A 55,568-nucleotide genomic window follows, 5' to 3' on the forward strand; every position below is an offset into this window, starting at 1 on the left:
CACCGCTCAACACCGCCAAAGCGCCCAATTCGACGCCCAGGCTCAGGATCAGCATGCGTGCGCTGACTCCACAAGCGCGCAAGGTTCGCAGCAGGCCACGGCGCTGTTCCAGGGCCAGGCCGATGGCCGCATGCACGATAAACAACCCCACCACAAAGGATAAAAAACCCACCGCATCCAGGTTCAGGTGAAAGCTTTCGGTGAGGCGTGACAGGTTGCTGTCCTCGCCCTGCTTGAGTTGCAACACGGCGGGTGGCGTGGGGTGGCGGGCGGCGAAGGTGTTGTCCAACAGTAGGCGCGACAGGCGCCCAGGCATGTTGAGCAGGGGTTGGGCAAAGCCGATATCGGTCAGCAACAGGCCGGGCGCCATATCCGCTTGCACCTGCAACGGTGGCAGGCGTTGCCCGGTGGACGTCAGCGGCTGCTCGCCCGCCTGCAACCCCAGCGCCTCTAACGTTTGCGCAGCGACCCAGGTACGCCCCGGCGGCTCGAAAAACGCCAGCATCTGCGCCTGGCTCAAGCGTTGCCCCGCCACGCTGCCGCTGCCGGGCAACGACACAGGGTCGATGCCCATCAATTGCAGACGCTGTTGCTCATGTCCCTTGAGCACCACCCGCCCCTGCACCACCGGGGATACCGGCCAGCCGGCGCGGCGCAGCTCGGCAAACAGTGCCTGGGGGAAACTGGCGGCGTCCGGCGCAACCAGGCTGGCTTGGGGTTCGCCACCGATCAATTGGCTGGCGCGTGCGTAGCTGTCCCGCGCCTGGCTGTTGAGGGCCTGCACGCCGGTCAGTAGCGCGGTGGCCAGCCACAAGCCGGTGAGCACGCTGAAAAATTGCACCGGATGGCGCCGCCAGTGGCTCAGCAATGCGCGTAGCGTCCAGTAAAACAGCGCCATTTCAGCGCGCGTCCATTGGCACGACACGGCCACGGTGCAGCACCACTTGCCGGTCAAGCCGTGCGGCCAGGCGCGGGCTGTGGGTGACCATCAGCAGGCTGGTGGGGCTGTCCCGCAGCAGGTCCAACAGCAGTTGCAGCACTTCATCGCTGGTGGCTTCGTCGAGGTTGCCGGTGGGCTCATCGGCCAGCAACAAACCCGGTCGCGAGGCCAGCGCCCGCCCGACGGCAACCCGTTGCTGCTGGCCACCGGAGAGTTGCTCGGGGTAACGCCGGAGCAAGTCGCCCAGTCCCAGGCGCTCCACTAATTGCGCTTGCCAGTACGGGTCGAAACGCCCCGCCAGCCGCGCCTGGAACGCCAGGTTGTCTTCCACGCGCAAGCTGCCGATGAGGTTGAACTGCTGGAAGACCAGACCGATTTGCGTGCGGCGCCAATGGGCCAGTTGCCCTTCGTTGAGTTGGTCGAGGCGCTGCTCGCCGATGCGGATGCTGCCGGCGTCCACTCGGTCCAGCCCGGCCACCAGGTGCAGCAAGGTGCTTTTGCCACTGCCCGATTCGCCCATCAGCGCCAGGCTGCTGCGCTCACCCAGGTGCAGGTCGACGCCGGCCAGGACGGTCAGCGGGCCTTGCGGGGTCGCGTAGTTTTTAACAACACCTTGCACCTGCAACATAAGAACGCTCATCTGAAGGACCAGCAACGAGAATAACGGCTGACGCTCCTGCCCACGCAAATTTTTCACATGGATTTCACCGTCTGCCCATCCACCGAACTTTAAAGTGCCCGCCAACTCGTGGTGACTCACAACTTATTAGTTAATCCAAGTGACACTCCTAACATGCAAGTGTTCAGCAAAAAGACAGCGGCGCTGTGACAGTCTCCTGCCTCACCAAGGGCAACTGCCCAATCGTGCAGCCTTTTTATAAACACAATAAACAGTGCCGAGGATGAACCGCGTGGCAGACATGATCCTGGCCAACCCCCAACCCAAAAGGTCAAGGTTAAAACGCCTGAGAAAATACCGCCTGCACCTGCTTGGCATCAGCGTCACCGCCTTGTTGTTGACGGGCTTTTTATTCTGGCCCAGCTCGCCCCTGGACCTGGGCGTGGGCAATCGCCTGCTGACCTCCGGGGTGCTCGCCAGTTGGCGCGAGGGTGAGCTGGTGGTGCTGGTGCGCCATGAGGAGCGCTGCGACCGCTCTGCCAACCCCTGCTTCGGCCCTGCCGATGGCCTGACCATCAACGGTACTGAACGCGCCGTCGAACTGGGCAAAGCCTTTGATTCATTGGGCATGGCCCTGACCGACGTACTCAGCAGCCCCACCACGCGAACCGCCCAGACGTCACTGTTCATGTTCGGCAAGACCGAACTGTCCCCCGGCCCGCTGGCCATCTGCGGCGACGCCATGGGCGATGAAATCCTCGGCCACAAACAGCCGGGACGCAACCTGATGCTGATCACCCACAGCGCCTGCATGAGCGACTTCCAGACCAGCCTGGGCTTCCCTCACGCAGCCGCTGCAGAGTACGGCAGCGCACTGTTCGTCAAGGTGCTGCCCAACGGCACCTTCAAGGCCATGGGCACCATGAACAGCGAAGAGTGGACCGCCGCACTCAAACAACTTTAATTACACTTGTTTACATATTAAGCCACAACGTGTTCAGCAAAACGACAGCCCTGTTCTGGCATGTTTAGTCGCGTCTGTTAGTTATGTTTTCCTACAACTACTTAGTGACCCTTACGATGCTTCACCCTATTAAGTTAATACCGCCATTGCCCGTACTTGAACGTTATGGAGCGATGTGCGCATGCCCCGCGTAAACCCTCTGGCCTGGCTATTGCTGGGCGTTGCCGTGTTCATCTTGTTGCCCCTGGGCTTTCACGGTTTATGGACGCCAGACGAAACCCGCTACGCCCAGGTCAGCCAGGAAATGCTGATGAGCGGCAACTGGGTGGCGCCGCACTTCATGGGCGTGCGTTATTTCGAGAAGCCCGCCGCCGGCTATTGGCTCATCGCCCTCGGCCAGACGGTGTTCGGTGAAAACCTGTTCGGTGTGCGCATCGCCTCGGTCCTGAGCACAGTCCTGAGCGTGGTGCTGGCCTACCTGCTCGCCCGGCGCGTGTGGAATGACCCGCGCAAGAGCTTTGCCTGCGCGCTGCTCTACCTGAGTTTTGGCCTGGTAGCCGGGCAAGCCGGGTATGCCAACCTCGACCCGCAATTCACCCTGTGGGTGAACCTGAGCCTGGTGGCGTTGTGGTTTGCCCTGGACTGCCGCACGCCACGCGAACGCCTCTGTGCCTGGGCGGTGTTGGGGGTGGCCTGCGCCATGGGGTTCATGACCAAGGGCTTCCTGGCCTGGCTGTTGCCGGTCTTGATCGCCGTACCCTACCTCGTCTGGCAGCGGCGCGTCGGCGAGTTGATGCGCTACGGGCCGTTGGCGGTGCTGGTCGCCGTGCTCGTATGCCTGCCCTGGGCCCTGGCCATCCACTTGCGCGAACCGGATTACTGGCATTTCTTTTTCTGGCATGAGCACATCCGCCGCTTTGCCGCCGACGATGCACAGCATGCACGGCCGCTGTGGTTCTTCCTGCCGATCATGGTGGTGGCGTGCCTGCCGTGGGCTGCCTTGTTACCCGGCACCCTGCTAAAAACCTGGCAGGAAAAGCGCCAGCCGGTGATTGCCTTTCTCGCCCTGTGGCTGTTGCTGCCCCTGGGCTTTTTCAGCCTGAGCAAAGGCAAATTGCCGACCTACATCATGCCGTGCCTGTTGCCCCTGGCCTTGTTGATGGGCCACGGTTTGATCGACCTGATCAAGCAAGGCAAGGCGCGCACGCTAGTCATCAACGGCGCGCTCAATTTCGTGCTTGGCATGACGGCCATGGTGGCGCTGATCTACCTGCAAATCACCCGCCCGCTGTACAGCAATAGCCATGCGGAGATGTTCAACCTGTCCCTGACGTTTATCGTGCTGCTGGGCTGGATCCTCGCCAACCTGTTGCAAGCGGTGCGCCCGCTGACGTTGTGGGCGATGCCTGCCCTGGGCATTGGTTTGCTGGTGGCATTGCTACCGGCGGGCATGCCGGCCCTGATCGAAGATAACGAAATGCCCGACCAGTTCTTGCTGGAACATCTGGACGAACTGCAACCTACCCGTGCTTTGCTGAGCAATGACCTGGGCCTGGCATCGGCCTTGACCTGGCGCCTGCGCCGGCCCGATGTGGCGTTTTATAACACCCAGGGCGAGCTGCGCTATGGCTTGAACTACCAAGACGCGGCACAGCGCAAGGTCACGCCGGACAGTGTCCAGGCCTGGTTGGCCGAGGCCCGCCAACACGGGTCGGTCGGCGTGCTGATGCAGGTCAAGAGCACCAGCGAACACCGTGAAGAAGGGCAGTTGCCGCCCGGCGGCAAACGCTATCGCAAGGGCAACCTGGTACTGACGATTTACTCCCAACAACCTTGAATGCAGCGCCTGCCACGGGGAACATCCCATGAGTTTCTGGAAAACCGAACGCGGCGCTCTGGTGTTACTGCTGGGTACCTCGGCCTTGCTGCTCTTGCTGGGCCTGGGCAGCCGCGACCTGTGGGGGCCGGAAACGCGCTGGGCGAATATCGCCTTGCAGATGCTGCAAAGCGGTGACTACTTCGACCCGTATCTCAAAGGCACGCCGTATTACGACAAACCCCTGCCCTCCTATTGGCTGATTACCGGGTTTGCCCACCTGCTGGGCGGCCTCGGCCCCTGGTCGCTGCGCCTGTCATCGGTGGTTGCCGCATGGTTGAGCATCTGGCTGGTGTACCTGATCGGTGAACGCCTGTTTCGCAGAGGCACCGGGCTGATCGCCGGGTGGATGCTCGCCACCACCTTCTATTTCCTGTTCTGGGCTCGCGTGGCCACCGCCGATGTACTCACCGTGTGTGGCGTACTGGCAGCGGTGTGGTGGTATTGGCGTGGGCCGGATGACACGCGGCTGGGGCGCTACACGGTGTTTTTCCTGTTGCTGGCCGCCACCTCGCTGTTCAAGGGTTTGATCGGTGTGGTGCTGCCGGCGCTGATGCTGTTGCCACACTTGCTCAGCGAACACCGCTACAAACGCCACCTCAACCTGCGCCTGGTGCTGGCCCTGCTCATCGCCGGCGTGGTGTATGCGATTCCCTTTGTACTGTCCCACCGCTACGGCGCCCCCACTTACGGCGAGAGCGGCCTGGAGCTGGTGTTCCGCGAAAACGTGGTGCGTTTCTTCGACCCCTTCGACCATATGGGGCCGATCTACACCTACCTGATTTACCTGCCGGTCTACACCCTGCCCTGGGCACCCTGCTGGATACTTGGCCTGTGGCTGGCCGTGCGCAACTGGCGCAGAGCGCCGCCCAACGTACGCTGGCTGGTGTGGGGCCTGGGCCTGTTGTTTGTATTCTTCACCGCCAGCGGCAGCCGCCGCAGCTACTACGTGTTGCCGCTGGTACCCTTTGCCCAACTGCTCGCCGCCTGGTGGCTGAGTGAACGCCTGCGCAAAAAACCGATGAGCTGGCCGCGCTGGCAAACAGGCTTTGGCCTCAGCGCAGGCCTGCTCTTGCTGGTGCTGGGCGTGATCTACCCTTGGACAAATGGCAACGGCGGCGTTACCCGCTTCGCCGCCGACCTGCAAGCCCAGGCGGAGAAAAGCGCGCCCTGGAACCAATGGCAACTGGTGCTGGTAGAGGTCGACAACAAGCTGCCCATGTACCTGCAAAACCACGGTAAACCTTTCTACTACGTCAGCGAAAGCCAGGACTTCCCGCGCCAGGGCAACAGCGTCGCGTTCATGGCCTGGTTGGAAAAAACCAGCGGCCAGGGGTTTGATCCGCAACGCACGATTATCGTCACGCAGTATTCCAAGGACGAGCCGACGCCGTTGGCGTTCCTGGGGGTGAATCATCAGGTGGTGACGACCCAGCCGGATAATGGGGAGCGGTTGTTCAGGGCGCGTGAGGGAGGGAGTGTGGCGTTTGTTCCGGGGATACGCTGAGGCACTGTGCTTGCTGGCCTTTTGTCATGATTTGTAAAGGGCCAGCAAGCCGTGTCCCTTTAAATTGCAGGACGTTTCCGAGACAATCTCCGCCGCCTTGTGCCGGTTGGAATCGGTGGCTAGTCTGCGGTCCATCACTGCTCATCAGTGATCGGGTTTAGTCGCTCGTATCTTCCAACACGGCATGGTCTCCATGAGTTTTATGGTGGCTGTGCGTAGGGCGCCTTCGGGTGCGCCGGATGTTTCGTGTTGGGCCGGTCGACTAACCTGCGTACAGCCGCCACCCTCGTTTAGTCGCGACGGGTGTCGTCTCCTAATCCAACGCGGAGCTACACCATGAATAAAGTCCTACCCGATCCACCCCTCGATCCTGCAAAAGACCGTGCCGCCTTTAACCGCGCCATCGACCATTACCTGCCCAGCCAGGGTTTCCACAACGTCAACGACGATCTGAGTGTTGAAGATGCCTTGCTCTACACCGCCAGCTTGCTCGACAGCGCTTCGGCAACGGCGCTTGATTGCGGCGAGCTGCTAGATAGCCCAGGGCGGGCGAAGATTCTGGCGGTGTGGCATTTGTTGGAGATTGCCAAGACGACGGTAGATCGCTCTATTGAATGCGTGAAGCCTTTGAAGCCAACCACTTAAAATGTAAAAGCGGGTTTGGCCCCATTTTGTAGGAGCGAGCTTGCTCGCGAAAAACTCACAGGCGCCGCGTTTATTCAGGAGGTGCGCGTTATCGTTGAGGTTCTTCGCGGGCAAGCCAGCTCCCACATGGGTTCGCAGGGCATCAGTCGAATCAATATCGGCTGTCAGGCCGTCACGGGATCAAGCTCCCTCGCCATAGTTACCGGTCAGTCTCAACTGATAAGCGTCAGGCTTGCCCGCTATGGTGATATCTCCATCGAGGACCACTATCGCGGAGAAACCCGTTCCCCTCTCGCAAGCATTCAGACACCGCTACCAGCATCTCAAGTTCTGGGCAGGCTCGCCGCGTGAATAAATGCCTCATCCAAAGTATTGCCGCCATACCTGCTCAAAAAGCCCTCGGCATTGGAAAAATGATTAAAGCGTTGTTGGCTCAGCATGTAAAAGTCATCGCAGTGAGTGACGATCTCATCGATGTTATGCGAAGACACGAGTATTGCCACACCTTCCGCCGCTGCTCCCTCCAAACAACGCCAAATGTGGTAACGGAACTCCGGGTCAACGCCTGCGGTGGGCTCATCCAAAATCACAAGGTCTGCGTTAACGGACAATAACGACAAGGTGAAAAACCAGCGCTTTTCACCATAGCTGCAAAGGGATGATTTCTTCTTCCAGATTTCGCAATAGCGTTCAGCAATACCAGGGCTCCACTTTTCAATTTTTTCCAAAGCGTGCCGCTGGGTAACGCGCGTATCGGAGCAAAAAAGCATCATCATGTTAAAAACATCGAACATTCGAAATACTGGAGGCGTTGCGATGATCTGTGACAGGTAAAGTAGCTTGGAAAATGAATGTTGCACTTCACCGCCATTCAATTTCTTCAGGCCACAGATTACGTCAAAAAACGTAGTTTTTCCGGAACCATTAGGCCCCAACAAGCCTGTCATTGTGCCGGCCTCGACTTCCAATGAGGCACTCTTGAATAAAATATGCTGACCGTACCTAACGTCCAGTGCATCCACGATTAGCCGTTTCATCAGTACCGACTCCAAACGGGGTTGATGAGTAAAAATCGGAACACAAACCACCCTGTGACAATGATCATTCCTAAAATCGACGCTACCAACGTAGCGGACCCGGTTACCCCCACCAACATCAGGCGATTGGCCCACCCCATCGGATTAAAAAGACCGATTAAGTTAAATAGTGAATACGAGGTGCTAAGGCTACCGATACCCAGCGCCAACATAGAGACTGATAATATGGAGAAAAGAGTATTAGTATTTTGAAAGCCTATGGGCACCAGCGTCAACAATAAGGATGGCGTAGAGAAAAGCAAAAAACACATGTAGAAACGACCAACAATAACCAACCACTCTTCCAGGGCCATCAAACCAAAATAGCCCCGCGTCAGCACATAAAACACCGAGCAATAAATAACCGACATAAATGAGTACGCTAAAAACTGCCCAGCGAGAAAGGTGATCTTGGTACGTTTTGCATACACAAAAGAACGCAAAAAACCACTTTCTCTTCGCCCCACTATATAAAACGCCAAACCAAAAAGTGCCACGCTTGAAGAGATGAAAGCGTAAAACCATGAAGTGGCAGATGCGTAGTCACGTAAAGTTTCTCTGCCAGAGTACCCGGCGTAACTAATCAAGTAGAAGGTTACCACAGGGGATATTACGACCCATAACAGGGCGACCGGCTCTTTCAACTGTTCCTTGATAAAAAGCTTCGCCAGCAAGAAAGGTTTAAATAATGGGTAAATACGCATAGCTCACCTCATGGAAACGGTACCATTCTATTCAGACGAGACGAAAACATTAAGGATTCAAAACTTTTGGAATAACTATTTCTCAGATTTATGTTTCTTGAATTATTCATATGAAGAAACAGATCAGGTGAAACATACTTTGCAAAGACGCAATTAACCCCATTAATCCTGGCGCGCCGAGAATAAAAATAACCCGACACACCCAACCCATTAAGCACCGACAGAAAAACCTCCAATGAAAACTCCAAAGAAGTCTCCCTATCGTCACCATCAGCAACCACATAATCGGTTATTTCACAATAGGTACCATACTCATTACAGGTCATAAAATAGCGAAGATAGTCATCCTCCACTTTTCGCTCATCAGACCCGATCGATTTAAACAAATCCATAAAACGATAAGTTTGCCACAGCTCAAGCAGCGCTTTTTCCAACGCTTCGCCGACGTCACCTGAATAGGACATACCCGCACAATACTTCACATGTCGATCACTATCGTTTTGGCCATAAACCGCCAACAAACAAACCCCAGGAAAACGTTTGTCAGAAATATCGAAAATGGAAACCTCGCCGGAAAATATTAGCGCATCATATAAATATTTAACATTCCTCCCTCGTAACAGACACTCAACTTTACCGAGCGAGAACAGTGCTTGGCATTGCTTAGTCAGCCAAAACCTCAGTAGAAATTGTCGTTCAAGATACTCTTTTACAGCTCCTAAAAACGCAACATCTACGTTCCAGTAAAAGCTGCACCCACAGGTGTCTCTCAGCGGATATAAAAAATTATCCTTTTCGAGGCCGTGCGCAGAAAGAGAAATACATACAGTGGGAATTAAGCACTCAGAAAAATCAGAAGCTCTCATGACTTGCGTCAGTGAGAAGTGATGTTTTTTAACCTCTTCAATTGATATCAGCCTTGAAGCCGTCTGTGTAAGAGCGCTGGCAAAACTATCAACTTCAGCTCTCGTCAACGAGTCACTAAGAAAGCCGCGCTTTATCGACAAAATCTCTCTATAAAAATGACGCCTTTCAAAATACTCTCCCAAGGCAGTTTTGATAGAGCGTGCGCCCCCGCCCACCCCTGACCCGTTAACTGAAAGAGCGTCTGACACCTCTACAGAATTTGGTAAATAGAGCAGTCCGGCAGGTTGAAACAATAATGCTCCAGGAAGATCCGGCTTCTGCATTGCATTAACAAGTTTCATGCTGCTTACCTATTAAATGAATACATACAGGAAGAAACAGAGCGGGGTTAACCCCCAGCAACTTACATACCATGGAGTCCGTATAAGCAGACCACGGGCGGCAGGCAATTCCTAATTTTTTTGCTTGAATCTCCACAAGCATATAAATAGAGCCAACTTCCATAAGCGCCATGCGATAACCACGATACCTATATTTGAAAATATTTTTAGGCATATAGACTGAATAAACAATAGCCAAACTCGGAAAACCCAGCTGTTCTCCAGACGAACCCATTATAGCCGCCTTCACATATTCAAAATCCACATCCACCTGCATCACTTCAAACCTCCTAGAACTAGGAAGCAAGTGCAAAACGCGCTCTTTAATGGGCCAGTCTGCATTACTCTCAGCGAGTGAACAAATGAAGATCTCAACAGGGTAGAGTGCTCCTGCACTCGGATACCCACGTTTGTGTGCTCCGACATTCCTAGAGACAAGAGGTGACACCAGCTTTTCAAGCACTTCAAAGTTCAGAGACGCTGACAAAAACTTCTCGCATGATTCATTTCTGTATAAGCATTCAGCCCTATCTTCCTCGGACAATCCAAGGCTGACCGTTAGCCCCATATCAGGATAGAGTACGAGCTCATTCCCGGTTAACTGGGTCAGATGTTCTTCGTCCAGTGTATGGAGGCCAGTGCAATGTTGAAACGCTGTATGAAATGTGAAGTTGCCTTTACTATGAAACTCAAGCACTGCCTCATAGACGGCAGGGTCTATAAATCTAAAATAATAGTCATGCGGAATATTTTTCACTTCCTTACCTCCAGGCAATCGCAGATATACCAGTGGGAACTGGACTCTTGAAATATTCTGCCGTCACTTAATTGCACATACGAGGAGCACAACACATCATCATGATACTTGCGCAAAACGCCGCTCTCAGTAAAAAACTTCACATTTCTAATAATTGCACCAATAACCACCAACTCTTGATACAAACTTAACTTCTTAAAGGGCACATTGACATGTTCATTTTTACAAAACGCCAATGCCGATGCCCAGTTGTTTTTCACCCGTTTGACTGACTCATTATGAATAAGTCTATCAACGGTACAAAAATGACAAGGGTTTCCGACCTCCGAGATATAAGGTTGCCCGATGCAAAAAAAACCGCCCATCGGCCAACAAACGCTAATAGCGCTAGCTGGTGATATTTTTGCCAAGTCAAAATGTATTTTTTTCAGGCCCTCATAATCATAAGAATGGCATAACAACACAATAAAACATCTAAACCCCGCAACAGAACTTACTATATCACTTGAAAAATCTTTAAACTCTACGACACCCGATAACTCTTGTCTAAATAAATCTTCAACCGCGGCAATCCCTTCCCACGAATGCACAACTATAGTCTTTTCAAAATAAAGCTCCTTAGCCGCCGTGAACGGAATTATTTTCTCCAGAAACTCAAATGCACTGGCTGCATTCAAGCCATTATCGGCGAGTATTTCATCCAACTCATCCTTCGTCAGCGCAGGAGACATTTGTATCTGTCGCAACGCCTTCAAGATCGGTCGTGAATGCACCTTAGAGATACCCGCATCGGATATTACTAAACTTTCCGTTTCAAAATTGAGAATCTGATAGTTAGGAATGGCTATATTCATTATGTGATCCCCTGTAGGGGTTTCAGGCGCTGCCTAAGAAACCCCGTCAAGTGGGTAAATAAACCTATTCTTTGGCAAGTGATTGTTCTTCTATCGAGTTGTGACCACATCCACCAGAGCCACCACTTCCTCCATTACATCCACCGCCACCTCCACACCCTCCACTTCCGCCACATCCCCCCTGACTTCCTGAAGCGCCAGCATTGCCAGCATACGGGTTAAATCCATAGTCATTGTCGAAATCATAGATAACTTCGCCATACTCTGATTTTTTCATTTTCAAGTTCCTCATATAGTCGTGTATTGTCACCAAACCGAAGTGACACTCACAATTTAGTAGACAAGAAGAAACTTGCAACGAAAATAATTTTTCCTTGTGGGAATTCAGTTACATCTAATTAGGAAATTTCACTCATTAAATTCAGAAAACCAATAATTGTCAGAAAGAAGAGGCAATGAATCAACTTTCACACACCAGATTATTCCTTCAAAAAATAACATCTTAGAAGTTACCAACCTCGGAATTCAACAACCGTTCTCTGGCGAGTTCTACGTAGGAAGCGGCGTGAAACTTCAAAAAAACGGTAATAAATCCGACAAGCGGTCCGCCGAGTTAGCGCCTTGAAACAACTTTAAAAGGCCAGCAAGCCGTGTCCCTGGTTTAGTCGCGACAGGTGTCTTCCCCTAATCCAACGCGGAGTTACACCATGAATAAAGTCCTACCCGATCCACCCCTCGATCCTGCAAAAGACCGTGCCGCGTTCAACCGCGCCATCACCGCCCATTCCTGGCGTTGGCTGGTGCGGGTGAAATACACATACATCGCCGCCAGCAACACATGAAAGGCCGACGCCTGGTAGTGGTTGGCAACCTGCTCCATGCGGTTGAGCAACTGCACCGGGAAGCCTTGCACCCAGGTGTTGCTCGACGTCTTGGCGTTGTGCCTGGGGGTGAGCAGTGGTTCGGGCAGCGCTTGGTATCTGCCCAGCCAATAGTCGCGGTCGCAGGCGTAGCGGGCCGATTGCAGGTAGCGTTGGTCGGTGTCGATAAAGTCGATGTAGGACGGCGCCAGCGGCTCGGCGTCGCGCCCCTGTTCCAGGGCGCTGTAGAGCTGCGCGAGGGATTGCAGCATCTGGCCAAAACCCCAGCCGTCGAGGATTAGGTGATGAGCCTGGATGCCAAGGCGGTAGTGATCATCGTCAAGTTTGACCAGGAAAAACCGGCACAAGGGCTCGCCGCTCAGGGCGTAGGGCCGAGCCATTTGCGCCTGCATCAAGGCTCGGGTTGCCGCCGATGGGTCGGGCAGCGCAGAGAAATCATGCAGCGCCATTTCCACCCTCAGCTCAGGGGCGAATGTTTGCCCTGGCAGGCCATTGGCGTCGGTGTGCAACTGAGTGCGTAGCGCATCGTGCCGGGCCACCAGCAGTGTGACGGCACGCTGCATGCGTTCGGGCGCGACTTTGCCGGCAAAATCCAGGCAGCCGCCAATGTTGTACAGCGGCGAATCGCCCACGCGCAGTTGGTCGAGCCAAATGTCATGTTGGGCACCCGTGAGGGGAAAGCGGGCCGGCAGGCTGGAGGAATACTGCATAAGATCCTTCTCATGGGGGTCAGGCACTGGCCGCGCAGAGGTGGCCCATTACGCCGAAGTGGCCGGATTGGAGCATGGGCGCCGGGGGGTGTCTGTCACCCGAAACCCGGACATTCAAATGGATGGATAGGCCTTGGCCGAAGGTTCATGGCTGAAACGATTAAAGCGTTGTAGGAGATTGGCTACAGCTGATCCATGCCGAGCCTCTGGATATCCCATTGATTTTATAAATTTCTCATTTACATCAATAAGTTAACAAAGTCTAAAAATAACTTACGCCTGTACGTAGCCGGCTCAACTCATGAGAAACGTCGGTTTAATGGCGCAGTTTTTATGGCAGCTTGTGTCCCTCGTTCCCGCTACATACGTAGGACAAAGTCCCATGGCTAAATGAAATTTCGAACGCCGAGTTACGTTCAAGCAGTACGGAGCGCCCTGCACAGGCCCTGGGCAACCGTTGACGGTTTTCGACATCAAGGATGAGATGGCTATGAGTCTGACCCCCAGTATTGGCGGCACCTGCGGCCCGCATTTTTTCTATGCCGAAATGGGCGAGTTGATTTCAAACAGCGGCGACGAACATTTCGCCGCCACGATGTTGCAGTTGGTGGGCAAGTGGGTACCGATTCACCTGGTAGACCTCAGCGAATGGACCCTGGATGAACTGCGCGACCGCGTGCTGGGCATCAAGTTACTAGGCAGCGCCGGGGTGAAAAAGGATTTGTCGGTGCCCCAGACCTTGCATGCGCTGAACGACCACCCGCTGTTGCGGCAGATGCTGCACATGCAAGACCCGCTGCTGATCCAGATGAACGCCAAGGCCAACAGCGCGCATCCGCGCGGCACTTCCCACCAATGCAACCTGGTATCGCGCCAGGGCAATCGACGTTGTGTGATTTCGTTCTACCGTCCGCCGACCCAGCAGGGGTTTTCCCTGGCTGAGTTGTCGTTTCTCAAGCGCCTGTCGGACACACTGTTGCCGTTGATGGAGCGGCACGCCCAGAGCCTGCGCCAGGCTCCACGCGCCGAAACTGAGCCGGCCCATACCCTGCTGGAACAATCGCAGTTGCAGCGTGAATTCTACAAACGCTTGTCTTTGAGCGACATCACCCTTTCGGCGCGGGAACAGGAGGTGTGCCTCGGTCTGCTGACCGGCGGTACCGTGCCGCAAATCGCGGAGAAACTCAGTGTCAAAAACAGCTCGATCGAGACCTACCTCAAGCGCGCAGCCGCCAAGCTGGGCGTGAGCGGCCGGCATGGCCTGGCCAAATGGATGGTGGGCGCCTGATAAACACACGACGTTAGAGTAACTTGAGCCCAACCGCGGCACGCCGGTTTGCATCGCCGCTTTCCAGTGGTTGTTTGTGCCCGTATTTGTCCAGGAAGCCGCCCACCACGGCCATCGAATGAAAGCCGCTGGTGACCGTGCCGATAGCGCCGTTCAGGAAGTCCTGGAGGGTTGCGGGCGCCACGAAGTCTTTCAAGCCCAGGCGACGCAAGGCCTGTCCCGGATACTCGCCATCATTGAGGCTGCGTATGGCTGCGGCAAAACTCTTATTAGCCTCCCCGTCATTATTTTCGAGGTAGGCGCGTTTGGCACTGACGGCATATAGAAAGTGCGCATTGACCAGAACATCGTTGGGCCGGTCGGTGCCGAAGTTGGCGCCGGCCGTGGCCTGCTTCAGTTCGTCATGGGTGATGTGCAGCTTGAACCCATCGCGCGTGACAATACGATAGCCGGTGTCGGTGACCACGATGGATTTGTAAATACCGTAAGGGTTATGGCCGAATCTCATCATCGCGGCCTTAATGGCGGATATCGTCACGCAATTACCTTCGGTCAATTGGTAAAAGCTTTTGAAAATATCAGTGGGCTTGATGCCCGTATTCGCAGGCGTACCTTTCAAGAATTCGTCACGATTGACGGTACGGTTATCGGTGACACTCGCAGGCAAAGATACTGAATCAACGTCGGGTTTCAACCGAGCGGATAACGTGGCCAACAGACGTTCCAACTCGCCTACCAGGCTACTCAGTTGTTTGGCTTCACTGGCTGGCGCAGGCGGATTGGAAGAAGACACAACAACTGGAGAAGTTACAGCATCGCTCGCCCTGGCATGACCAAGAGCAGCAGCATTAACGCAAGACACTAACATGTTGGATAACCTCCTGACACTTACCGAACACTTCAAATTACCCGCGAAGGGTGACTACCTTCAATGACGGTGAAACCGGCGTGTTGTATAACTGGCCCTCCATCACGCCCTCAATAATCACGCCGTTCTTGTTTCTCCCGCCCTTGTCCAACGGCACCCCGACCTGCGCGCCCAAAGCACTGGCCTCGATGACCTGCATATGTTCTTTCAGCCCCAGATAGGACAGCGCCGTGTCACCGTCGATGCCGCCTCCGGCCCCCACCAGTACACCCGGATAACTAGCCTCGGCATGGTACGCGCTGTCTTTTTCATAGTGGCTGAAGAAACGGTCCGCGGCCCTCTCGCGCGCCAGTTCAATGTGCTGGCGCTTGCTCATCACGCCAAACAGAAATTGCGCATCCTTGACCATGCCTTCATCGCCGCCACTGAACTTTGCCGCCCTGGCCGCCAGTTCAAGTTCTTCAACGGTGATTATCAGCTTGAAGCCGTCTCGCATCGTCACGTCATAGTGGTCGCCATGTTTGACGACGTGCTTGAAAATCCCGATAGGGCTTTGCCCGAATGTAGCCATGACAACCTTGATCGCGGCCACGTGCTCCTCTCGGCCCAAGATGCCCAGGTAAGGAAAGTTCTCATACGTGGCACGCAACCCATTGCGCAGGTCGTCAGGCTTTTGCCCTTTGGGTTTTTCAGACATAAACGTAGTGATTGGCTCATAGTTTTTATCTGAAAACATCTCAGCGAGTTCGGTATCAAACGCGCTACGGGTCTTCGCCAGGTTCGGCCGGTTCATGAAGGGCGCCAATTGTTCTTTCCATACACTTTTAACGGTTGGCACGGTGTCAGGTGCAGTCTGCGTATTCATCAGTGGTCTGTGCGGCGAACTCACAACAGGCGTTGGGTAAGCCACAACGGGTGGCTGGGGTTTCGGCGCCTCATTCTCCCTGCTCATCCATGTTTTAAGTGCCACGACTAATGTACCCAACAACCTCAACAGCTCCCCCAGCTCTGCGTCACGGTATGAGTTAACGCTTGGGCCAATCGGATAATGTGCCGGTGATTGACCCACGGGATTGGGTCGATCTGTAACGGGTTGATCAAGGGTTTTATCAGGCTGTGTAAACGTTGAGTGCGCAGGTGAGTAAGCAGGCTGAGTGTGCGTGAGCATTGTAGGAAGTCTCATTTAATTGAAGGAGGACAAGCGAAAACTATCAGGCGCTACTTGCTCACCGCCGCTGCCGAAAGCCTGCACTGAACAAGTACTCATGCGTGGCCAGGCGGTCGGAAAAGTTCCTGCCAGACAGGTAACAACATCCTTCTCGTTCAACGAACCGCTATCAGAAAATTCCTCAGCGTTGCGCTTTTTCTCCGAACAATCCTCAGCGTATCGCCGACTGACGCACCCGATATTCCCCCGGCGTCATCTGCGCGTACCGCAAGAAAAACCGACTGAAATACGCTGGGTCCTTGAACCCCAGTTGGTAGCAGATCTCATTCGCGGAACTGCCGGTAAACAACAGCAGGCGCTTGGCCTCCTGCATCAGCCGTTCAAGGATCAGGCGCTTGGAGGGCAGGTCGGCGATGCGCCGGCACACTTCATTGAGCCGCGCCTGGGTCACGCCAATACCTTGGGCATAACGCGCCAACGGCCAATGTTCCAGATAGTGGGCTTCGATCAGTTCGTTGAAGCGATGGAAGATACGCAGGTCTTCATGGGCTGTCGGACGTGCGGGCTGGGCGTGGGCGCACAGGCGCAGCAGGCGGATCATGATCAGCCTTGTGAGGCTGTCGAGGGCGGCGGCGCGCCCTGCCCGTTCGGCGTTGATCTCACTGCACAGCGCCTCGAAGAGTTGCTCCAGACCCTCGGCGTCGCCAGTCAAGGCCACACATGCGGCACCGCAAGCAAGGCTGGGGTCGGCGTCGATCAAGCTCCACACCAGTTGCTGGCGCACCGTCAACACATGCCCGTCGGCATCGGCCTCGGTGACAAAAGCGTGGGCCACCGTGGGCGGCGTGAGAAAAAACATCGGCCCCGATTCAACGTATTGGTGGTCATCCAGATATACCCGCACCGCGCCACTCTTGACGTAATGCACCTGGAAAAACCGGTCATGGCGATGCACGGCCATATTGCGCCCGAAAAAACCTGCCAGGTTGCCGAGCTTGTCGTAATGCACCTCGGCGTCGCTGTAGCGCTGGTCGTAGACCTGCCCGATGTTGATGTTGGGAATCGGCTTCACGGGGCTCTCTTCTTGTTGTTGTGAGGCCAGCGCAGTGTGCCACGCTTGACGGTAGTTAACATATTAATTATAACGTTAACAAATTAACGAACGGCCTATGCAGCCGTCGTCACCGCCAGGAGAAACGCATGAGTCGTACCCTGCATGATGTTGCCAGCGGCACCCTGTTCGGCGTTGCGCTGAACTACCAAGGCCTGCTGGACCAGCATCTCGCCGCCTTCCAGCAGGCGCCCTACCAGCAGCCACCGACCAAGCCGGTGCTGTTTATCAAAACCCCCAACACGCGCAATGGGCACGACGGCGTGGTGTTACACCCGCACGGCGAGCGCCTGCAACCGGGCCCGGCGCTGGGCGTGGTGATCGGCCAGCGCGCCAGCCGTGTCAGCCCGGAGAACGCCATGGCCCATGTGGCCGGGTATGTGGTGGTGAATGAATTCAGCCTGCCGGAAGACAGCTACTACCGCCCTGCCGTCAAAGCTAAATGCCGCGATGGGTTTTGCGCCCTGGGCCCACGGCTGGTTGCGCGGGATCAAGTGGCCAACCCCAATCAACTGAGCCTCAAGCTGTTCGTCAATGGCGAGCTGCGCCAGGAAAGCTCTACCGTCCATTGGGTACGCGACATCCCGCAATTGATCGCCGAGATCAGCGAGTTCATGACCCTGTACCCCGGCGATGTGCTGATCACCGGCACTCCGCAAGGCCGCGTGGATGTGCAGCCAGGCGACCAGGTTGAGGTCGACATCACCGGCATAGGCCGACTGAGCAACACCATTGCAGCAGAGGCATCGGCATGAAACGCGCACGTATCCGCTTTGAAGGTGCAACCCACAACGTATTGGTGCAAGCCGACTGCAGCGTGCGCCTGGAGGATGGGCGGTTGCTGGCCGAAGACCAGGTGCAATGGCTGCCACCCGCCACCGGCAACATGTTCGCCCTGGGTTTGAACTACGCCGACCACGCCGCCGAACTGGCCTTTACGCCGCCGACCGAACCGCTGGCATTCATCAAATCGGTGGGCACCTACACCGGCCACCGCCAAGTCACCTGGCGCCCGGACAACATCGCCTACATGCACTACGAGTGCGAGCTGGTGGCGGTGATTGGCAAGACCGCGCGCAACGTCAAACGCGCCGACGCCCTGGACTACCTGGCCGGTTACACGGTGTGCAACGACTATGCGATCCGCGACTACCTCGAGAATTACTACCGCCCCAACCTTCGCGTGAAAAACCGCGACGCCACCACCCCGGTCGGCCCATGGATCGTCGACGTGGCCGATGTGCCCGACCCAGGCAACCTGAAATTGCGCACCTGGATCAACGGCGAACTGCGCCAGGAAGGCAGCACGAAAGACATGATTTTCGATATCCCCTACCTCATCGAATACCTGTCCAGCTTCATGACCCTGCAACCGGGCGACATGATCGCCACCGGCACGCCCGAGGGCCTGGCCGATGTGGTACCGGGGGATGAAGTGGTGGTGGAAGTCGAAGGCGTGGGCCGCCTGGTCAACCGTATTGTCAGTGAAACGGAGTTTTTCTCCGCGCGCAAAGAGGCTTGAGCACCATGATCAAACACTGGATTAACGGCCGTGAGGTCGAAAGCAAAGACACCTTTATCAACTACAACCCGGCCACCGGCGAGGCCATCGGTGAAGTGGCCAGCGGCGGTGCCGAAGAAGTCGCGCAGGCCGTGGCGGCGGCCAAGGCCGCGTTCCCCAAGTGGGCCAATACGCCGGCCAAAGAGCGCGCGCGCTTGATGCGCAAGCTGGGCGAGCTGATCGAACAGAACGTGCCACACCTGGCCGAGCTGGAAACCCTGGACACCGGCCTGCCGATCCACCAGACCAAGAACGTGTTGATCCCGCGTGCCTCGCACAACTTCGATTTCTTCGCTGAAGTCTGCACCCGCATGGACGGCCACACCTACCCGGTGGACGACCAGATGCTCAATTACACCCTGTACCAGCCAGTGGGCGTGTGCGGGCTAGTGTCGCCCTGGAACGTGCCGTTCATGACCGCCACCTGGAAGACCGCGCCGTGCCTGGCGCTGGGCAATACGGCGGTGTTGAAGATGTCGGAACTGTCGCCGCTGACCGCCAATGAGCTGGGGCGCCTGGCGGTGGAGGCCGGGATTCCCAATGGCGTGCTCAATGTGATCCAGGGCTACGGCGCCACCGCCGGTGATGCACTGGTGCGCCACCCGGACGTGCGGGCGATTTCCTTTACCGGCGGCACCGCCACCGGTAAGAAAATCATGCAGAGCGCTGGCCTGAAAAAGTACTCCATGGAACTGGGAGGCAAGTCGCCGGTGCTGATTTTCGAAGACGCCGACCTGGAACGCGCCCTCGACGCCGCGTTGTTCACGATCTTTTCCCTCAACGGCGAGCGCTGCACCGCCGGCAGCCGCATCTTCATCCAGGAAAGCGTCTACCCGCAATTTGTCGCCGAGTTCGCGGCGCGGGCCAAGCGCCTGATCGTGGGCGACCCTCAGGACCCCAAGACCCAGGTCGGCTCGATGATCACCCAGGCCCATTACGACAAGGTCACCGGCTACATCAAGATCGGCCTGGAGGAAGGCGCCACGCTGCTGGCTGGCGGCCTGGAACGCCCGGCCAACCTGCCGGCGCACCTGAGCCGCGGCCAGTTTATCCAGCCGACGGTGTTTGCCGACGTGAATAACCGGATGCGCATCGCCCAGGAGGAAATCTTCGGGCCGGTGGTGTGCCTGATTCCGTTCAAGGATGAAGCCGAGGCACTGCAACTGGCCAACGACACCGAATACGGGCTGGCCTCCTACATCTGGACCCAGGACATCGGCAAGGCCCACCGCCTGGCGCGCGGTATCGAAGCGGGCATGGTATTTATCAACAGCCAGAACGTACGGGATTTGCGCCAGCCGTTTGGCGGGGTCAAAGGCTCGGGCACCGGGCGTGAAGGCGGCCAGTACAGCTTCGAAGTGTTTGCCGAGATCAAGAACGTGTGTATTTCCATGGGCAGTCATCACATTCCGCGCTGGGGCGTGTAGCCCAGGCTCAAACAAGCCTCCTGTGGGAGCCGGGCTTGCCCGCGATGCAGACACTGCGGTCCTTCAGCCGTACCGAGCCGATGCCATCGCAGGCAAGCCAGCTCCCACAGGGACCTCACAGGCCATACAAGAATAATTATTCAGGAGAGTCATCATGGGCGAAGTGGTTCTGGCAGCGAAGATCTGCCACGTACCGTCGATGTACCTGTCGGAACTGCCCGGCAAGCATCACGGCTGTCGCGAAGCGGCGATTGCCGGGCACAAGGAGATCGGCCGGCGTGCCCGCGAACTGGGGGCAGACACTGCGGTAGTGTTCGACGTGCACTGGCTGGTCAACAGCGGCTACCACGTCAATTGCGGCGAGCAGTTCCAGGGCACCTACACCAGCAACGAACTGCCGCACTTCATCAAGAACATGGACTACGCCTACCCCGGTTGCCCCGAGCTGGGCGAGCTGATCGCCGCCGAAGCCAACCTGGCTGGCGTGCGCAGCATGGCCCACAACATCCCGAGCCTGGAGCTGGAATACGGCACCCTGGTGCCCATGCGCTACATGCATATGGGCGTGCCCGACGCAGAAAAATTCAAAGTCATTTCCATCGCTGCCTGGTGCGCCTGGCATCGCCTGGAAGACAGTTTTGCCTTCGGCGCCGCCGTGCGCCGGGCGATTGAAAAGAGCGATCGCAAGGTACTGGTGCTGGCGTCCGGCTCGCTGTCCCATCGGTTCTCGGACGACCGCGAGGCTGAGGCGAATATCCACAACTGGACCCGCGAATTCGACAAGCAGGTGGACCTGCATGTCGTGCAAATGTGGAAGCAAGGCCGCTTCAAGGAGTTCTGCGCCATGTTGCCCGACTACGCCGAACACTGTTTTGGCGAAGGCAAGATGCACGACACCGCCATGCTCCTGGGCCTGCTGGGTGGGCCGGACTATGCCAAGCCGGCCGAGATCATCACGCCGCCGTTCGGCAGTTCGGGCACCGGCCAGATCAACGCGATTTTCCCGCTTTAACCCTGGGAGAGCCCCATGCCGCACTTTATCGCTGAGTACACCGACAACCTCGAACAGCAGGCCGACTTGCCCGGCCTGTTTGAAAAAGTCCACCGCGTGCTGGGCGACAGCGGTGTGTTTCCGCTGGGCGGCATTCGCAGTCGCGGCGTACGCCTGGACACCTGGCGCATGGCCGACGGCAAGCACGACTATGCCTTTGTGCACATGACCCTCAAGGTCGGCCATGGCCGCGACCTGACCACGCGCGAGGCCGTCGCCCAAGCGGTGTTCGCGGTGATCATCGCGCACTTCGCCGAGCTGCAGGCACAGCGCTTGCTCGCGTTGTCGTTCGAGATGATCGAGCTGCACCCGCAGCTCAACTTCAAGCAGAACAATGTGCACGCGTTCCTGAACAACGCGGCGAGCTGAAACGACCCCGGCTCCTACAACTACAAGAAGAACACCATCATGAGCACAGCCCATTCCACTGCAAGCCTGCGGCTTGCCGAGCACGACCGCACCCATCGTTTGGTGACCTGGCGCCTGATGCCCTTGTTGCTGGTGTGTTACCTGTTCGCCCATCTGGACCGCATCAACATCGGCTTTGCCAAGATGCAGATGAGCAGCGACCTGCACTTCAGCGACACCGTGTATGGCTTTGGCGCCGGTCTGTTCTTCATCGCCTATGCACTGTTCGGCGTGCCCAGCAACATTGCCCTGGACCGCGTCGGGCCACGGCGCTGGATCGCCTGCCTGATGGTGGTGTGGGGCCTGCTCTCCACCGGCATGTTGTGGGTGGAGAGCGCGCGCGGGTTCTACGTGCTGCGCTTTCTACTGGGGGTGGCCGAGGCCGGGTTTTTTCCGGGGATCCTGGTATTCCTGAACCGCTGGTACCCGGCGCGCCGTCGCGCCCAGGTCACCGCCTTGTTTGCCATTGCCGTGCCTATGGCCGGGGTGTTGGGCGGGCCGATTTCCGGGGCGATCCTGGAGAACTTCCACGACGTCGGCAGCCTGCGCGGCTGGCAATGGATGTTCCTGATCGAAGGCGCGCCCGTGGTGCTGCTGGGGCTGGTGGTGCTCAAGTGGTTGCCGGACAGTTTCGAGTCGGTGCACTGGCTGACTGCCGAGCAAAAACAGCAACTGCGTACCCAACTGAGCAACGAGGAACAGCGCAAGACCATCACCTCGTTCGGCGGCATCCTGCGTGACCCGCAGGTGTGGCTGCTGGTAGCCGTGTACTTTGCGGTGATGCTAGCGGTCAACACCCTGGCGTTCTGGATGCCCACCCTGATCCACGGCGCCGGCATCGGCCGCGACAGCCAGGTCGGCTTGCTCAGCGCCGTGCCGTACCTGGCCGGTTGCTTCTTTATGCTCGGCTGTGGGCGCTCGTCCGACCGCCACCGCGAGCGCCGCTGGCACCTGTGCGTGCCATTGCTGATGGCGGCGTTCGGTATCGCCGTGGCGGGCCTGGCGCCCGCCAATGCGCTGCTGGTGATGAGCGGGCTGGTGGTCGCCGGCATGGGCGCGAGTGCCGCCCTGCCGATGTTCTGGCAACTGCCGCCGGCGTTTCTCTCCCACACCACCCAGGCCGCGGGCATCGCCATGATCAGTTCGTTCGGCAGCATCGCGGCGTTCCTCGCGCCCTACCTGATCGGCTGGATGCGCGACGCCACCCAGAGCGCCAGCCTGGCCCTGTACGTACTCGCGCTGTTTATCGCCCTCGGTGGCTTGCTGGTGCTGCGCACCCAGGCCGCCATCGTCAACCCACACTAGAGACCGTTGCCATGCTCGACTCCCAGCAAATCCTCGCGGCCGCCGCCCACCTGGACCGCGCCGAACGCAGCCGCGAACAGGTGCGCCAGTTTTCCCTCGACTACCCCGATATGACGATCGAGGACGCCTACGCCATCCAGCGTGAATGGGTCGCGCAGAAGATCAAGGACGGGCGCACGCTCAAGGGCCACAAGATCGGCCTCACGTCACGGGCCATGCAGGTGTCGTCGAATATCACCGAACCCGATTACGGTGCCCTGCTCGACGACATGTTTTTCGACGAAGGCAGCGACATTCCCTTCGAGCGTTTTATCGTGCCGCGGGTGGAGGTGGAACTGGCTTTCATCCTCGGCAAGCCGCTCAAAGGCCCCAACTGCACGGTGTTCGATGTGCTCGACGCCACCGAATGGGTGATCCCGGCGCTGGAAATCATCGACGCCCGCATCCAGCAGGTCGACCCGCACACCAACGCCACGCGCAAGGTATTCGACACCATCTCCGACAACGCCGCCAACGCCGGTGTGGTGCTCGGTGGCCGTGCGGTGCGCCCCACCGAGATCGACCTGCGCAAAGTGCCGGCGGTGCTGTATCGCAATGGCGTGATCGAAGAGTCCGGGGTGTCGGCGGCGGTGCTCAACCACCCGGCCAAGGGCGTGGCGTGGCTGGCCAACAAGCTGGCGCCCTATGACGTCACCCTGCTGCCCGGCCAAGTGATTCTCGGCGGTTCGTTTACCCGCCCGGTGGCGGCCCGCCCTGGCGATACCTTCCACGTCGACTACGACCTGCTCGGCTCGATTGCCTGCCGCTTCGTCTGAACCCAGGAGTGCTGTCATGGACATGCCTGTCAACCGCTTCAAGCAACGCCTGCACAACCACGAAGTACAGATCGGCCTGTGGCTCGGCCTTGCCAACGCCTACTGTGCGGAACTGGCGGCCAACGCCGGTTTCGACTGGCTGCTGATCGACGGCGAACATGCGCCCAACCACCTGCCGGGGATGCTCGCGCAATTACAGGCCATCGCGCCCTACCCCAGCCAGGCGTTGATTCGCCCGGTGATCGGCGACACGGCGCTGATCAAACAACTGCTGGATATCGGCGCCCAGACGCTGCTGGTGCCCATGGTCGAAAACGCTGCCCAGGCCCAAGAACGGGTGCGCGCCCTGCGCTACCCGCCCCAGGGTATTCGCGGGGTCGGCAGCGCCCTGGCCCGCGCCTCGCGCTGGAACAGCATCGCCGATTACCTCGACCAGGCCGACGCGCAGATGTGCCTGCTGGTGCAGATTGAGAATGCCGAGGGCCTGGCCAATCTGGACGCCATTGCCGCCGTCGAAGGCGTGGACGGTGTGTTTATCGGCCCGGCAGATTTGAGCGCGTCCATGGGCCATCGGGGTAACCCGGGGCATCCGCAGGTACAGGCGGCGATTGAGGACGCCATCGTGCGTATCGTCAAGGCGGGTAAGGCCGCAGGGATTCTCAGTGCAGATGAAAATCTCGCACGACGCTATATCGAGATGGGGGCGACGTTCGTGGCGGTGGGGGTGGATACCACGGTGTTGATGCGGGGCCTGCAAAGCCTGGCCGGGAAGTTCAAAGACGTACCGGTGGCTGCCAATACCGGTGGTGTCTACTGAAATCCATGTGGGACCTGGCTTGCCTGCTCCCACAGTTGACCGGTGGTGGTTCAGTCACTAGGTCAGCGCTTGATGTTCTTCAAGTCATCCAGCAACCCCAACAAGGTCTGGAATTTCTCTTCGCCAAACTGATCCTGCAAGCGCTGGTAGTTGGCCTCCATGCACTGGCTCATGGACTCAAAACTCGCTTTGCCCTTGTCCGCCAGGGTAATCAGCACCCGGCGCTGGTCCTGTTCGGCCTTTCGCCGGTGCACCATGCCGGCCGCTTCCATGCGCACCAGCACGCCGGTCATGCTCGGCTTGAGGATGCAGGCCAGTTCCGCCAGTTGGTAGATCTCCAACTCTCCATGCTGTTCAAGGATGCGGATGATGCGCCATTGCTGTTCGGTCAGGCCGTGTTCATTCAGGGAAGGACGGAAAAAACTCATCGCGGCCTCACGCGCTTGCAGCAAGGCCAGGGTCAGGGATTGTCGAGGTGTGGACATAGGGCTCAGGGTCACGAAGTATTTAGTTAATAGTTTAACGAAACTCTAACATTCCCGGCCGGCGAGCGCGCTATAACTTGTAGGTGCCCTCGCCCGTGGCGCGCTGAATCAAAAAACCGGGCACGCAGGATCAAGACTTCCAGCCCGCCAGGGGCCCTAATGGAGGCATCCGCTTTAGCGCCTTCCTTCACTTTCTCAGGCTGCGCCATGATCAACATCGAAACCCCCACGTACTACACCGCCACCAAGAAATACAACCTCAGCTTCCCCACCCTGAAACAGGATATCGACGCAGACGTCGTGGTCATCGGTGGCGGCTTTTCCGGGATCAACACGGCCCTTGAGCTGGCGGAAAAAGGCATCACTAACATTGTGGTGCTCGAAGCGCGCTACCTGGGCTTTGGCGGCACGGGCCGCAACGGTGGGCAGATCATGGCGGGCATCGGCCATGACCTGGAGAAGATCAAGAAGGACGTGGGCGAAGACGGGCTGCGCCAAGTGTTCGAGATCAGCGACCTGGGCGCCGACATCATCAAGAACCGCATCGCCAAGTACAACATCGACGCGGACTTTTGCCACGGCTACGGCTATATGGGCTTCAACGCCCGCCAGGAAAAAACCCTGCGCGCCTGGGAGAAAGACTTCAAGTCGATCAACAGCCAGCACGAAATCCGCTTTCTCGCCGGCTCCGATGTGCAGCAGATCATCGGCTCCACCGCCTACACCAGCGCCCTGTTGCACATGGGTGGCGGGCATGTGCATTCGCTGAACCTGTTGCTGGGCGAAGCTACCGCACTGGCCAGCCATGGCGTGAAGATCTTCGAAAACAGCCCGGCGCTGGAAGTCAGCTACGGCGAGCGCATCACCGTGCGCACCGGTCGCGGTTCGGTACGCGCCAGCAAGTTGCTGTGGGCCTGTGACAGCTTTCTCAACAAGCTGGAGCCAGAACTGCACCGCTCGACCATCAACACCTACGCGTTCCAGATGATGACCGAGCCGTTGTCCGAGGAGTTGATCCAGCGCATCAGCCCAATCCGTGGGGCCTACAGCGACATCCGCCCAGTGATCGACTACTACCGCGTCACCAACGAGAACCGCCTGCTGTTCGGCGCCGCCACGCCTTTGGTGGAGCACATTCCCGGCGATCTGAAAGCCTGGAACCGTCACCTGATGCTGAAGATTTTCCCCTACCTCAAGGACGTGAAAATCGACTTGGCCTGGGGCGGCCCGATGGCGTGCAGCCCGAACCTGTTTCCGCAAGTAGGCACCTTGCCGGGGCGCAGCAATGCGTTTTTCGTGCAGGGCTATTCCGGCTTTGGCGTCACGCCCAGCCACATCATCTGCAAGGTACTGGCCGAAGGCATGAGCGAAGGCTCGGCGCGTTATGACCTGGTCAGCTCGATTCACCGCCCCACCATCATCGGCAAGGACGCGATTCGCCCCCTGCTGCTGACGGCGGGCAAATCCTGGCACCAACTTTCCGGCTACTGGAATGGGCGCCGCTAACCCTCTTTTCTCACTCACAGGAACCACTGCCATGCCTCTTACCGCCCTGAAACACAACGTCCAGCTGTCGGAACTCGACGCCTGGGGCACCGTGGCCGACCTCGGCTCGCAAATCCTCGAAGGCGACGTACGCGCCTTCGGCAAGATGACCTTTGGCGCGCCCACCGATGCGGTCAGCAGTGCGTACTTCGGCACGACCCAGGGCAAGTTCCGCATGGTCTACCCCTTCGCCGAGCAAGCCACAGTAGTGACCGGCGAAGTGGTGCTGACCGACGAGTCCACCGGCCAATCCACCCGCTACAAGGCCGGTGACAGCTGGTTCGTGACCAAGGGCACGCCGGTGCTGTGGGAAGTGGTCAGCGAGAGTTTCGTCAAACACTACTTCGCCGTCGTGTAAGGGAGGCGTTGCCATGTCGAATTCATCTGACTGGATCACCGTGGGCGCCCTGGCTGAGGGGTTTGCACCCGAGGCGTTCATCCTGCCGAACCTGGCCGACCTGGCCGGCCAGACCTTCACCCTGCACTTTGCCAATGGCTGGCGGATCGAACACCGCTTCGAACAGGAACGCCTGGCCTGGCACGCCGCCGATGGCCACTCTAGCGGCAGCGCCGCCTACCGCGCCAGCTCGATTCGCCCGGGCCTGTACCTGGTGGACTTTATCAAGCACGAGGCCGGGCAAAGCTGGTCGATCAGCCTGGTGCTGGACACACCAAATGCCTCCTTTACCGCGGTGATTGGCCGTATGCCGGAACCAGCAGAGACCCACGAAGGCCTCTACCACCGCGCCCTGGCCGGCAAACCGCTGACCTCGGTACAGGTCGACTTCCTCCACGGCAGCCTCGACCGGCCGTGGCAGGATGGCCACTGCCTGCACGCCCCCACCGACGAGTTGGTCGGCTTGCGCAACCACTATCGCTACAGCCCCAGCGAGGTCTACGAGCACATCTACCTCAACCCGCAATTTTACGCCTGGCAATGCCTTGAGGGCGTGGAGAAAGGCTTGTGCGACACCGACCGCTGCCATTACTACAAGATCGCCGAACAGCTGTACCTGTTCGTCTGGCAGGAGAAGATCGTACCGACCCTCGGCCTGGTGCTGATCGACCTGCAACAGCACCGCAGCGACGGCAAGATCTTCGGCTATGCCGGGGCGTCCTTCGACGCGTTGTCGAACTTCCCGATCAGTTCCTATTGCCAGGTGCTCAACCGCACGGAGTATCCCCGTGACTGAGCTGCGCACGGTGGTGATCACCGGGGCCGGCACCGGCATCGGCGCTGCCTGCGCACGCTTGTACGCACAGGAAGGCGCACGGCTGGTGCTGATCGGTCGACGTCGTGAGCCCCTGGAACAGGTGGCGCAGGACACCGGCGGGCTGATCCTGGTGGGCGATGCCGCCTGCCCGGACACCTGGGACGGCTTTATCCAGCAGATCCGCACCCACTGCGGGCGCCTCGATGTGCTGCTGGCCTGTGCCGGTGGCCATGGGCTAGGCAGCGGGACCCAGACCAGCCCGGCCACCTGGGAAGGCGCGCTGCGCAGCAACCTCGACAGTGCGTTCTACAGCGCCCGCGCCTGCCTGCCGCTGTTGCAGGAAAGCGCCGGGAACATGGTGCTGATTGGTTCCATCGCCTCATTGGCGGCAGGCCCCGAGGTGTGTGGCTACACCACCGCCAAGCATGCGCTGCTCGGGCTCAACCGCTCGCTGGCCCGTGATTATGGGCCCCATGGCGTGCGGGTGAACGCGGTGTGCCCAGGCTGGGTGCACACGCCGATGGCCGACGCGGAGATGCGGCCTTTGATGGAGGCGTACGGCGAGAGCTTGCAGCAGGCCTATGCACGGGTGTGTGCCGATGTCCCGCTGCGGCGCGCCGCCCGTGCCGACGAGATCGCCAAGGTGTGCCGCTTCCTGGCCAGCGACGACGCCTCGATCATTACCGGCGCCACGTTGGTGGCGGACGGTGGGGCCAGCATCGTCGACGTGCCGACGCTGGCGTTTACGCGCCTGGAGCCTGCCCATGACGAATGACCTGGATTTCAGCGGCCAGGTCGTGCTGGTCACCGGCGGCGCCCAGGGCATTGGCCTGGGCATCGTCCAGGCCTTTGCCCAACGCGGTGCGCGGGTGGTGATTGCTGACCGTCTGCTTGAACAGGCTGAAGCCGTGGCTGCCCGGTTGTGCGCACGGGGGCATCAAGTTGAAGCCGTTGGCGTTGACCTGGCGGATGCCAAAGCGGTGTTTGCTTGCGTCCAAGGCTTGGCGCAACTGGATGTACTGGTGCACAACGCCGGGTACTTTCCGCTGACCGCCTTTGCCGACATCACCCCAACGATCCTGGAGCGCACCCTGGCGGTGAACCTGTCGGCGCTGTTCTGGCTGACCCAGGCGGCGTTGCCGAGGTTTCGCGAGCAAGGCCGGGGCTGCGTGCTGGTGACGTCTTCAGTCACCGGCAACCGGGTGGGTTACCCGGGGCTGAGCCACTATGCGGCGTCCAAGGCCGGGGTGAATGGGTTTATCCGCAATGCCGCGCTGGAGCTGGCGCCGTTGAATGTGCGGGTCAACGGCGTGGAGCCCGGCATGATCGCCACTCCGGCGATGGATAACCTGGGCGATGCGGCCGTGAATGACAGCATCGCCCGCCGTGTGCCGCTGGGGCGCCTGGGCGCGGCGGCGGATATTGCCGGGGCGATGGTGTTTCTGGCCTCTGACCTGGCGGGCTATATCACCGGGCAGACGCTGGTGGTGGACGGTGGCGCGACGCTGCCCGAAATCTGAAACCCGATCGTTCCCACGCTCTGCGTGGGAATGCATCCTGTGACGCTTCGCGTCACGACTTCTGGAGCGGGACGCGGAGCGTCCGGGGCGGCGTTCCCACGCAGAGCGTGGGAACGATCACGAGGAGCTGTTTATGCCCCCACCGCCTGCAACCGGCTGGAACGAAACTCCTTGGGCGACACCTCGAACTGCTTCTTGAACGACCGACTGAAATGCGCCGAGTCGGTAAAGCCCCATTTGTACGCAATCGAGGTGATCGACTCACTGCGCAGGAACGGGTTGGTCAAGTCATCCGCACTGCGCTTGAGCCGTGCGCGCTGGATATAGCGGCAGACGCTGTCGTCCTGTTCTTCAAACAGACGGTACAGATGCCGATCGTTCCCACGCTCTGCGTGGGAATGCATCCTGTGACGCTCCGCGTCACGACTTGGAGCGGGACGCGGAGCGTCCGGGGCGGCGTTCCCACGCGGAGCGTGGGAACGATCACGCTTGCACCGCCTGCAACCGGCTGGAACGAAAATCCTTCGGCGATACCTCGAACTGCTTCTTGAACGAGCGGCTGAAGTGCGCCGAGTCGGTAAAGCCCCATTTGTACGCAATCGAGGTGATCGACTCGCTGCGCAGGAACGGGTTGGTCAAGTCATCCGCACTGCGCTTGAGCCGTGCGCGCTAGATATAGCGGCAGACGCTGTCGTCCTGTTCTTCAAACAGACGGTACAGGTGCCGATCGTTCCCACGCTCTGCGTGGGAATGCATCCTGTGACGCTCCGCGTCACGACTTGGAGCGGGACGCGGAGCGTCCGGGGCGGCGTTCCCACGCGGAGCGTGGGAACGATCACGCTTGCACCGCCTGCAACCGGCTGGAACGAAAATCCTTCGGCGATACCTCGAACTGCTTCTTGAACGAGCGGCTGAAGTGCGCCGAGTCGGTAAAGCCCCATTTGTAGGCAATCGAGGTGATCGACTCGCTGCGCAGGAACGGGTTGGTCAAGTCATCCGCACTGCGCTTGAGCCGTGCGCGCTGGATGTAGCGGCAGACGCTGTCGTCCTGTTCTTCAAACAGACGGTACAGGTGCCGATCGTTCCCACGCTCTGCGTGGGAATGCATCCTGTGACGCTCCGCGTCACGACTTGGAGCGGGACGCGGAGCGTCCGAGGCGGCGTTCCCACGCGGAGCGTGGGAACGATCACGCTTGCACCGCCTGCAACCGGCTGGAACGAAACTCCTTGGGCGACACCTCGAACTGCTTCTTGAACGACCGACTGAAATGCGCCGAGTCGGTAAAGCCCCATTTGTACGCAATCGAGGTGATCGACTCACTGCGCAGGAACGGGTTGGTCAAGTCATCCGCACTGCGCTTGAGCCGTGCGCGCTGGATATAGCGGCAGACGCTGTCGTCCTGTTCTTCAAACAGACGGTACAGATGCCGCACCGAAATATTCAGGCGGTTGGCCAGGCCGATCGGGCTCAGGCCTGGCTGGCTCAGGGACTCATCGATGACCTTTTGTACATAGCTGCGCAGGTTATTGCCGTGCAACGCAGCAACGCCCTCGCGACACTCATCGCCCTGCTCCAACGCCGACCCCAACAGCGAGACGAAGGCCGCTTGCAGCGCTTCCACTTGCGTGGCGTCTTCGTCGGTATCGTCCTTGCACAGTTGGTCCATCAGCACATGCAGCATGCGCCCGCAGGCTTTGGTCGAGGAGATCTTGCCGAAGGCCCGTGCCTGGCCACCCAGGTGCTTGCACACCGCACTGCGCGACAGGGACAACGAGGCGTGTTCGATCAGGCCGAAGGGGGTGATTTCGATGGAGCCCACCGAGTCCATCAACAGCATTTCTCCGGGGGCCAGTTGTACGGTCTGGTCGTTTTGGGTGATCTGGGAGTAGCCGCTGCGCTGGCTGACCAGGAAACATTCCTGGTCGTTGTCATGGTCGGCTTGGTGCGTCGGGCGTTTGATCAGCCCGGCGTTGGTGCGCAGGATGGCCAGGCCACGCGACAGGTTGTGGATCTCGCCGATAAACAGCGAACGGTTGAAAGCCAGCTGAGTATCGAAGTGGCCGCACGCGGCGCGCAGTTCGCGGTTCCAGCTGTCGAGCCCGTCGGGTGCATGCTGTGGGATGCTCATGGGGTGTCTCCGCAGTGGCGTTATTCTTGTTGTTCTGCGCAATAGTTAACATGTTATCTATATGCACGCAACAACAACCTGTTTGCCCTTTGCAGAAGCACTAATGGTGCCAATCAGAGATTCGACAGTACCCTGTGCAGGCCGACCAATGTGGCGAGCAGATGCTCGCGTTGTGCACGGCTTAGCGCAATGTAGCGCCGAAACGCCGGCATGCGGTTGACCACCTCGCTGCCGCCCATATGCTCCAGGCGAACGCACCATTGCTGGTCGTGCAGCTCGATGCGCAGGCGCTTGAAATCCAGCGGCATTAACGCTTGGAACAACGTGCTGTCAGCCAGCAGACGCGCCTGCAACTCACGGCCCAGTGCCTGATTGCCAGAGCGGCGCCGCACATGAATGCCGCTGCGACGGATCGCGCCGCCATGGTGCACTTCGAAGCTGCCAGCGCCACCCGCTGCCGCAGGAGCGCGCAGGACATATTCGGTCAGCACCAGGTGCATCAACAACTGCGACTCGGTGCGCTCGACAATTTCGAAGGCCACACCGTCCACTTCAAGGGTTGCCAGGCCCAGATCACGCCGCAGGTGGGCCAGGGTCACCCCCGGCCGATACCCACTGGGTGCGCGGTCAGCACGAAACAGCTCAAACAGTTTTTGCCGCAAGGTCGCTATAACTTGCATGGGCGTGCCCCGGTTCGTGATTGAATTCCTTGGCCAACACCTCCTCTACGCAGGCGGGCTTGAAGGGGTTGACCTTCTGCACCACCAGGGTCCAGAACAGCGCGTAGGTGGCCGTCACGCCGAGCATCACGCCAAACGGCACGTAGATGTCCGCCGGGTTCATGCCGGGCGGGGTGATAAACCACATGCCCAACAGGATGCCGATGCTGGAGACGATCTGCGGCAGCGGGAACCACGGCGAGCGATAGGCGCGGGGCAAGTCCGGACGCCGAATGCGCAGGATCACCACCGACAGCGTCACCAACAGGTAGGCAAAACTCCAGGCACACACCGCCGCCAGCACCAGGTGCATGATGTTGTCGGTGTTGCCGCCCAGGTACAGCGCGTGCAGGCACGGGATCAACATGGCCACCAGGATGCACAACAGCGGCGTCTTGAAGCGCGGATGCAGGTAGGTGAACACCTTGGGCAAGGCGCCATCCACTGCCATGCCGTAGAGAATGCGCGGCACGCCAGCCATCAGGGTATTGATGGTCGCAGCGCCAGCGAACAGAAAGCCGATGCCCAGCCACAACGGGCCGATCTGCCCCATTACCTGTTCGGCAAACCGGGGGATGGCCATGGGTGTGTCCAACAGGTGCACCCCCGAAGCTGCGTCGAGCACCACGTTCTCCACCTGGCGTTTCATCGCCGCGCCATAGATGAACATGCAGGTGGCCACGCCCATCAGCCCGAGCATCATCGCCCGTGGCATCACCTTGGCCGATTGGCGCAGGTCCGGCGCCAGCGGGGTGACGAACTCGCAGCCCACGAACATGAACATCGCCATGCCCACCAGCGACAGCACGGTAACCAGGTCGGTGCCCACCAACGACTCGCCGAACCAGCCCTCCAACTGCACCGCCGGCGCGGCGATCAGGCCCAGTACGCCGAACACCATCAGGGTGGTCCACATGCCGAAGGTCAGGATGATCTCGGCGCGGCCAAATGCGCTGACGCCAAAAGCATTCAGCACGCCGAACACCAGTACGAAACCGACGCCCAGCAACCACGAGCCGCCGGCCGACTCTGCCAGGGTATTGAGGTGTTCGAAGTTCACCAGGGCCATGACCCCGGCGAGGATAGTTTCGGCGGTGCCGGCGAACACATGCACGATCAGGTAGGCCGACAAGGTCCCGGTGATCGCAAAGAACCTACCCATGCCACAGTTGATGTAGTCGTACACCGAACCGGTGGTAGGCAGTATCGACGCGGCCTCGGCGAAGGTGGTGGCCTGGGCCAGCATCATCACCACGGCGAGCAGCATCGCCAGGGCAAAGGCGCTGCCGCCGATGCCGAAACCCATGGTGGCGGTGAGGATCACCGGGCTGGCCATGATCAGGCCGATGGTGCTGGCCAACGCAGTGGGAAAACCTACCGTGCCCCGGTTGAGGTGTGCGGTGAGTCGGTCGTTGATCGACATGGAGGGGTCCTCGAAGCGGTTTTTTTTAATGTGTCGGCACTCTGCGCCCCACTCCCGTTGATCGTCTTGCCCCTGTCTGCCGCCGGTTTTGTTGCTGCCTGCCACGGCGTGTGGCCTGGCGGCCAGAGTCAATTGCCTGGCACGCAGGGAAAAGACTTGGCCTCATACCGCTCGCCCTAATGCGCCCTCACTCTTAACCAAGATGGGGTCAATAACAATGGAGCACACACTGAAAAACCGCCGCCTGCGCCAGACGGTCGGCCTGGGCGTGGCACTGCTGGTGGGCCAGGCGCAGGCCATCGAGTTGTATGCCGACGCCGACACTCAGGTCACCGGCAACTTCCTCGCCGTGTACGGTATGTTCAATAGCCCGAAGAACTACGATGGGCGCCGCGACGGCTCCACTTGGCGTGAGGCGTTCATCAAGTACGGCCTGAGCGTCGAACAGCGCCTGGGCAACCTGGGCGGTGTGTATGGCACGGCCAACCTGGTGAGTTCCGGTACCTGGGGCGATGGCGACGCATCCGGGTTGACCAACGGCACCGAGCGCACCACCAAGTTTGACGAAGCCTTCGCCGGCTGGCGGTCCGGGGAGCTGTTCCCGGTTTTGGGCAAGGACGGTGTGGACCTGTCGTTTGGCCGCCAGATCATCATGTTGGGCGACGGTTTTATCCTTAACGACGACGGCCCCAACCTGGGCAACGGTGTGGGCGACGGCGAGTTCAATCGCGGCGGCGCCTACTACATCGCCGCACGCCATGCCTTCGATAAGACGGCGGTGATTCGCCTGGGTGGCAAGGACGGCGTGCATGGCAGCCTGATGTGGATCAAATCCGACAACCGCGCCCAGGCCCTCACCGAAATGGCCGCCGGCACCCTGGAATACAGTGCCGCGCCGGGCACCCTGGGGTTGACCTATATTCACGGCATCGATGTGGATGAGCGCTTCGCCACCGACCTGCAGCGCCAGCGCAAAGGCATGAACCTCTACAGCCTGCGCGGCACCGGCAATGCCGGTATCGACAACGCGCACTTCGCCTTCGAACTGGCGCGCCAAAGCCGTCGCGACGGCCAGGAAAATGCCGGCTACGCCGAAGCCGGTTACACCTTCACCAACCTGCCGTGGTCACCGGACCTGACCTACCGCTACGCCCGTTATTCGAAGAACTGGGACGGCATGTTCTCAGGCTTCAACCGTGGCTACGGCACCTGGGTGCAGGGCGAAGTAGCGGGCAACTATTCCGGCCCCTTCAACAGCAACACCGCCGTGCAGCACGTGGCGCTCAAGGTCAAGCCACTGGAGAACGTCACGCTTGGGGCGCTGTTCTTCGACTACAACACCGTCAGCACCCGCGGCCAATTGAACCTGGATGGCCGCGAACTGGACCTGTATGCCGAATGGGCCGTCAACGAGCACCTGATCATCACGCCGCTGCTCGGCCTGTACAAACCGAATAAATCAGCCGAAAACGGCGGCAATCAGATCGGCGGCAACGGCACCAATGTCTACAGCCAACTGGTGGTCGCCGTGCCGTTCTAAACCGCCTCGGGCGCGCACGGAGGCAGCGCCCGGACCTCGGCATAGGCGCCCTGATGATAGAGCAGCGGCGCACGGCCAAAATCATCAAAGGCCACCACCTTGCCGATCATGATCCAATGGTCGCCGCCGTCCACCTGCTGGTATTTCTCACAGTGAAAACGCGCCGAGCAATCGGCGAATACCGGCGAGCCACCCTCTCCCGGCTCGTATTCGATCAGGGCGAAGCGGTCTTCACGGGGGCGCGCGAAATTGTTGGATAGATGCACCTGGTCCGCCGCCAACACATTCACGGCAAAGTGGCTGGCCTCCTCGAACACGGCATGGCTATTGGAGCGTTTGTCGATGCTCCACAGCACCAGCGGCGGGTCGAGGGACACCGAGTTGAAACTGTTGGCCGTCACGCCCACCTTGCGCCCGGAGGCGGTGGCGGCGGTGACCACGGTCACGCCGGTGGCAAAATTGCCCAAGGCGCGACGAAAGGCCCGTGGGTCGAATACGTCAGACATGCAAGACTCCCGGGTGGCCTCTATGGGCCGCCCTGATTGTTGTAGGGAAAACGCAGCTACACCATGCTCGGGTCGGGTTCCAGGCCCATCAGCTCACGGCCAAGGATTTGCGCGCACACGTCATAGTCGGTGTAGGCATGCGCGCCGGTCATGTGGGCATCGCGGAACAGGCGCTGCATTTCGTTGTGTTCGAACCAGGCATTGCCACCGGCGGCGGCGAACAGGCGGTCTACCGCTTCGATGCACATCTTGGTGGCGTAGGCCTGGTTGGTGCGCCAGAACGCCAGGGTTTCTCGCGCGGGGTAGCGGTGGGCAGCGCTGTGTTCGGCGTGGTCTTGCCAGGTTTTCTCCAAAAACGCCCGAGCGGCGGCCACCTGGTGGGTGGACTCGGCCAAGCGCATCAGCGCCGGGGTCGCTGCGCCAACGGCAGCACCGGTGTAGGCGCGCACACGGTTTTTGGTTTTTTCGCGGAACACCTCCAGCATGCGCTCGGCCACGCCGAGGCTGACGGTGGAAAAGCCACTGGCGAAATACGGCCGATACGGCGCGTAGAAAATCTGACTGTCTGGGTACAGACCAAAGCCTGCGGACTTGCCTTCCATCATGTCCTTGGCCTTCTGGATCCGGTGCTCAGGCACCCAGGCGTTGTCGATGATCAGGGTCTTGGTGCCACTGCCTTTCATGCCGGCCGCGAACCAGTCATCGCGGATCTGATAGTCACTGCGCGGCAGCACGGCAAAGCAGTAATCCTGGGTACCTTCGGCATTCTGGCGACGGCAGCCGACAATCGCCCACTCGCCATGGTCACAGCCGCTGCTCCAGCCCATCTCGCCACTGAAGTACACGCCACCCTCGCCCTCGGTCACCCGGCCGAACGGCGCAATACTGCTGCTGGCCGTGGCATCCGGGTTGGCGCCCCAGATCTCCTCCTGCAACTGCGCCGAGAACAGCGCCAGTTGATGGCTGTGGGTACACAACAAACTCATGGCCCAGGCGGTGCTGGCGCAACTGCCGGCGAGCAAGGCGATGCAGTCGGCGAATTCGGGCAGCGACAGTTCCAGGCCACCGAATGCCTTGGGCTGGAAGGCGCGGTGCAGGCCGATGCTTTTGAGCAGCGCGATATTCTCATCCGGCACCTGGCGCAGCTGTTCGGCACGACTGGCGTTCGCGGCAATGGCAGGCAGAAGAGGCTTGAGGTCTTCGAGGAGCGGGTTTGGCTTTTTCATGGACGGCCCTGCTTATTATTGGAAGTCCGGCAGGCGCTCCGAATCGTGGAACGGCGCGGGATGCAGGGCCAGTATCGAACGGCTTGCGCCGGCACAACATGCACGTTCGGCAGGCAAGGTTGTACTTTTCACAGGCACGGCAGGCACAGGCATAAAACCTGGCAGGCACAGTCAAGCCGCGTACCTGCGCGTTGGTTAACCTCGGGGTTTCTTTTGTGAACTGCCAGGAACCTGCCATGAGCGATATCCCGCTGCTGCCTCACGTCGAAGCCTTTTTGCGTCGCCGTCATGGGCTGTTTATCGACGGCGCCAGTGTGCGCAGCCACGCCGATGCACGCCTGAGCGTGACCAACCCCGCCACCGGCCAGGTGATCGCCGACGTGGCCGACGCAGACCTGGCGGATATCGACGCCGCGGTCGCTTGCGCCAACCGTGGTTTCCAGCTGTGGTCCCAGACCGCTCCCGCCATCCGTGGCAACGTGCTGCTGAAACTGGCCGACCTGCTGGAACACCATCGCGAAGAACTGGCGCAGATCGAAACCTGCCAGTCGGGAAAAATCATCCAGATTTCCCGCGCCTTTGAGGTCGACCAGGCCGCGCACTTCCTGCGCTACTACGCAGGCTGGGCCACCAAGCTCAGCGGCCAGACCCTCACGCCGTCGCTGCCTTCGTTCAATGGCGAGCGCTACACCGCCTTCACCTTGCGCGAACCGGTGGGCGTGGTGGTGGGCATTGTGCCGTGGAATTTCTCCACCATGATCGCCATCTGGAAGCTCGCCTCGGCACTGGTGACCGGTTGCAGCATCATCATCAAGCCCAGCGAATTCACACCGCTGACCCTGCTGCGCATCGCCGAACTGGCCATCGACGCCGGGTTGCCGGCGGGGGTGCTCAATGTGCTGACCGGCGGCGGCCAAGTCGGCAAGGGGCTGGTGGAACACCCCGGCACGCACAAGGTGTCCTTCACCGGCTCAGTGCCCACCGGTATTGCAGTAGGCCGCAGTGCCATGGGCGCCGGGCTGACCCGCGCGACCCTGGAACTGGGTGGCAAGAACGCCGCCGGCTTCCTGCGCGACATGGATGTAGACAAAGCGGTGGATGGCATTATCGAAGCGGGTTTCCTGCACTCGGGGCAAATCTGCGCAGCGGCCGAACGTTTCTTCGTGCACCGCTCGCAAATCGACGCCGTGCTGGAAAAACTCAAGGCGCGTCTCAGCCGCCTGACCATCGGCTCGCCCCTGGATGAACACACCGAATTCGGCCCGGTGACCCACCAGCAACACCAACAAAAACTGCTCGGCTACTTCAACCAGGCCCGCGCCGAAAACAACACGATCATCCACGGTGGCCACCTCATCGACCGCCCCGGCTGCTACGTCGAACCCACCGTGATCCTCGCCAACCACCTGCACGACACCCTGCTCAACGAGGAGACCTTCGGCCCCATCGCCACCTTCCTGCCCTACGACGATGAAGACGAACTACTGACCATGATGAACCACGGGGCCTACGGGTTGAGCGCCAGCCTGTGGACCAATGACCTGGGCAAGGCCCTGCGCATGATCCCGGCCGTCAAGGCCGGCACCCTGTGGGTGAACATGCACACCTTGCTCGACCCGGCAGTGCCGTTTGGTGGCAGCCGGTCTTCGGGATTAGGGCGGGAGTTTGGCAGTGCGTTCATTGAGGACTACACCGAGCTTAAGTCGGTGATGGTTCGGTATTAAGGGCTGAGTGCCGACGACCGGAATCAGGGCGCAGGTTTGGCGGGTGGGCCACGAAACAGGTTCCTGGAAATGATGTCGGCCTTCAGTATCTTGAGTTGCAGATGACGATTCACTGCGCCAACTCCTTCCATATAACGGGTGACATGGCGCTTCCACGTATCGACCAACACGAAGGGCGCCAAGCCAATTGCAACAAACGGAAAAATAACCAAACCGAAAAGAATTTTCATAAGTTCCAAGCAGCCTTGCAACAAATTCACAGGGCCCAAGGATTTTTCATAATGCAATTTCTTGGTCAACACGTCGGAAATCAGGTTCGTGCCGATGGCGGCGGTTACAAACGGGAAAACAAAGAGGAACAGGTTGGAGCGGTGTTTCACCTGGTCAAACAGAGCACCGCTGATTTTGCCTTTTTCGTGCAGTGACTGCGCCAGCCCATTGAATGCGTCGATGGAGACCACGGCACACGCGGCAATCGAAATCAGCGCAACGCCGGTCGCCACGACAACTTGCGGCGTGGTGTCTTTGTCCAGAATGAAGCCAATCACCGCCATCACCAACACAAAGGCCATCACCAAAAAGCCCAGTTGCACATCCAAGCCAAACAACAATTCGTAATTCATCCGTGAACCTCTCTATCAACACTAATTAAAATAACCAACTGTCACTGATAAGGAATCAAGTGATCGTGCTCCAGATCCCGCATCAACTCGCTCAACATCTCGCTTTCGCTGCGGGGCTCGGTCATGGGGATGTACCAGGTCGTAGCTGTCCAACCACCACGCTTGTAAGCATAGGTTTTGAGCAGTTGCCCGTCCTTGAACAGCGAGCCGTGCAACTGGCGCTCGTAGGTGTAGGGCACTGGCACGGTCAACAGCGTCAACGCGCCAAGTATCGCCGGGAGCGCACCGGCCCCTTTACCGCCGCGTTGATCGACCAACAAGCTGTAGCCCGTCTTGCTGAAACCGCCATCCATAAAACTGAAGGCACCTGTGTCACGCAACAACTGGATAACTTCGCGTTGCGTCTGCTGTTCAAACCTCGACACGGGCGACGGCATCGTGACACTCATCGGCACGTAGGCACGCTCTGCCTTGTAATCCAACGGTTTGAGGGCGGTACCGCAACCACCGAGCAACAGCACGGCGGCCAGTAACGTAGTCCTGATCATTGTGCGTGCTCTTCGGGCAGCAGCCCGTCGCGCTGTACATCTTCGGCAAAAGCCCGTGCAACACGGTGACCGCTCTGTAGCTCCATCCCGCCAGGGCCATCCAGCAGCCAGGAATATTTGTGGGTGACGTTGCGGTAGCTGTACTGCTTGAGCTGCTTCCCATTGTGCTGCAGGGAGAACTCGGTGGTGGTGTCAATGCTCACGGACAGGGGCAGCAGAAACAGAGTTGCCGCGCTCAGCAGTACCACCGGGAAAGGCGGCATATCACGCTGAACGTTGTAGCGCACCCACACCGAGTAATCGTCCGCGTTGCCCCGGCCGCTTTCGACACTGCGAAACACCCCAGTCTCACGCAATTGGTTACGAATTTGTGCTGCATTAAGCGGGTCATCGATCATGACGTGGATCGGCTTGAGATATTCCTTGCCATCCGGCAATGCACGCTCAGGAAGCGTATGGGTGGTTGCACACCCGGTCAGCAGCGCCAGGGCGCTGAACGTAATAAAACGGTTCATGGGCGTGTCTCGTGAAGGATGTTCTGGCCCGCCCCGGATGGCAGCGGCGCGATGATATAAGGGGCGGCGCTGCGATAATCCAGCGGCAACAACTCCAGAGCCGGCAGGCCCGCAACAGAGTGCCGCGCTAGCGGCTCATCGCGTGCTTGCTGGTCGCGCCAGCGGAAGGCACACAGCGAAGCGCCAAGGCATAACGAGCGAAATTCACCGAGGTAATAGGCGTTGCCGGCCTTCAGGCGCAGTGGCAGGTTGAATTTCTCTCGCGCCTGCACCGAGGTGTAGGTCGTCCCCAGAGGGGGTGAATAACTGCTGGAGAAAAACTGAAAATCATAGAACTCATAATCCCCAGGCTTGAGCGCCAACACGAATACACTGGCGGCACCGGCCGCATCCTTCACATCCTGAGGTGTTTGCCGACCGACGCCCACCCAGATCGCTGCGGCGCCAAACTCGGAACCGCGCTTGCGAAACAGTAAACGCTGATTAGGCGCAGGAGATGCGCTAAGGCTCTGCGGGCCGATTGATCCGACTACATAAGCGACCGGGTCCTGGGGGCCAGGTTGCAACGGCTGGCTAACCAGCGACGCAGACTGAGTACCGCAACCTGCCAGGGCTGCCGTAATCAAGAACAAGGCCAAAGGCCGAGAGAAGCGAGACATATCGAACCCTGAACGCAGGCATAAAAATAAACGGCAGGCGTCAGGAAAAATATGGGATGAGCCTTCCTGGCGCTGCGCCTCGCGTCACTGCGAGGGGGGCGAATGGTACGGGGGGAATCGCGGTTTGACTACAGATGATCAGCAGCATTTGTCAGCGCTCGGTGAAAGCCACTCATATCACCGCCTCCGCCTCAATCTCAATCAACCACTGCGGCAACGACAACCCGCTGACGATAATCCACGAAGACGGTGGCGGGTTGTGCGGGAAGCGCTCAAGTAGCGCATGGGCGATCGACGCTTGCTGCTCACGGGCAGACTCGACGATATACAGCCGCAGCATGATCACATGAGACAGGTCGCCACCGACCTCGGCCAGCACCTTTTCGATATTGTCCAACGCTGCGGCGGTCTGTTCGGCGATGCCGGGGCCGACCGTGTGCTCTTGAGCATCTACCCCCACCTGCCCCGACAGCATGATTCGCCGGCCCTCTGGCACTTCCATGGCCTGGCTGAAACCGTACTGCAGGGAGTTGAATACCGTCGTGGGATTAATAACCTTTCGTTGCATGACCAATCCTTGTTGTCAGTAGGAAAACAAGGCTAACCCAAAGGAATCGCTAAGGATGATGGTTCAACATCCAGCAACATGTTCGTGGGTGAAGCGCTGAACCTTGAGTGCCCGGCGGCCTGATGAAAACGCGCAAACCCGCCAGGCAATGACATTCCCCTGTGGGAGCCGTCGAGCTTTAGCGAGGCCGCGATAGCGGTGGGTCAGGCAATGAGTATGTTGACAGTGCCGCCGCCATCGCAGCCTCGCTAAAGCTCGACAGCTCCCACATTGGATCGGCTGTGTCTCAGTAGATAGTGATCCATGCTGGAACTTCACTGCTATCATCCAGCCACTACTTATGACATGGAGGTCGCTATGCACCAGGTAACAACCCTCGCTTGCTTACTGGTATGCGGCGCCCTCACCGGCTGCAGTATCACGCAAACCGTCACCCCCGTTCCCTCCTCAACTGTTCACTCGCCCGAAATCTGCATGATTCCCGCCGCAGGCTTGCGTGAAGGCTTCAATACGACTTACACCGCTCAATTACGCAGTAAGGGCTTTCAACCCCGCGAGTTGCCGCCAGGCGCCCCGCCCGCCAGTTGCGCGCTGTCGACCACTTATATCGGTACATGGAGCTGGGACATGGCGCTGTACATGAGCTTCGCCGATATTCAGGTGTTCGAGAACGGTCGAAGGGTCGGACAGGCGTTGTATGACTCAACTTCGGGTGGCGCCCGAATGGGCAAGTTCATCGACGCGCAAAGCAAAATCATCGAGATGACCAATCAGCTGTTTCCCAATGCTGATTACGGCATGACTCGACGTCAGGCTGACCTTCTTCCCTAGAGCGAGCTCATCCACCTGCCTGCGCCACACTTCATACCACCTTCTGTAGGAGCGAGCTTGCTCGCGAAAAACCCACAGGCGCCGCACTTACTCAGGAAGCACGCGTTATCGTTGACGTTTTTCGCGAGCAAGCTCGCTCCTACATGGCATTATCGTGCCAGGCTACCAGGTGCCCATCGCCAGGCTGTGCGGTGAAAATTCAGCGAATTGCCAACGCAAGGCCAACGCTGCCGGGCGGCGGACCACATGTTCCACCGTCACCGTCCACAAGCGCTGCGCGCCTTCGAACTCAGCTACTTGCGGCCCGCTCAGGATCAACGAAGTACGCCCGGCCACTTGCAGCACGTCACCCGTCTCAAAATCAACAAACAACAACCCCGCCACCGGGTTGGCGTGCAGGTTGCCGAGGGTGTTGAAGAACAGGTTGCCGGCAAAATCCGGGATGGTCAGTACGTTACCTTCCACTCGCACAAATCCCGTATTGCCGCCTCGGTGGGAGACGTCCACCGAGCGTTCGCCGTGCAGGTCGACGTAGCTGGCGACGAAGAAGGTGTCGGCGTGGCGGATCAGTGCTTGTGCGGCGTCGTCCAGGCGGCAGCTGCGCTCGGCCAGGTTGCCGGGTTTGCGCGCAATGCCGGCGACGGGGCGCAGTTGGATGTACTTGGGGCAGTTGCCGAAGGTGTGTACCACCTCGACCGTGAAGCCCTCCTGCTCAAGCGTTCCAATGCGGCCATTCATGCGATTGCGGCGGCGGGTGTTGAGGTCGATGCCCAGCAGGCCAATGGCCGAGCCATCCGTTATTCCAGCCCAGGCGGGATCAGTTCTGGAAGGCAGGCTGTCGATCTGCAGCGTGTGCGGATCTGGTGAGTGCGCGAAGCCTGGTGCGCCCTCCAGCATCGTCGCCCAGGGGATGCCTTGTTCGTCCACCACGCCCGCGATCAAGTACGGCAGCAGCGGATAGAAATCGCGGTGCTGCTCAGGCAGATGATCACGAATGACCTCGGGCCCGATCATGGCCATGCGTTCAGAGACGCCGGCACTTTCCTGCATGTGTCGTTCGCCGACATGCCAAGGGGTTGGTTCAATCGAGTGCATGGCGCTCACCTCCGGTTAGATACTGAAGATGCTGCACCCACACCGCGATGGAGAGAATGCCCACCCTGGGCAATCCACTATTACGCCAACTGAAACGCCGGATGCTCGCGCAACGCGGTGACGCAGTAGTCGACAAAGCTGCGCACGCGCATCGACGCATGACGACCTTCGCGGTAAACCACATACACCGGCTGCGGCGGCAACTCGAAGGTAGGCAATAGGCGCTGCAACTGGCCGCTCGCCAGGTGTTCGTGCAGGGGGTAACTCAAGGCTCGAATCACGCCCGCCCCCTGCACCGCCGCATTGATCGCACCTTGGACAGTGGCGCAACGCAGCCGGGCGCGAGCCTTGAGGGTGTAATGCGGGAAATCCCAGTGCACCGGGTCGGTGCTGGTAATCAGATGATGCTGCTTGAGGTCGGCCGGATGTCGGGGTTCGCCCCGGGTCGCCAAGTAAGCGGGGCTGGCGCAAAGGACAGTGCCCACCTGCCCGACCTGCCGCGCAATCAGCGACGAACTGGGCAATTCGCCGACCAGTACCGCCACATCCAGCCCTTCTACGTGCAGGTTAGGGAAATAATCGTGATAGTGCGCGATGACACGCACCGCCGGGTAGCGATCCGCATAGCCGGCCAACAACGGCGCCATGACATAGCGGCTGAACAGCAACGGCAGGAATATCCGCAGGTCGCCCTGGGCCTGCACATGCAAACCGTTGGCCGAAGCCTCGGCCGCGTCCACCGCTGCCAGCAGAAGCACACAGTCGGCAAGGTAAGCCTGGCCTGCATCGGTCAGGCTGACCCCACGGGTGCTGCGTTGCAGCAAAACCACGCGCAGGCGTGCCTCTAGGCGCGCAACCGCTCGTACCAGCGTCGGGCCGGAGACCTGCGCATGGCGTGCCGTCGACGCCAGGCTGGGTTGCCCGGCCAGCGCGGCAAACAGCTGCATATCGCGAAAACGCTCCATCAGGCGCGCTGCTTCGTCGCCGCGTTCAGGGCCGGGTCCTGCCCGAGGCGATGGCTGAGGAAATCCACAAACGTATTGACCTTGGCCGGTATGCGGCCGTTTTGCTGGAACACCACGTGGATCGGCAGCGGCGCCGGTTCGAAATCCTCCAGCACCAGCTCCAGCTCACCCGCCGCCACCGCTGCCGCGACTTGATAAGACAGTACCCGCGTCATGCCCCAGCCCAGGCGGGCCAGGTTGATCGCGGCATTGTTGGCGGTGACAACCAGGCGTGGCTCGATCGGTACCTTCAGCGGCTGGCCGGCGTCGATGAATGTCCACTCACTGACCAGTTGGCTGGACGATGAGGTGACGAGCTTGGCCTCACGCAGCTGCTCGGGGCGCTGGGGCCGCCCGTGTTGGTCAAGATAAGCCGGCGATGCGCACACCACCCGGCGTACTTCGCCGACCTTGATCGCTTGCTGCAAGGATGGCTGCAGGTGGCCGATACGCACCGCCACGTCAACACCTTCGTCGGTCATATTGACCACCCTATCGACCAGCAAGGCGTTGATACTCACCAAGGGAAAACGGTCCAGATAATCCCCCAGTACCGGCGCCACATACAACTCGCCAAACAGTACCGGTGCGGTCACCGTCAACTGGCCGCCCGGGATGGAGTAACTGCCCGCCGCCGCTTCCTCGGCTTCGTCCAGCTCGGCAAGGATGCGTCGGCAGTCTTCCAGGTAACGCTGGCCGGCTTCGGTCAAGTGCAGGCTGCGGGTGGTGCGCGCCAACAACTGGGTGCCGATGCGTTGTTCCATGGCGGCAATGGCGCGGGTCACGCTGGGCGGCGAGGTGTTCAGGCGCCGGGCGGCAGCCGCGAAGCCCTCCTCCTCGGCCACGGCCAGGAACACCTGCATTTCATGAAATCGGTCCATCGGCGCCCCTTGGTTGTTATTGCGATTGCAGCCCCACCGCCGTGCGCGGCATGCCAACGAAACCCGGCAGTGCTTCGATGCTGGCGAGCCAGGCGCGCACCTTAGGGTAGTCGGCCAGGGACACATTGCCTTCCGGCGCGTGGGCCACATAGGTGTAGAAGGCGATATCGGCAATGCTGGGCTGTTCACTGGCGAGGAAACGGCTCTGGCTCAGTTGCTGCTCCATCACGCTAAGCAAGGCATGGGCACGGTTGATTGCGCCGACAGTGTCCACCTCGGCGCCAAACACCGTGGCCAAGCGCGCCGTGGCAGGCCCGGCATGGAGTGGGCCGGCGGCGGCCGAGAGCCAACGCTGCACCTTGGCTTGCCCGACAAGGTCGCTCGGCAGCCATTGGCCGCTGCCATAGGTGCTGGCCAGGTAAATCAGGATCGCATTGGAGTCGGCCAGTACCGTGCCGCCGTCATCAATCACCGGCACCTGGCCAAAGCTGTTCAGGGTGGTGAGGAACTCAGGCGTTTTATGCGCGCCTTGCTTGAGGTCCACCAGGATAAATTCACTCGCCAGCCCCAGCAGGGACAACATCAGCTCGACCCGGTGGGAGTGGCCGGACAGGGGAAAACCATAGAGTTTGATCGCAGGCTGGGTCATGACAGGCTCCAAATGAGTGGGTATCGACGCCAGGGATGTTCTACCGCTGCCCTGTCTGGCGGAATGACCAGGATTCACAATCCAGCATTTCATCCAGCGAAACAATCTTCATTGACGTCATGCCAAGACGGGCGCGAGGATTTCACGAAAAAATTCAAACTATCGCCGTCCCCATCGTTCACACCTTCACGTGCAACGTTAAGTAGGAGGCAACATGCAGTATCGACAACTGGGTCATTCCGGCCTGCTGGTATCGGAAATCATCCTTGGCACCGTCCCTTTTGGCGGTCGCGCAGAATTTGAAAAATGCGGTGCGGTGGATGTGCCCCTGGCCAAGCGCATGTTCGATATGGCGTTCGACGCCGGGGTGAATATGGTCGACACCGCTGACCTCTATTCCCACGGCCTGGCCGAAGAAGTGGTGGGCAAGGCGCTGGGCGACAAGCGTCACGACATTCTGCTGGCCACCAAGGGCCGCAGCCCGGTGGACGACAACCCCAACAACTCCGGTTCATCGCGCTACCACTTGATCCGCGCGTGCGAAGCCAGCCTCAAGCGCCTGGGTACCGACCACATCGACTTGTACCAACTGCACAACTGGGACGGCATGACGCCAATCGAAGAGACCCTGGAAGCCCTGCGCCTGTTGGTGGGTTCGGGCAAGATCCGCTATTTCGGCACCAGCAACTTCACCGCCTGGCAGATGATGAAAACCCTGGGCAAGGCTGAACTGCACGGCATGCTCAAGCCGATTACCCAGCAGATCTACTACACTCCGGAATCCCGCGAGGCCGAGTACGAGTTGCTGCCGTTGGCCCTGGACCAGCAGGTCGGCACTTTGGTGTGGGGCCCGATGGGCGAAGGCTTGCTGACCGGCACAACCCGCCGCGGGCACAAGCCACCGGCCAATACCCGCCAGGGCAGCGGTTGGCCGGAACCCTACGTCCACGACCAGGAACGTGCGCTGGACATTATCGAGACCCTCGCCGCCGTCGGTGATGAACACGGCGTCTCGGTCGCCCGTACCTGCCTGGCCTGGCTCAAGGATCGCCCGGGGATCACCTCGCTGATTGTCGGCGCCCGTACGGAAGCACACCTGCGCGATAACCTGGCGGCCACCGAACTGAAACTCACCGACGAGCAGTCGGCGCGCATCGAAGCCGTCACTCGCCGTCAGCCGTTGTACCCCTACTGGCACCGCTTCACCGCCGGGATTGATCGTTTTGATCCAGCGGAGCAACCCTTCCTGGCCGAGCATCAAAAAACCCTGGCTGCGCGCCAGGACAAATAAAACAGCACCTGCCCCAATGTCGATGAATTAAGCGAACGCAATCCCCAAAGCAACGAAAATCCTATGTGGGAGCTGCGCTTGACTGAGTGGCATTGGGGCAAGCCCACATTTTCAGGGTTGCACCGAACGGCAATGCTGCCTATATTTCCCGCCTGGCGCTCTCTACGCCACCTTCCGCGGAAAGGGCTGCGCCCAAGACATCCCAGCTCCACCACATTTCTACGACTCCCAACCTTGAAGCGGAAAAGGTTTGTGCAAGGAGCTCGTATGTCGCAACGCCCTTTGGCCTCCTCTACCAATGGCCGCCTCAACCTTGAGCAGCAGCGCAAGCGCGCCAAGGAACTGTTGTCGCACCTGAAAAAACTAGACCCCAGCGCCACCTTGGCCCAGGCCCAATGGCAGGTCGCCAGGCAATTGGGTTTTGCCAGTTGGCCCAAGCTCAAGGCGCATATCGATGCCCTGGACTTTGCTGCGCGCCACCCCGGTTTCGAGGCCAGCGACGAGGCACGTACTCACCATTGGCGCTGTGGCAATGACATTGCCCACAGCTTGCAGGTGGCTGGGTTCAAGGGCCGCTTCCAGATGCTCAGCGACCCACTGTGCATGGGCCCCGTACGCAACCTTCCCAGCGCCGAATTCCGCCGCCTGCGCAGCGCTTTTATCAGCCAGACTTTTGCCTTGACCCCTGCTGATGTAAACCTGCGCGTTGACGGGGAATACACCCAATTGGACGCACTGGCCGGCGCCGAACATAGCGTGTTGTGGTGTGAAGCGGATGCCTATGACCAATTGTTCCTGATTCGCGCACTCTCAAGTCTTGAACGCACGCCGAAAAAACTTGAGCTGATCGAGGTCGACCGCATACCGGGCGTCGAACGGTTTATCGGGATCGGGCAACTGGCGCCCGACGTGCTTGCCTGGCTATGGCCGCAGCGACGCTTGATCGACGACACGGCGGTGCACCTGGCCAAACAAGCCTGGTCGGCTTATTGCGACTCCTCGCCGACCAAGCTGGCAGAACTGGCCCGTACCGCTCACCCGAGCCTGCCGCTGCTTGCACCGGCGCTACGCCGCCAATTGCAGGAGTTGCCAGGAATTGAGGATGGCCTCTCACTGACCGAGCGCTTGGCGCTGAGGTATATCGCCGAAAGCGGGCCAGTGGCGTTTGCCCGGGTCTTCGCAGAGTTGATGGCCAGGCGCGAACCCCTGCCGTTCCTTGGCGACCTGATGTTTCATGCGCTGATGCGGCCGTTGATCGATGGCGAGCAGCCGTTGCTGGTGGAAACAGAGAGGGATCAACCATGGCCTAAGCGCCCCTTGGCGTTGACGCCACTGGGGCAGGCTGTATTGAACGGCGACACCAACTGGATGGACCACGCCAGCCATGAGCGTTGGGTCGGCGGTGTGTGCCTCAGGCCTCGGCAGCCCCATTGGCGAATGGGCAATCACCACATGCCCACCTGGGGTGAAGCCTGGCTTTAAGACGATTGCGAAACGGCAACGAGCCGCGAGCATCGCAAGTGATTAGACTGGCGTGCTGACCACGCCACCACGCTCTTCGAGACCCAGCCCATGCGCAACCTGTTCTTTGCCAGCCTCTGCTTGCTCACCACCGCCCTCGCAGGCTGCCAGCAACACCCGCCGGCCAATGACCAACTCGACGCCGTGCTCTGGACCCAGACGTCCATCGAGCACGAACTGATCTACCGCCAGCTCTTCGCCAATGCCACCCGTCAACTGGACGTCGCCCTGGCCGACCCGAGCTGGGACGCCCTGCCTTTTGCCCCACGCAACCTGGCCGGCCTGCCCCCGGCGGTGGTGGTGGATATCGACGAAACGCTGTTGGACAACGTGCCCCTCAACGCCCGCGACATCATCAACAATCAGGTCTATTCCTATGATCGCTGGAACACCTGGGTCGAGCAGGCCAAGGCCCAGGCACTGCCAGGCTCGGTGGCGTTCCTGCAGGCGGCCCGGCAAAAAGGCATCCAGGTTTACTACCTCACCAACCGAGAACACAGCCAGGTCGCGGCCACGGCCAAAAACCTGCGTTTGCGCGGTTTCCCGATTGAGAGCGACGCACAGATCCTGGCGGCCAGCACCCCCACCGGCCACTGCGAAAGCGCGGGCTACGGCAAGAACTGCCGCCGCCAATGGGTCGCCAACCATGCCCGCGTGCTGTTGATGGCCGGAGACTCCCTGGGCGATTTCGTGCAGGCCGAGCACAACACCCTGGATGCACAGCGCAAGGCCGTCGAACCCTATGTGAATTGGCTGGGCCAGCGTTGGTTCCTGCTGCCCAACCCGAGCTACGGCAACTGGTACAGCGCGCCGTATGGGGATGATGAGAGCTTGCCGTTTGCGCAGAAACGCAGGTTCAAGCAGCAGGCGTTGCTGTTGCAGCAATAGGGTGACGCCCTGCCGTGATGATCGTTCCCACGCTCTGCGTGGGAATACATCCTGTGACGCTCCGCGTCACGTTGTGCAGATGGGACGCGGAGCGTCCAGGGCGGCATTCCCACGCAGAGCGTGGGAACGATCAATGTGGGAGAGGGCTTATTGGGCGGGTCGCAACAACTGCATCTGCTGGCGATAATCATCCGTCACCTGCCGCGCCTGGCTGCTGCTGGTAATCACCCTCGGCGTAATCAGCACAATCAGCTCCGTGCGGTCCTTGGACTTGCCGGTATTGCCAAACAACCAGCGCAACCCCGGAATCTTCGCCAGGTAAGGCACGGCACTGACGCTCTCAGCGTTGTCCTGCTTGATCAATCCGCCGAGCAATACCGTCTGGCCACTCTGCACCGCCACCTGGGTGGACACCGAGCGCGTGGAGATACGCGGGTTCACCGGCGTCTCACTGTTCCCCGTCGGGTTCTGGGCATCACTGACCTGTTGCTGGATATCCATGTACACCAGCCCACCCGGATTGATGCGCGGCACCACATCCAGAATCACCCCCGTCTGCACATATTCCACACTGCTCAAGGTGGTGTCGGCGTCCCCGGTATTGACGGTGGTCTGGCTGATGGGAATGTTGTCCCCCACCTGGATCTGCGCCGGCTGGTTGTTCATCACCACCAGCGATGGCGCCGACAGCACCTGGGTGCGGCCGTTGGTCTCCAGGGCGTGCAGGGCCACTTGCAGGTTGGAACTGACGAAGGAGTAGAACAACGAGTCCGCCGCCCCCAGCCCTGCCCCGCCACCGCCCAAGGCGCCTTGGCTGCCGGAAGCATTGGCCACCGTGGTGCTGGTGGAATTGCCAGCCAGGCGGCCCAGGTACCACTGCACCCCCAGGTCCAGTTCGCCGGTGAGTTTGACCTCCAGGATGCGCGTCTCGATCTGCACTTGCAGCGGTGGGTTGTCGAGGCGTTTGATCGCCGCTTCGATCTCTTTCCATTGCGCCGGGCGGGTGCGTACCAGCAGTTGGTTGCTGCTCTTTTGCGCGGTGATGCGCGTGCCCGTTTCGAGGTCGCTGGTGGGCGATGCCTGGGTGTTTTCGGCAGGCTCGGATTCAGGTTCTTCGGCTGCGGGCACCGGGGCGCTCGCCTGCAAACCGGCACTGGTGGACGAGGACAGGGTGGTGGTACGCAAGCCCGGTGCTACCTTCGCCGGGGCGTCATCCTTGATCGCGCCATTACCGTAGATCTGCCGCAGGTACTTGGCCAGATCAGCGGCCTTCATATTGCGCACGTCGTACACATACATCTGCGGCTCGTTGCCGCCGCCCTCGTCGATGGTGCGGATCCAGTCGCCCACTTCGCTGAGGTACTGGGGCTGGGAAGAAATCGCCACCACCGAGTTGGTGCGCTCGACCGGCAAGAACCGCAGCATGCCGGCCAGGGGTGTGCCACTGTCCGCGCCGAACATGGCTTGCAGCTCGGGCATCAGCTCGGCCACCGAGGCGCGTTGCAGGCCGAACACCGCCACCGACATGCCCTTGAGCCAGTCCACGTCGAAGGTGTCGATGGTGTCCTGGTAGTTGGCCAGTTCGTCGGGCGTGCCGGCCAGGCTCAGGACATTGCGCGCCGGGTCGACCAACAAAAAAGCGTTTTCACGGGCGAAGGGTTTGAGCAGTTTCTGCATCTCGGTGGCCGAGATATAGCGCAGTGAAAACAGACGTGCCGAGAGGCCGCTGGCCGGTTGCGCCACGCGCATCTGCGGCACCAGCTTGCCCGCCACTGCCTGGTTGGCCGGCAGGATCACATAGCGGTTGCCCTGCTTGATCATGGCGTTGTCGGTCCAGGACAGCAGGGTTTCGAGAATCGACAGCGCTTGCTGTTTGTCCACGGGTTTGGAGGTGGAGAAGCTGACAGTGCCCTTCACGCCCTCGGCGATGCTGTAGTTCTCGTGCAACAGGTCGCCCATCACGCTGTTGATCACGGCCTCGATAGGCTGGTCGGCGAAGTTGAACACGATGTCGCCCCCCTGCTGCGGCACGTTTGCCGGCGCTGCGGGCTGGCGCACAAACGCTTGATTGCCACGAATCAGCTGGCGCTGCGGCGGAGCCTGGGTGGCAGGTGGAGGGCTTTCGGCCACAGGCGCCTGAAGCGCCGGGCGTTGTGTGCCGGTGCCCTGCAGGGCCTCGTGCAGCAGGTCGTCGTCCGGGGCGAGGGTGTCGGGCAAAGAGCCACAGCCGCTCAGGGAGACGGCGGTAGCCAGGCAAAACAGCGAAGTGCGCATATCAATCAAGGGAGAGACTCGCGGGGATGTGAGATCAGGGGTAACCGCTTACCGTAGAGGCTCAGGGTCTGGGTGCGCCCGTCCAGGGCAAAACGAGCGTATTGCGGGGTCAGGTGTTCCAGGCGCCAGCCGTTGGGCAACGCCTGGCCCAAGCGCACCGTGAGCGTTGGGCCACCGGCTTGCTTGAGCATGGCCATTTGCAGGTTGCCGGTGATCATGATGCCACTGAGGGTCAGGTTGGCCAGGCTCGCCACCTGGGTTTTACCCACCTCCCGGTCCGGGCGGCGATCCGGGCTGAACAGCGGCGCTTGCCAGGTACCGGCAAGGTCTCGCAACGCCGGCGTGGGAGCGGCCTGCACCTGGAAAGAGGGTGGCGCGTGCACCGGCGCATCGGGTAACCACCGGGGGGCATCGCCGATGCTGCTGAGGATCATCGCCATCAACAATCCCAAGAGCCCGGCCACGCCGAGCCAGCCCCATTCAAGAGGACGCAATGGGCCGATCATGGTGCCACCCGCGCCGGTTGCAGGTAGCCGCGCACCAGCAGTTGCACCGCCAGCTTGCCTGCTCCACCACTGGCTGGCGCCTGTTTGTCGCGACGAATATGCAGCTCATCGACGAACAGAAAAGGCGGCTGATATTCCAGCCCATGCAGGATCGCGGTCAGCGGTTCGATGGCGCAATTGAGCGTGAGGCTGACCTTGACCTGACGATAGGGCTCGCTGTCGTTTTGTTCAGGTGTGATCGGCTTGCGCTGGGTGAGGTTGCAGCCGCCGCCGAGGTTGGCGTGGCTGTTGATCAGGTCGGCAAGACGCTGCATCAGGTCGGCGGCGACCACGTCCGGGTCGTCCCCCGGCAACAGGCTGGCGCTGCTGGCCGGGTCTTGCTGTGCCTGCGCCAGCTGTTCGCGCAAGGCATCGCCCTGGCGTATGACGCTGGCATAGCGCTGCTGCTGTTCACGCAACTGTTCGGCCTGTTCACCCATGGCCCGCAGCGGCCCGGCGAACCAGCTGTCGATCAACAGCCAATAGGCCGCGCCGAGCACCAACGCCAGAGTCAACAAGGCGGCGCCGCGGCGTTCACGGCGTGTGAGGGGTCGGCGCATCGGCGGCCTCCTGGCGTAAGTGGGCACGCAAGGCAAACTGGTCCTTGCCGGTACGTGCGTCGGGTTGGATCACCCCTTCGAACTGTGCGTTGTCCAAGCGCTGGCAGCCTTTGATGCGGCTGATCAGGCCACTGGCCTTGGCGCTCTGGCCGGAAAAGCTCACCTCGCCGTCCTTGACGTCCAATTGGTCGAGCCAGGTGTCGGCGGGCAGGCAGCTGGTCAAGTCATTCAGCAGCCCGGCCAGGGGGGGTTGCGCCCGTTTGCGCTGGGACAGGTACTGCGCCGCACCACGGGTGTTGAGCAGTTGCTGGCGCAGGGCGTGCACCTGCGCGACCTCGGCTTTTTGCTGTTGAACAGTGGCGTGCATGCTGTCGAGTACCCGCTGGCGATCGTTGAGCCACAACAGCATCGCCGCAATCAGCAACGCGCCGCACAACCACGGCAGGCTGCGCTGCAATTGCTTGCCGGCAGAACGTGAACGCGGGCGCAACGGCGCGGGCAGCAGGTCGATACCCAGGCCCGCCGCGTCCACACGGTGTGGGTACAGGCCGAGGGCGGCACAGTCAGTGAGGACCTGGTCCAGGCGCTCGCGCAGGATCGCCACCACCCTCACCTCCAGGTGGCTGGGCGTGCGCTGCTCCAGGCGGGCGACAAAGTAGAGCTGCTCGGCGTTGAACGGGGTATAGCGGTCCAGTTCATAGCCAACCACCTCCACGAGGTTGCGCGCGGCAGCCAGAGGCAGTTGCACGCTTTGCTGCAACACAGCATCAGGAGCAAGCATCAGCACCTGGCGCGCATTGCCTGGCACCACCGGTGCCGTGAGCGGCCAGTGATGAACGTGCTCGGGCGGGTCCTGGAACGCCAGCCACTTCGGCACACAGCCGCGTAACTCTGTGAGCCACAGGCGCCAGCCTTGTTGCAGCAGGCTGCCGCGCCAATAGCGGGCAATTGGTTCGAGTTGAATCATTCTTGCCACCGCACCACCCGATAGGGCTGTGCGCTGTCCTCCGCAGGGCTTAATAAAAGGGTCAGTCGCAGGCGTGCCTGATAGCCGCCGGGGCGCTCGGCGCGGCTGTCGATTTCCACGACCTGGCCGGGGTCGACGCCCTCGGCATCCTGGCGTGGCAGGTTCAGCGCCTTGCGCATCAAGGGGCTGGCGAATGCCGAAGCGGGCCGGTCGAGGTCGCTCCACAAGGTAATTTCCGGCAGTAGTTGGGTGTAGAGCGCCTGGGTCATGCCAGGAAGTTGACGCACTTGCTCCAGTACCCGAAACGGCGCCAGGCCCTGATGGCGCCGCGTCTCAAGGGCCTTGGCCAACTGCTGGGCCTGAACCGGTGTGGCGCCGCAGGCCAGGGCCAGGCGCGTGAGGTCTTGGGGGGCAGCGTTGACCAGGTACAACTTGCCGCGCTCACTGCGCAGACTGACCTGCAAGCGGGCGTCGTCGAAGGTCAGCGCCATAGAACGCCCGTCCGCCACCCACTGCCCTTGCGCCATGACCTGTGCGATACCGGCCTGGGCGGCCAATAGTGTCTGGGTATGCTGGCGCAGCCACAGCGCCTGGCGACTTTGCAGCTGCACCCACCCGGCCAGGCCACCCAGCAATACGCTGAGCAAGGCCAGCACCCACAACACCAGCAACAGGGCCGCACCGCGTTGGCGCTTCATTCTTCGCTGCTCGCGCTGGACAGGTTCAGGCGCAGCGCAACCACCTGGGCGACCCATGGCACCGGCCCGTCGACGGAGGCGTCGATACGCACCGCTGTGGGCAAGCGCCGGGGCCAGGGCCACGGGCTCAACCAGTCGGTGGGCTGGCCCAGTGGCGAGACACCGCGATAGCTGAACTGCAGCGCCTCGACGTTGTGCAAAAGTACCTGCGGCTCATCGCGCTGCGCGTTGGCGTGGGAGGCCCTCTGCGAAAAAGCCACCTGCAAATCCTGCCCGACCCGTTGGAGGGTAAAGCGCTGGATCCCCCCGCCCAATACACCGGGCAAGGTCGCCACAAATTGCAGACGCTCAGGCGTGCCGATAAAAAAACCTTCGGCCTGGCTGTCATCGCCAGTGAGCTTTAGCGGCAGCGCCTCGCTGATCGAGGTGCGCAAAAACTGTTGGGCGGCGCGCATTTCATCCAGGCTGACCGTGTAGGCCTGGGCCTTGGCCACCGCCCGATTGGCCCCCAGCAACGCTGCGCTCACCAGCAGCAACAACACCGACAGCAAGCTGAGCACCACGAGCACTTCCAGCAGGGTGAAACCCTGCTCACGGCGCTTCACAGGCGCGCCTTCAAAGTGCTGAAGTGCGCCTGATGCGCGCCTTCACGCACGTTCAGGTCAAGACGAAACAGGTGCGGCTGTTGGCGGGTGCTGGTCAATTGCCAATGGATGCCGTCGAGTTGGCCTTGGCGGGTTCCTTCAATCAGCGGGCCGGCAGCTTCCTGGTCCAGCAGCGTGAGCGCGGCATGGGTAAGGCGGTCACTGCGGGCCACCTGG

At 60.0% G+C, this 55,568-nt stretch carries 56 protein-coding genes and 5 pseudogenes (2 of these 61 running past the window's edge); 24 read left to right on the forward strand and 37 right to left on the reverse strand.

Going from position 1 to position 55,568, the window contains the following annotated elements; translation table 11 throughout:
• Positions 1–898, reverse strand: the start of a protein-coding gene (locus tag AB9N64_RS07090; protein ID WP_371360084.1) for an ABC transporter permease. It extends 1,565 nt beyond the left edge of the window; only the first 898 of its 2,463 coding nucleotides appear in the window; it begins with the start codon at positions 896–898; the stop codon falls past the left edge of the window.
• A 1-nt stretch (position 899) separates the two neighbouring features.
• Positions 900–1,568, reverse strand: a complete 669-nt coding sequence (locus AB9N64_RS07095) for an ABC transporter ATP-binding protein (protein ID WP_014719054.1) — start codon at positions 1,566–1,568, stop codon at positions 900–902.
• A 274-nt stretch (positions 1,569–1,842) separates the two neighbouring features.
• Here AB9N64_RS07095 and AB9N64_RS07100 point away from each other — a divergent pair, with 274 nt between their 5' ends.
• From AB9N64_RS07100 to AB9N64_RS07115, 4 genes are all read left to right on the forward strand, one after another.
• Positions 1,843–2,523, forward strand: coding sequence for a histidine phosphatase family protein (locus AB9N64_RS07100; protein ID WP_019821204.1), 681 nt, complete (start codon positions 1,843–1,845; stop codon positions 2,521–2,523).
• A gap of 181 nt (positions 2,524–2,704) precedes the next feature.
• A complete protein-coding gene (gene arnT, locus AB9N64_RS07105) occupies positions 2,705–4,360 on the forward strand; it encodes a lipid IV(A) 4-amino-4-deoxy-L-arabinosyltransferase (protein ID WP_371360085.1) in 1,656 nt (551 codons plus the stop codon).
• A 28-nt stretch (positions 4,361–4,388) separates the two neighbouring features.
• Positions 4,389–5,906 (forward strand): ArnT family glycosyltransferase, encoded by a 1,518-nt coding sequence (locus AB9N64_RS07110; protein ID WP_371360086.1) that lies wholly within the window; start codon positions 4,389–4,391, stop codon positions 5,904–5,906.
• Between the two features lie 336 nt (positions 5,907–6,242).
• Positions 6,243–6,551, forward strand: coding sequence for a DUF6124 family protein (locus AB9N64_RS07115; protein WP_371360087.1), 309 nt, complete (start codon positions 6,243–6,245; stop codon positions 6,549–6,551).
• Between the two features lie 323 nt (positions 6,552–6,874).
• On the opposite strand, the gene AB9N64_RS07120 is transcribed toward AB9N64_RS07115, so the two are convergent.
• From AB9N64_RS07120 to AB9N64_RS07150, 7 genes and pseudogenes are all read right to left on the reverse strand, one after another.
• Entirely contained in the window at positions 6,875–7,588 is a 714-nt protein-coding gene (locus tag AB9N64_RS07120; RefSeq protein ID WP_289328794.1) for an AAA family ATPase, read from the reverse strand.
• Entirely contained in the window at positions 7,588–8,331 is a 744-nt protein-coding gene (locus AB9N64_RS07125; RefSeq protein WP_072433839.1) for an ABC transporter permease, read from the reverse strand. The genes AB9N64_RS07120 and AB9N64_RS07125 overlap by 1 nt, the downstream gene beginning before the upstream one ends.
• 8 nt (positions 8,332–8,339) lie before the next feature.
• On the reverse strand, positions 8,340–9,539 hold the full coding sequence (locus AB9N64_RS07130) for a YcaO-like family protein (RefSeq protein WP_073844876.1): 1,200 nt from the start codon (positions 9,537–9,539) through the stop codon (positions 8,340–8,342).
• Positions 9,526–10,335: a nitroreductase family protein gene (locus AB9N64_RS07135; protein ID WP_371360088.1), complete on the reverse strand. Its 810-nt coding sequence runs from the start codon at positions 10,333–10,335 to the stop codon at positions 9,526–9,528. Before AB9N64_RS07135 ends, AB9N64_RS07130 begins: the two co-directional genes overlap by 14 nt.
• Positions 10,332–11,189 (reverse strand): McbB family protein, encoded by an 858-nt coding sequence (locus AB9N64_RS07140; protein ID WP_073844879.1) that lies wholly within the window; start codon positions 11,187–11,189, stop codon positions 10,332–10,334. Before AB9N64_RS07140 ends, AB9N64_RS07135 begins: the two co-directional genes overlap by 4 nt.
• Before the next feature lie 64 nt (positions 11,190–11,253).
• Complete coding sequence (locus AB9N64_RS07145) at positions 11,254–11,466, reverse strand: bacteriocin microcin (RefSeq protein ID WP_153476079.1); 213 nt, start codon at positions 11,464–11,466, stop codon at positions 11,254–11,256.
• Between the two features lie 498 nt (positions 11,467–11,964).
• Positions 11,965–12,780 (reverse strand): annotated as a pseudogene (locus tag AB9N64_RS07150) (condensation domain-containing protein); the annotation flags it as partial.
• A gap of 490 nt (positions 12,781–13,270) precedes the next feature.
• Here AB9N64_RS07150 and AB9N64_RS07155 point away from each other — a divergent pair.
• A complete protein-coding gene (locus AB9N64_RS07155) occupies positions 13,271–14,068 on the forward strand; it encodes a helix-turn-helix transcriptional regulator (RefSeq protein WP_020301322.1) in 798 nt (265 codons plus the stop codon).
• 13 nt (positions 14,069–14,081) lie between these two features.
• Here the strand turns inward: AB9N64_RS07155 and AB9N64_RS07160 are convergent, their stop codons facing one another.
• From AB9N64_RS07160 to hpaA, 3 genes are all read right to left on the reverse strand, one after another.
• Positions 14,082–14,936, reverse strand: a complete 855-nt coding sequence (locus tag AB9N64_RS07160) for a hypothetical protein (protein WP_371360089.1) — start codon at positions 14,934–14,936, stop codon at positions 14,082–14,084.
• A 37-nt stretch (positions 14,937–14,973) separates the two neighbouring features.
• On the reverse strand, positions 14,974–15,801 hold the full coding sequence (locus tag AB9N64_RS07165; protein ID WP_224796950.1) for a type III secretion protein: 828 nt from the start codon (positions 15,799–15,801) through the stop codon (positions 14,974–14,976).
• A gap of 514 nt (positions 15,802–16,315) precedes the next feature.
• The gene (gene hpaA, locus AB9N64_RS07170) at positions 16,316–17,176 is read right to left on the reverse strand and encodes a 4-hydroxyphenylacetate catabolism regulatory protein HpaA (protein ID WP_060767788.1); all 861 of its coding nucleotides are present in this window, start codon (positions 17,174–17,176) and stop codon (positions 16,316–16,318) included.
• A 128-nt stretch (positions 17,177–17,304) separates the two neighbouring features.
• On the opposite strand from hpaA, the gene AB9N64_RS07175 reads away from it, so the two are divergent.
• The 8 genes from AB9N64_RS07175 to hpaI all read left to right on the forward strand — a co-directional run bounded on the left by AB9N64_RS07175 (position 17,305) and on the right by hpaI (position 24,599).
• A complete protein-coding gene (locus tag AB9N64_RS07175) occupies positions 17,305–17,970 on the forward strand; it encodes a fumarylacetoacetate hydrolase family protein (protein WP_073452996.1) in 666 nt (221 codons plus the stop codon).
• Positions 17,967–18,737, forward strand: coding sequence for a fumarylacetoacetate hydrolase family protein (locus AB9N64_RS07180; protein ID WP_014719071.1), 771 nt, complete (start codon positions 17,967–17,969; stop codon positions 18,735–18,737). The genes AB9N64_RS07175 and AB9N64_RS07180 overlap by 4 nt, the downstream gene beginning before the upstream one ends.
• A gap of 5 nt (positions 18,738–18,742) precedes the next feature.
• Positions 18,743–20,203 (forward strand): 5-carboxymethyl-2-hydroxymuconate semialdehyde dehydrogenase, encoded by a 1,461-nt coding sequence (gene hpaE / locus AB9N64_RS07185; protein ID WP_014719072.1) that lies wholly within the window; start codon positions 18,743–18,745, stop codon positions 20,201–20,203.
• A gap of 154 nt (positions 20,204–20,357) precedes the next feature.
• Complete coding sequence (hpaD, locus tag AB9N64_RS07190; RefSeq protein ID WP_014719073.1) at positions 20,358–21,215, forward strand: 3,4-dihydroxyphenylacetate 2,3-dioxygenase; 858 nt, start codon at positions 20,358–20,360, stop codon at positions 21,213–21,215.
• A gap of 15 nt (positions 21,216–21,230) precedes the next feature.
• A complete protein-coding gene (locus AB9N64_RS07195) occupies positions 21,231–21,623 on the forward strand; it encodes a 5-carboxymethyl-2-hydroxymuconate Delta-isomerase (RefSeq protein ID WP_014719074.1) in 393 nt (130 codons plus the stop codon).
• 39 nt (positions 21,624–21,662) lie between these two features.
• Positions 21,663–22,967, forward strand: a complete 1,305-nt coding sequence (locus tag AB9N64_RS07200) for an MFS transporter (protein ID WP_020301328.1) — start codon at positions 21,663–21,665, stop codon at positions 22,965–22,967.
• An 11-nt stretch (positions 22,968–22,978) separates the two neighbouring features.
• The gene (gene hpaH / locus AB9N64_RS07205; RefSeq protein ID WP_019821184.1) at positions 22,979–23,782 is read left to right on the forward strand and encodes a 2-oxo-hept-4-ene-1,7-dioate hydratase; all 804 of its coding nucleotides are present in this window, start codon (positions 22,979–22,981) and stop codon (positions 23,780–23,782) included.
• Between the two features lie 16 nt (positions 23,783–23,798).
• A complete protein-coding gene (gene hpaI, locus AB9N64_RS07210; RefSeq protein ID WP_371360090.1) occupies positions 23,799–24,599 on the forward strand; it encodes a 4-hydroxy-2-oxoheptanedioate aldolase in 801 nt (266 codons plus the stop codon).
• Positions 24,600–24,661: 62 nt separating this feature from the next.
• Here the strand turns inward: hpaI and hpaR are convergent, their stop codons facing one another.
• Positions 24,662–25,084, reverse strand: a complete 423-nt coding sequence (gene hpaR / locus AB9N64_RS07215; protein WP_014719078.1) for a homoprotocatechuate degradation operon regulator HpaR — start codon at positions 25,082–25,084, stop codon at positions 24,662–24,664.
• A 207-nt stretch (positions 25,085–25,291) separates the two neighbouring features.
• Here hpaR and AB9N64_RS07220 point away from each other — a divergent pair, with 207 nt between their 5' ends.
• The 5 genes from AB9N64_RS07220 to AB9N64_RS07240 are packed head-to-tail and all read left to right on the forward strand — an operon-like array spanning position 25,292 to position 29,363.
• Positions 25,292–26,590 (forward strand): NAD(P)/FAD-dependent oxidoreductase, encoded by a 1,299-nt coding sequence (locus tag AB9N64_RS07220; RefSeq protein WP_371360091.1) that lies wholly within the window; start codon positions 25,292–25,294, stop codon positions 26,588–26,590.
• Positions 26,591–26,621: 31 nt separating this feature from the next.
• A complete protein-coding gene (locus tag AB9N64_RS07225) occupies positions 26,622–26,987 on the forward strand; it encodes a cupin domain-containing protein (protein ID WP_019821177.1) in 366 nt (121 codons plus the stop codon).
• Between the two features lie 13 nt (positions 26,988–27,000).
• Positions 27,001–27,822, forward strand: coding sequence for a molybdenum cofactor biosynthesis F family protein (locus tag AB9N64_RS07230; protein WP_019821176.1), 822 nt, complete (start codon positions 27,001–27,003; stop codon positions 27,820–27,822).
• Complete coding sequence (locus AB9N64_RS07235) at positions 27,815–28,618, forward strand: SDR family NAD(P)-dependent oxidoreductase (protein WP_371360092.1); 804 nt, start codon at positions 27,815–27,817, stop codon at positions 28,616–28,618. Before AB9N64_RS07230 ends, AB9N64_RS07235 begins: the two co-directional genes overlap by 8 nt.
• On the forward strand, positions 28,608–29,363 hold the full coding sequence (locus AB9N64_RS07240; RefSeq protein WP_073452990.1) for an SDR family oxidoreductase: 756 nt from the start codon (positions 28,608–28,610) through the stop codon (positions 29,361–29,363). The genes AB9N64_RS07235 and AB9N64_RS07240 overlap by 11 nt, the downstream gene beginning before the upstream one ends.
• Before the next feature lie 131 nt (positions 29,364–29,494).
• Here AB9N64_RS07240 and AB9N64_RS07245 read toward each other — a convergent pair.
• The 6 genes and pseudogenes from AB9N64_RS07245 to AB9N64_RS07270 all read right to left on the reverse strand — a co-directional run.
• Positions 29,495–29,737, reverse strand: a pseudogene (locus AB9N64_RS07245) (helix-turn-helix domain-containing protein); the annotation flags it as partial.
• Positions 29,738–29,846: 109 nt separating this feature from the next.
• A pseudogene (locus AB9N64_RS07250) lies at positions 29,847–30,089 on the reverse strand (helix-turn-helix domain-containing protein); the annotation flags it as partial.
• 109 nt (positions 30,090–30,198) lie between these two features.
• Positions 30,199–30,441: pseudogene (locus tag AB9N64_RS07255) on the reverse strand (helix-turn-helix domain-containing protein); the annotation flags it as partial.
• A gap of 109 nt (positions 30,442–30,550) precedes the next feature.
• Complete coding sequence (gene feaR, locus AB9N64_RS07260; protein WP_339230990.1) at positions 30,551–31,492, reverse strand: transcriptional regulator FeaR; 942 nt, start codon at positions 31,490–31,492, stop codon at positions 30,551–30,553.
• A 113-nt stretch (positions 31,493–31,605) separates the two neighbouring features.
• The gene (locus tag AB9N64_RS07265) at positions 31,606–32,172 is read right to left on the reverse strand and encodes a DUF3156 family protein (RefSeq protein ID WP_032901972.1); all 567 of its coding nucleotides are present in this window, start codon (positions 32,170–32,172) and stop codon (positions 31,606–31,608) included.
• Positions 32,135–33,634 carry an APC family permease gene (locus AB9N64_RS07270; RefSeq protein ID WP_032901975.1) on the reverse strand — a complete coding sequence of 500 codons (1,500 nt, stop codon included), beginning with the start codon at positions 33,632–33,634 and terminating at the stop codon, positions 32,135–32,137. The genes AB9N64_RS07265 and AB9N64_RS07270 overlap by 38 nt, the downstream gene beginning before the upstream one ends.
• 217 nt (positions 33,635–33,851) lie before the next feature.
• Here AB9N64_RS07270 and AB9N64_RS07275 point away from each other — a divergent pair, with 217 nt between their 5' ends.
• Positions 33,852–35,174: a hypothetical protein gene (locus AB9N64_RS07275; protein WP_371360093.1), complete on the forward strand. Its 1,323-nt coding sequence runs from the start codon at positions 33,852–33,854 to the stop codon at positions 35,172–35,174.
• Between the two features lie 32 nt (positions 35,175–35,206).
• Here the strand turns inward: AB9N64_RS07275 and AB9N64_RS07280 are convergent.
• Both AB9N64_RS07280 and AB9N64_RS07285 read right to left on the reverse strand, forming a co-directional pair.
• Positions 35,207–35,680: pseudogene (locus AB9N64_RS07280) on the reverse strand (flavin reductase family protein); the annotation flags it as partial.
• A 56-nt stretch (positions 35,681–35,736) separates the two neighbouring features.
• Positions 35,737–36,906, reverse strand: coding sequence for a p-hydroxyphenylacetate 3-hydroxylase oxygenase component (locus tag AB9N64_RS07285; protein WP_032901980.1), 1,170 nt, complete (start codon positions 36,904–36,906; stop codon positions 35,737–35,739).
• A 236-nt stretch (positions 36,907–37,142) separates the two neighbouring features.
• Here AB9N64_RS07285 and AB9N64_RS07290 point away from each other — a divergent pair, with 236 nt between their 5' ends.
• Entirely contained in the window at positions 37,143–38,630 is a 1,488-nt protein-coding gene (locus tag AB9N64_RS07290; RefSeq protein ID WP_072433822.1) for an aldehyde dehydrogenase family protein, read from the forward strand.
• A 23-nt stretch (positions 38,631–38,653) separates the two neighbouring features.
• Here AB9N64_RS07290 and AB9N64_RS07295 read toward each other — a convergent pair whose 3' ends face one another.
• From AB9N64_RS07295 to AB9N64_RS07315, 5 genes are all read right to left on the reverse strand, one after another.
• Positions 38,654–39,253: a hypothetical protein gene (locus AB9N64_RS07295; protein ID WP_371360094.1), complete on the reverse strand. Its 600-nt coding sequence runs from the start codon at positions 39,251–39,253 to the stop codon at positions 38,654–38,656.
• A 41-nt stretch (positions 39,254–39,294) separates the two neighbouring features.
• Positions 39,295–39,801, reverse strand: a complete 507-nt coding sequence (locus tag AB9N64_RS07300) for a hypothetical protein (RefSeq protein ID WP_003192419.1) — start codon at positions 39,799–39,801, stop codon at positions 39,295–39,297.
• Positions 39,798–40,316 (reverse strand): hypothetical protein, encoded by a 519-nt coding sequence (locus tag AB9N64_RS07305; RefSeq protein WP_003192421.1) that lies wholly within the window; start codon positions 40,314–40,316, stop codon positions 39,798–39,800. Before AB9N64_RS07305 ends, AB9N64_RS07300 begins: the two co-directional genes overlap by 4 nt.
• Positions 40,313–40,975 (reverse strand): hypothetical protein, encoded by a 663-nt coding sequence (locus AB9N64_RS07310; protein ID WP_032874242.1) that lies wholly within the window; start codon positions 40,973–40,975, stop codon positions 40,313–40,315. Before AB9N64_RS07310 ends, AB9N64_RS07305 begins: the two co-directional genes overlap by 4 nt.
• 172 nt (positions 40,976–41,147) lie before the next feature.
• Positions 41,148–41,543: a RidA family protein gene (locus AB9N64_RS07315; RefSeq protein WP_003192423.1), complete on the reverse strand. Its 396-nt coding sequence runs from the start codon at positions 41,541–41,543 to the stop codon at positions 41,148–41,150.
• 357 nt (positions 41,544–41,900) lie between these two features.
• On the opposite strand from AB9N64_RS07315, the gene AB9N64_RS07320 reads away from it, so the two are divergent.
• Entirely contained in the window at positions 41,901–42,374 is a 474-nt protein-coding gene (locus AB9N64_RS07320; protein WP_032874240.1) for an Sbal_3080 family lipoprotein, read from the forward strand.
• A 162-nt stretch (positions 42,375–42,536) separates the two neighbouring features.
• Here AB9N64_RS07320 and AB9N64_RS07325 read toward each other — a convergent pair whose 3' ends face one another.
• The 4 genes from AB9N64_RS07325 to AB9N64_RS07340 form a co-directional block, all read right to left on the reverse strand.
• Complete coding sequence (locus AB9N64_RS07325) at positions 42,537–43,469, reverse strand: pyridoxamine 5'-phosphate oxidase family protein (protein WP_371360095.1); 933 nt, start codon at positions 43,467–43,469, stop codon at positions 42,537–42,539.
• A gap of 80 nt (positions 43,470–43,549) precedes the next feature.
• Positions 43,550–44,434: a LysR family transcriptional regulator gene (locus AB9N64_RS07330; protein WP_371360096.1), complete on the reverse strand. Its 885-nt coding sequence runs from the start codon at positions 44,432–44,434 to the stop codon at positions 43,550–43,552.
• A complete protein-coding gene (locus AB9N64_RS07335; RefSeq protein WP_073844906.1) occupies positions 44,434–45,354 on the reverse strand; it encodes a LysR family transcriptional regulator in 921 nt (306 codons plus the stop codon). Before AB9N64_RS07335 ends, AB9N64_RS07330 begins: the two co-directional genes overlap by 1 nt.
• Positions 45,355–45,370: 16 nt before the next feature.
• The gene (locus AB9N64_RS07340; protein WP_014719095.1) at positions 45,371–46,003 is read right to left on the reverse strand and encodes a glutathione S-transferase family protein; all 633 of its coding nucleotides are present in this window, start codon (positions 46,001–46,003) and stop codon (positions 45,371–45,373) included.
• 214 nt (positions 46,004–46,217) lie between these two features.
• On the opposite strand from AB9N64_RS07340, the gene AB9N64_RS07345 reads away from it, so the two are divergent.
• From AB9N64_RS07345 to AB9N64_RS07355, 3 genes are all read left to right on the forward strand, one after another.
• Positions 46,218–47,294, forward strand: coding sequence for an aldo/keto reductase (locus AB9N64_RS07345; RefSeq protein WP_014719096.1), 1,077 nt, complete (start codon positions 46,218–46,220; stop codon positions 47,292–47,294).
• A gap of 267 nt (positions 47,295–47,561) precedes the next feature.
• Positions 47,562–48,776 carry a DUF1835 domain-containing protein gene (locus AB9N64_RS07350; RefSeq protein ID WP_073452980.1) on the forward strand — a complete coding sequence of 405 codons (1,215 nt, stop codon included), beginning with the start codon at positions 47,562–47,564 and terminating at the stop codon, positions 48,774–48,776.
• Between the two features lie 90 nt (positions 48,777–48,866).
• Complete coding sequence (locus tag AB9N64_RS07355) at positions 48,867–49,703, forward strand: 5'-nucleotidase, lipoprotein e(P4) family (RefSeq protein WP_371360097.1); 837 nt, start codon at positions 48,867–48,869, stop codon at positions 49,701–49,703.
• 147 nt (positions 49,704–49,850) lie between these two features.
• On the opposite strand, the gene gspD is transcribed toward AB9N64_RS07355, so the two are convergent.
• The 7 genes in view from gspD to AB9N64_RS07390 are tightly spaced (at most 5 nt apart) and all read right to left on the reverse strand, a layout consistent with a single transcriptional unit that may run on beyond the window.
• A complete protein-coding gene (gene gspD, locus AB9N64_RS07360) occupies positions 49,851–51,977 on the reverse strand; it encodes a type II secretion system secretin GspD (protein ID WP_371360098.1) in 2,127 nt (708 codons plus the stop codon).
• A gap of 5 nt (positions 51,978–51,982) precedes the next feature.
• A complete protein-coding gene (locus tag AB9N64_RS07365) occupies positions 51,983–52,483 on the reverse strand; it encodes a general secretion pathway protein GspN (RefSeq protein WP_072446239.1) in 501 nt (166 codons plus the stop codon).
• Positions 52,480–53,082 carry a type II secretion system protein GspM gene (gene gspM / locus AB9N64_RS07370; RefSeq protein ID WP_032902001.1) on the reverse strand — a complete coding sequence of 201 codons (603 nt, stop codon included), beginning with the start codon at positions 53,080–53,082 and terminating at the stop codon, positions 52,480–52,482. The genes AB9N64_RS07365 and gspM overlap by 4 nt, the downstream gene beginning before the upstream one ends.
• Positions 53,057–54,049 (reverse strand): PilN domain-containing protein, encoded by a 993-nt coding sequence (locus AB9N64_RS07375; RefSeq protein ID WP_060767776.1) that lies wholly within the window; start codon positions 54,047–54,049, stop codon positions 53,057–53,059. Before AB9N64_RS07375 ends, gspM begins: the two co-directional genes overlap by 26 nt.
• Complete coding sequence (locus tag AB9N64_RS07380; RefSeq protein ID WP_019821141.1) at positions 54,046–54,747, reverse strand: hypothetical protein; 702 nt, start codon at positions 54,745–54,747, stop codon at positions 54,046–54,048. The genes AB9N64_RS07375 and AB9N64_RS07380 overlap by 4 nt, the downstream gene beginning before the upstream one ends.
• A complete protein-coding gene (locus AB9N64_RS07385; protein WP_072433813.1) occupies positions 54,744–55,352 on the reverse strand; it encodes a prepilin-type N-terminal cleavage/methylation domain-containing protein in 609 nt (202 codons plus the stop codon). Before AB9N64_RS07385 ends, AB9N64_RS07380 begins: the two co-directional genes overlap by 4 nt.
• Positions 55,349–55,568 carry the 3' portion of a type II secretion system protein gene (locus AB9N64_RS07390; RefSeq protein ID WP_014719114.1) on the reverse strand. The gene runs 113 nt beyond the window's last position, so only the last 220 of its 333 coding nucleotides appear in the window; the start codon falls outside the window, past its right edge; it ends in the stop codon at positions 55,349–55,351. Before AB9N64_RS07390 ends, AB9N64_RS07385 begins: the two co-directional genes overlap by 4 nt.

The sequence above is a fragment of the Pseudomonas sp. KT_2_4 genome (assembly GCF_041410225.1).
Taxonomy (GTDB): domain Bacteria; phylum Pseudomonadota; class Gammaproteobacteria; order Pseudomonadales; family Pseudomonadaceae; genus Aquipseudomonas; species Aquipseudomonas paracarnis.

Bases quoted from the DNA above. Each gene is read 5' to 3' on its own strand.
- AB9N64_RS07115 (WP_371360087.1), top strand. From the start codon at position 6,243: ATGAATAAAGTCCTACCCGATCCACCCCTCGATCCTGCAAAAGACCGT.
- AB9N64_RS07375 (WP_060767776.1), bottom strand. From the start codon at position 54,049: ATGATTCAACTCGAACCAATTGCCCGCTATTGGCGCGGCAGCCTGCTG.
- AB9N64_RS07295 (WP_371360094.1), bottom strand. From the start codon at position 39,253: ATGAATTACGAATTGTTGTTTGGCTTGGATGTGCAACTGGGCTTTTTG.
- AB9N64_RS07240 (WP_073452990.1), top strand. From the start codon at position 28,608: ATGACGAATGACCTGGATTTCAGCGGCCAGGTCGTGCTGGTCACCGGC.
- AB9N64_RS07340 (WP_014719095.1), bottom strand. From the start codon at position 46,003: ATGACCCAGCCTGCGATCAAACTCTATGGTTTTCCCCTGTCCGGCCAC.
- AB9N64_RS07200 (WP_020301328.1), top strand. From the start codon at position 21,663: ATGAGCACAGCCCATTCCACTGCAAGCCTGCGGCTTGCCGAGCACGAC.
- AB9N64_RS07320 (WP_032874240.1), top strand. From the start codon at position 41,901: ATGCACCAGGTAACAACCCTCGCTTGCTTACTGGTATGCGGCGCCCTC.
- AB9N64_RS07155 (WP_020301322.1), top strand. From the start codon at position 13,271: ATGAGTCTGACCCCCAGTATTGGCGGCACCTGCGGCCCGCATTTTTTC.
- AB9N64_RS07330 (WP_371360096.1), bottom strand. From the start codon at position 44,434: ATGGAGCGTTTTCGCGATATGCAGCTGTTTGCCGCGCTGGCCGGGCAA.
- AB9N64_RS07165 (WP_224796950.1), bottom strand. From the start codon at position 15,801: ATGAATACGCAGACTGCACCTGACACCGTGCCAACCGTTAAAAGTGTA.
- feaR (WP_339230990.1), bottom strand. From the start codon at position 31,492: ATGAGCATCCCACAGCATGCACCCGACGGGCTCGACAGCTGGAACCGC.
- AB9N64_RS07220 (WP_371360091.1), top strand. From the start codon at position 25,292: ATGATCAACATCGAAACCCCCACGTACTACACCGCCACCAAGAAATAC.
- AB9N64_RS07300 (WP_003192419.1), bottom strand. From the start codon at position 39,801: ATGATCAGGACTACGTTACTGGCCGCCGTGCTGTTGCTCGGTGGTTGC.
- AB9N64_RS07180 (WP_014719071.1), top strand. From the start codon at position 17,967: ATGAAACGCGCACGTATCCGCTTTGAAGGTGCAACCCACAACGTATTG.
- AB9N64_RS07325 (WP_371360095.1), bottom strand. From the start codon at position 43,469: ATGCACTCGATTGAACCAACCCCTTGGCATGTCGGCGAACGACACATG.
- AB9N64_RS07160 (WP_371360089.1), bottom strand. From the start codon at position 14,936: ATGTTAGTGTCTTGCGTTAATGCTGCTGCTCTTGGTCATGCCAGGGCG.
- AB9N64_RS07265 (WP_032901972.1), bottom strand. From the start codon at position 32,172: ATGCAAGTTATAGCGACCTTGCGGCAAAAACTGTTTGAGCTGTTTCGT.
- AB9N64_RS07355 (WP_371360097.1), top strand. From the start codon at position 48,867: ATGCGCAACCTGTTCTTTGCCAGCCTCTGCTTGCTCACCACCGCCCTC.
- hpaD (WP_014719073.1), top strand. From the start codon at position 20,358: ATGGGCGAAGTGGTTCTGGCAGCGAAGATCTGCCACGTACCGTCGATG.
- AB9N64_RS07125 (WP_072433839.1), bottom strand. From the start codon at position 8,331: ATGCGTATTTACCCATTATTTAAACCTTTCTTGCTGGCGAAGCTTTTT.
- AB9N64_RS07310 (WP_032874242.1), bottom strand. From the start codon at position 40,975: ATGTCTCGCTTCTCTCGGCCTTTGGCCTTGTTCTTGATTACGGCAGCC.
- AB9N64_RS07315 (WP_003192423.1), bottom strand. From the start codon at position 41,543: ATGCAACGAAAGGTTATTAATCCCACGACGGTATTCAACTCCCTGCAG.
- AB9N64_RS07275 (WP_371360093.1), top strand. From the start codon at position 33,852: ATGGAGCACACACTGAAAAACCGCCGCCTGCGCCAGACGGTCGGCCTG.
- AB9N64_RS07095 (WP_014719054.1), bottom strand. From the start codon at position 1,568: ATGTTGCAGGTGCAAGGTGTTGTTAAAAACTACGCGACCCCGCAAGGC.
- AB9N64_RS07335 (WP_073844906.1), bottom strand. From the start codon at position 45,354: ATGGACCGATTTCATGAAATGCAGGTGTTCCTGGCCGTGGCCGAGGAG.
- AB9N64_RS07110 (WP_371360086.1), top strand. From the start codon at position 4,389: ATGAGTTTCTGGAAAACCGAACGCGGCGCTCTGGTGTTACTGCTGGGT.
- AB9N64_RS07285 (WP_032901980.1), bottom strand. From the start codon at position 36,906: ATGAAAAAGCCAAACCCGCTCCTCGAAGACCTCAAGCCTCTTCTGCCT.
- AB9N64_RS07380 (WP_019821141.1), bottom strand. From the start codon at position 54,747: ATGAAGCGCCAACGCGGTGCGGCCCTGTTGCTGGTGTTGTGGGTGCTG.
- AB9N64_RS07120 (WP_289328794.1), bottom strand. From the start codon at position 7,588: ATGAAACGGCTAATCGTGGATGCACTGGACGTTAGGTACGGTCAGCAT.
- AB9N64_RS07350 (WP_073452980.1), top strand. From the start codon at position 47,562: ATGTCGCAACGCCCTTTGGCCTCCTCTACCAATGGCCGCCTCAACCTT.
- AB9N64_RS07145 (WP_153476079.1), bottom strand. From the start codon at position 11,466: ATGAAAAAATCAGAGTATGGCGAAGTTATCTATGATTTCGACAATGAC.
- AB9N64_RS07100 (WP_019821204.1), top strand. From the start codon at position 1,843: ATGAACCGCGTGGCAGACATGATCCTGGCCAACCCCCAACCCAAAAGG.
- gspM (WP_032902001.1), bottom strand. From the start codon at position 53,082: ATGCGCCGACCCCTCACACGCCGTGAACGCCGCGGCGCCGCCTTGTTG.
- AB9N64_RS07305 (WP_003192421.1), bottom strand. From the start codon at position 40,316: ATGAACCGTTTTATTACGTTCAGCGCCCTGGCGCTGCTGACCGGGTGT.
- AB9N64_RS07225 (WP_019821177.1), top strand. From the start codon at position 26,622: ATGCCTCTTACCGCCCTGAAACACAACGTCCAGCTGTCGGAACTCGAC.
- hpaH (WP_019821184.1), top strand. From the start codon at position 22,979: ATGCTCGACTCCCAGCAAATCCTCGCGGCCGCCGCCCACCTGGACCGC.
- AB9N64_RS07345 (WP_014719096.1), top strand. From the start codon at position 46,218: ATGCAGTATCGACAACTGGGTCATTCCGGCCTGCTGGTATCGGAAATC.
- hpaE (WP_014719072.1), top strand. From the start codon at position 18,743: ATGATCAAACACTGGATTAACGGCCGTGAGGTCGAAAGCAAAGACACC.
- AB9N64_RS07365 (WP_072446239.1), bottom strand. From the start codon at position 52,483: ATGATCGGCCCATTGCGTCCTCTTGAATGGGGCTGGCTCGGCGTGGCC.
- AB9N64_RS07290 (WP_072433822.1), top strand. From the start codon at position 37,143: ATGAGCGATATCCCGCTGCTGCCTCACGTCGAAGCCTTTTTGCGTCGC.
- AB9N64_RS07230 (WP_019821176.1), top strand. From the start codon at position 27,001: ATGTCGAATTCATCTGACTGGATCACCGTGGGCGCCCTGGCTGAGGGG.
- arnT (WP_371360085.1), top strand. From the start codon at position 2,705: ATGCCCCGCGTAAACCCTCTGGCCTGGCTATTGCTGGGCGTTGCCGTG.
- hpaR (WP_014719078.1), bottom strand. From the start codon at position 25,084: ATGTCCACACCTCGACAATCCCTGACCCTGGCCTTGCTGCAAGCGCGT.
- AB9N64_RS07130 (WP_073844876.1), bottom strand. From the start codon at position 9,539: ATGAAACTTGTTAATGCAATGCAGAAGCCGGATCTTCCTGGAGCATTA.
- AB9N64_RS07195 (WP_014719074.1), top strand. From the start codon at position 21,231: ATGCCGCACTTTATCGCTGAGTACACCGACAACCTCGAACAGCAGGCC.
- AB9N64_RS07270 (WP_032901975.1), bottom strand. From the start codon at position 33,634: ATGTCGATCAACGACCGACTCACCGCACACCTCAACCGGGGCACGGTA.
- AB9N64_RS07175 (WP_073452996.1), top strand. From the start codon at position 17,305: ATGAGTCGTACCCTGCATGATGTTGCCAGCGGCACCCTGTTCGGCGTT.
- AB9N64_RS07140 (WP_073844879.1), bottom strand. From the start codon at position 11,189: ATGAATATAGCCATTCCTAACTATCAGATTCTCAATTTTGAAACGGAA.
- hpaI (WP_371360090.1), top strand. From the start codon at position 23,799: ATGGACATGCCTGTCAACCGCTTCAAGCAACGCCTGCACAACCACGAA.
- gspD (WP_371360098.1), bottom strand. From the start codon at position 51,977: ATGCGCACTTCGCTGTTTTGCCTGGCTACCGCCGTCTCCCTGAGCGGC.